At 69.7% G+C, this 44,645-nt stretch carries 39 protein-coding genes and 1 tRNA gene (1 of these 40 only partly in view); 12 read left to right on the top strand and 28 right to left on the bottom strand.

The genetic code is table 11. The annotated features are described in order from the left end of the window. Nucleotides 1–86 precede the first annotated feature (86 nt). Nucleotides 87–563 (top strand): hypothetical protein, encoded by a 477-nt coding sequence (locus KF684_12770; protein ID MBX3353798.1) that lies wholly within the window; start codon nt 87–89, stop codon nt 561–563. 60 nt (nt 564–623) lie between these two features. On the opposite strand, the gene KF684_12765 is transcribed toward KF684_12770, so the two are convergent. Together KF684_12765 and KF684_12760 are read right to left on the bottom strand one after the other, a co-directional pair. Continuing rightward, nucleotides 624–2,510 carry an efflux RND transporter periplasmic adaptor subunit gene (locus KF684_12765; GenBank protein MBX3353797.1) on the bottom strand — a complete coding sequence of 629 codons (1,887 nt, stop codon included), beginning with the start codon at nt 2,508–2,510 and terminating at the stop codon, nt 624–626. A gap of 257 nt (nt 2,511–2,767) precedes the next feature. Next, the gene (locus KF684_12760; protein MBX3353796.1) at nt 2,768–4,705 is read right to left on the bottom strand and encodes a TolC family protein; all 1,938 of its coding nucleotides are present in this window, start codon (nt 4,703–4,705) and stop codon (nt 2,768–2,770) included. Between the two features lie 183 nt (nt 4,706–4,888). On the opposite strand from KF684_12760, the gene KF684_12755 reads away from it, so the two are divergent. Next, a complete protein-coding gene (locus KF684_12755; GenBank protein ID MBX3353795.1) occupies nt 4,889–7,684 on the top strand; it encodes a beta-galactosidase in 2,796 nt (931 codons plus the stop codon). A gap of 73 nt (nt 7,685–7,757) precedes the next feature. On the opposite strand, the gene KF684_12750 is transcribed toward KF684_12755, so the two are convergent. The 3 genes from KF684_12750 to KF684_12740 are packed head-to-tail and all read right to left on the bottom strand — an operon-like array spanning nt 7,758 to nt 10,729. Continuing rightward, the gene (locus KF684_12750; protein ID MBX3353794.1) at nt 7,758–8,567 is read right to left on the bottom strand and encodes an SDR family NAD(P)-dependent oxidoreductase; all 810 of its coding nucleotides are present in this window, start codon (nt 8,565–8,567) and stop codon (nt 7,758–7,760) included. Between the two features lie 4 nt (nt 8,568–8,571). Continuing rightward, the gene (gene gpmI / locus KF684_12745; protein MBX3353793.1) at nt 8,572–10,233 is read right to left on the bottom strand and encodes a 2,3-bisphosphoglycerate-independent phosphoglycerate mutase; all 1,662 of its coding nucleotides are present in this window, start codon (nt 10,231–10,233) and stop codon (nt 8,572–8,574) included. Nucleotides 10,234–10,240: 7 nt separating this feature from the next. Then, complete coding sequence (locus KF684_12740) at nt 10,241–10,729, bottom strand: redoxin domain-containing protein (GenBank protein MBX3353792.1); 489 nt, start codon at nt 10,727–10,729, stop codon at nt 10,241–10,243. A 189-nt stretch (nt 10,730–10,918) separates the two neighbouring features. Between KF684_12740 and KF684_12735 the strand changes: the two genes are divergently transcribed. Next, nucleotides 10,919–11,827 (top strand): YggS family pyridoxal phosphate-dependent enzyme, encoded by a 909-nt coding sequence (locus KF684_12735; GenBank protein MBX3353791.1) that lies wholly within the window; start codon nt 10,919–10,921, stop codon nt 11,825–11,827. Nucleotides 11,828–11,836: 9 nt separating this feature from the next. Here the strand turns inward: KF684_12735 and KF684_12730 are convergent, their stop codons facing one another. The 4 genes from KF684_12730 to KF684_12715 all read right to left on the bottom strand — a co-directional run bounded on the left by KF684_12730 (nt 11,837) and on the right by KF684_12715 (nt 16,712). Continuing rightward, a complete protein-coding gene (locus KF684_12730) occupies nt 11,837–12,256 on the bottom strand; it encodes a hypothetical protein (protein ID MBX3353790.1) in 420 nt (139 codons plus the stop codon). After that, on the bottom strand, nt 12,253–12,696 hold the full coding sequence (locus KF684_12725) for a hypothetical protein (protein ID MBX3353789.1): 444 nt from the start codon (nt 12,694–12,696) through the stop codon (nt 12,253–12,255). Before KF684_12725 ends, KF684_12730 begins: the two co-directional genes overlap by 4 nt. Before the next feature lie 37 nt (nt 12,697–12,733). Then, nucleotides 12,734–13,990 carry an excinuclease ABC subunit UvrC gene (locus tag KF684_12720; protein ID MBX3353788.1) on the bottom strand — a complete coding sequence of 419 codons (1,257 nt, stop codon included), beginning with the start codon at nt 13,988–13,990 and terminating at the stop codon, nt 12,734–12,736. Nucleotides 13,991–14,237: 247 nt separating this feature from the next. Further along, nucleotides 14,238–16,712, bottom strand: a complete 2,475-nt coding sequence (locus KF684_12715; protein ID MBX3353787.1) for a VacB/RNase II family 3'-5' exoribonuclease — start codon at nt 16,710–16,712, stop codon at nt 14,238–14,240. Between the two features lie 131 nt (nt 16,713–16,843). Here KF684_12715 and KF684_12710 point away from each other — a divergent pair, with 131 nt between their 5' ends. Together KF684_12710 and KF684_12705 are read left to right on the top strand one after the other, a co-directional pair. Further along, nucleotides 16,844–17,053, top strand: coding sequence for a hypothetical protein (locus tag KF684_12710; protein MBX3353786.1), 210 nt, complete (start codon nt 16,844–16,846; stop codon nt 17,051–17,053). 56 nt (nt 17,054–17,109) lie between these two features. Then, on the top strand, nt 17,110–17,325 hold the full coding sequence (locus tag KF684_12705) for a hypothetical protein (protein ID MBX3353785.1): 216 nt from the start codon (nt 17,110–17,112) through the stop codon (nt 17,323–17,325). Nucleotides 17,326–17,638: 313 nt separating this feature from the next. Here the strand turns inward: KF684_12705 and rpoD are convergent, their stop codons facing one another. From rpoD to KF684_12690, 3 genes are all read right to left on the bottom strand, one after another. After that, nucleotides 17,639–19,363 (bottom strand): RNA polymerase sigma factor RpoD, encoded by a 1,725-nt coding sequence (rpoD, locus tag KF684_12700; GenBank protein ID MBX3353784.1) that lies wholly within the window; start codon nt 19,361–19,363, stop codon nt 17,639–17,641. 259 nt (nt 19,364–19,622) lie between these two features. After that, a complete protein-coding gene (gene dnaG, locus KF684_12695; GenBank protein ID MBX3353783.1) occupies nt 19,623–21,503 on the bottom strand; it encodes a DNA primase in 1,881 nt (626 codons plus the stop codon). Nucleotides 21,504–21,816: 313 nt separating this feature from the next. Continuing rightward, the gene (locus KF684_12690) at nt 21,817–22,419 is read right to left on the bottom strand and encodes a hypothetical protein (protein MBX3353782.1); all 603 of its coding nucleotides are present in this window, start codon (nt 22,417–22,419) and stop codon (nt 21,817–21,819) included. A gap of 123 nt (nt 22,420–22,542) precedes the next feature. Between KF684_12690 and KF684_12685 the strand changes: the two genes are divergently transcribed. Both KF684_12685 and KF684_12680 read left to right on the top strand, forming a co-directional pair. After that, complete coding sequence (locus KF684_12685; GenBank protein MBX3353781.1) at nt 22,543–22,806, top strand: acylphosphatase; 264 nt, start codon at nt 22,543–22,545, stop codon at nt 22,804–22,806. Nucleotides 22,807–23,793: 987 nt separating this feature from the next. Further along, the gene (locus KF684_12680) at nt 23,794–25,227 is read left to right on the top strand and encodes a sigma-54-dependent Fis family transcriptional regulator (protein ID MBX3353780.1); all 1,434 of its coding nucleotides are present in this window, start codon (nt 23,794–23,796) and stop codon (nt 25,225–25,227) included. A 9-nt stretch (nt 25,228–25,236) separates the two neighbouring features. Here the strand turns inward: KF684_12680 and pgl are convergent, their stop codons facing one another. The 5 genes from pgl to KF684_12655 form a co-directional block, all read right to left on the bottom strand. Further along, nucleotides 25,237–26,034 (bottom strand): 6-phosphogluconolactonase, encoded by a 798-nt coding sequence (gene pgl / locus KF684_12675; protein MBX3353779.1) that lies wholly within the window; start codon nt 26,032–26,034, stop codon nt 25,237–25,239. Further along, complete coding sequence (gene lpxA, locus KF684_12670; GenBank protein ID MBX3353778.1) at nt 26,031–26,942, bottom strand: acyl-ACP--UDP-N-acetylglucosamine O-acyltransferase; 912 nt, start codon at nt 26,940–26,942, stop codon at nt 26,031–26,033. The genes pgl and lpxA overlap by 4 nt, the downstream gene beginning before the upstream one ends. A 17-nt stretch (nt 26,943–26,959) precedes the next feature. Then, nucleotides 26,960–28,321, bottom strand: coding sequence for a SpoIIE family protein phosphatase (locus KF684_12665; protein MBX3353777.1), 1,362 nt, complete (start codon nt 28,319–28,321; stop codon nt 26,960–26,962). A 134-nt stretch (nt 28,322–28,455) separates the two neighbouring features. Further along, nucleotides 28,456–28,995 carry a DUF192 domain-containing protein gene (locus tag KF684_12660; protein ID MBX3353776.1) on the bottom strand — a complete coding sequence of 180 codons (540 nt, stop codon included), beginning with the start codon at nt 28,993–28,995 and terminating at the stop codon, nt 28,456–28,458. Then, a complete protein-coding gene (locus tag KF684_12655) occupies nt 28,980–29,930 on the bottom strand; it encodes a hypothetical protein (GenBank protein MBX3353775.1) in 951 nt (316 codons plus the stop codon). Before KF684_12655 ends, KF684_12660 begins: the two co-directional genes overlap by 16 nt. A gap of 137 nt (nt 29,931–30,067) precedes the next feature. On the opposite strand from KF684_12655, the gene KF684_12650 reads away from it, so the two are divergent. Then, nucleotides 30,068–30,346, top strand: a complete 279-nt coding sequence (locus KF684_12650; GenBank protein MBX3353774.1) for a 4a-hydroxytetrahydrobiopterin dehydratase — start codon at nt 30,068–30,070, stop codon at nt 30,344–30,346. Nucleotides 30,347–30,352: 6 nt separating this feature from the next. Here the strand turns inward: KF684_12650 and KF684_12645 are convergent, their stop codons facing one another. Together KF684_12645 and KF684_12640 are read right to left on the bottom strand one after the other, a co-directional pair. Next, a complete protein-coding gene (locus KF684_12645; protein ID MBX3353773.1) occupies nt 30,353–31,609 on the bottom strand; it encodes a hypothetical protein in 1,257 nt (418 codons plus the stop codon). 22 nt (nt 31,610–31,631) lie between these two features. Next, complete coding sequence (locus KF684_12640; protein ID MBX3353772.1) at nt 31,632–32,354, bottom strand: 16S rRNA (uracil(1498)-N(3))-methyltransferase; 723 nt, start codon at nt 32,352–32,354, stop codon at nt 31,632–31,634. 216 nt (nt 32,355–32,570) lie between these two features. Here KF684_12640 and KF684_12635 point away from each other — a divergent pair, with 216 nt between their 5' ends. Together KF684_12635 and KF684_12630 are read left to right on the top strand one after the other, a co-directional pair. Next, nucleotides 32,571–33,845, top strand: coding sequence for a hypothetical protein (locus tag KF684_12635; protein MBX3353771.1), 1,275 nt, complete (start codon nt 32,571–32,573; stop codon nt 33,843–33,845). A gap of 74 nt (nt 33,846–33,919) precedes the next feature. Next, nucleotides 33,920–36,409 (top strand): ComEC/Rec2 family competence protein, encoded by a 2,490-nt coding sequence (locus KF684_12630; GenBank protein ID MBX3353770.1) that lies wholly within the window; start codon nt 33,920–33,922, stop codon nt 36,407–36,409. On the opposite strand, the gene KF684_12625 is transcribed toward KF684_12630, so the two are convergent. The 9 genes from KF684_12625 to rpmF all read right to left on the bottom strand — a co-directional run bounded on the left by KF684_12625 (nt 36,381) and on the right by rpmF (nt 43,633). Then, nucleotides 36,381–36,929, bottom strand: a complete 549-nt coding sequence (locus tag KF684_12625) for an LEA type 2 family protein (protein ID MBX3353769.1) — start codon at nt 36,927–36,929, stop codon at nt 36,381–36,383. The genes KF684_12630 and KF684_12625 overlap by 29 nt on opposite strands. A gap of 21 nt (nt 36,930–36,950) precedes the next feature. Continuing rightward, nucleotides 36,951–38,243, bottom strand: coding sequence for a beta-ketoacyl-ACP synthase II (fabF, locus tag KF684_12620; protein ID MBX3353768.1), 1,293 nt, complete (start codon nt 38,241–38,243; stop codon nt 36,951–36,953). Between the two features lie 109 nt (nt 38,244–38,352). Beyond that, nucleotides 38,353–38,631, bottom strand: a complete 279-nt coding sequence (gene acpP, locus KF684_12615) for an acyl carrier protein (GenBank protein MBX3353767.1) — start codon at nt 38,629–38,631, stop codon at nt 38,353–38,355. Nucleotides 38,632–38,780: 149 nt separating this feature from the next. Next, nucleotides 38,781–39,554, bottom strand: coding sequence for a 3-oxoacyl-ACP reductase FabG (fabG, locus tag KF684_12610; protein MBX3353766.1), 774 nt, complete (start codon nt 39,552–39,554; stop codon nt 38,781–38,783). A 45-nt stretch (nt 39,555–39,599) separates the two neighbouring features. After that, on the bottom strand, nt 39,600–40,148 hold the full coding sequence (locus KF684_12605; protein ID MBX3353765.1) for a hypothetical protein: 549 nt from the start codon (nt 40,146–40,148) through the stop codon (nt 39,600–39,602). Next, nucleotides 40,129–41,121 carry an ACP S-malonyltransferase gene (locus tag KF684_12600; protein MBX3353764.1) on the bottom strand — a complete coding sequence of 331 codons (993 nt, stop codon included), beginning with the start codon at nt 41,119–41,121 and terminating at the stop codon, nt 40,129–40,131. Before KF684_12600 ends, KF684_12605 begins: the two co-directional genes overlap by 20 nt. 149 nt (nt 41,122–41,270) lie before the next feature. After that, nucleotides 41,271–42,323: a ketoacyl-ACP synthase III gene (locus KF684_12595; protein ID MBX3353763.1), complete on the bottom strand. Its 1,053-nt coding sequence runs from the start codon at nt 42,321–42,323 to the stop codon at nt 41,271–41,273. Next, the gene (plsX, locus tag KF684_12590; protein ID MBX3353762.1) at nt 42,320–43,411 is read right to left on the bottom strand and encodes a phosphate acyltransferase PlsX; all 1,092 of its coding nucleotides are present in this window, start codon (nt 43,409–43,411) and stop codon (nt 42,320–42,322) included. The genes KF684_12595 and plsX overlap by 4 nt, the downstream gene beginning before the upstream one ends. Before the next feature lie 21 nt (nt 43,412–43,432). Next, complete coding sequence (rpmF, locus tag KF684_12585; protein MBX3353761.1) at nt 43,433–43,633, bottom strand: 50S ribosomal protein L32; 201 nt, start codon at nt 43,631–43,633, stop codon at nt 43,433–43,435. Between the two features lie 253 nt (nt 43,634–43,886). Here rpmF and KF684_12580 point away from each other — a divergent pair. Then, nucleotides 43,887–43,959 (top strand) — tRNA-Lys (locus KF684_12580). 89 nt (nt 43,960–44,048) lie between these two features. Then, nucleotides 44,049–44,645, top strand: partial view of an N-6 DNA methylase gene (locus tag KF684_12575; GenBank protein ID MBX3353760.1) — the beginning only. Its footprint extends 969 nt past the window's final position; 597 of the gene's 1,566 nt are visible here — the first part of the coding sequence; the start codon lies at nt 44,049–44,051; its stop codon lies off the right edge, out of view.

Here is a 44,645-nt window from a genome sequence, read left to right as displayed (position 1 = left end):
TGCGCGTGCCGGATGGGCCGAAGGGGGTCGCTTACCGTTTGGATCAGGACTCGCGCTCGCCGGGGTCGCGATTCTGGATCCCGTCGATGGACGAATTGATCAAGGCGACTTATTACGACCCCAACCGCCACGGTGAGGACGAGGGCGGATACTGGCTCTACGGCCATTCGAGCGATCAGACGCCGATCCCGGGCGACCCCGCGCTGGGCGGGGAGACCAACGGGGGCACGCCGAACCAGTGGCCCGAGGGGCAGCACCGGCCGCTGGATGTCGGGAGCTACCCGGATGTGCAGAGCCCATGGGGTCTTCTCGACACGGTCGGCGGTGGGCGTGAGTGGACGGAGACCTGGCGCGAGGGAGAGCTTGAGTTCCGTCATGGTCTTCGCCTGCTCATGCCGTCACAGGCGTTGTACGGCCTGAGCTCGTCGGAGCTGGGCCGCTACGGGTTCGACTCGCCCGCCTCGGGCCTATTCACACTGCGACTCGCCGCGGCGATCCCGGGGCCGGGTGTTCCGGCGCTCCTGTGCGTCGCGGCGTGCGTTGTTTCGCGACGCAGGCGGTGACGACCATCAACGAACCATGCGCGCTTCGAGCCGCGTCCTCCAAGCCGCGGCTCTGATGGTTCACTTCTTGTCGGTGGGGGCTTCGACGCGTGTCTCGGCCGGCCTGGTCTCGGCGGGTTTCTCGCCCGAGTTGCTCTGTCGTTCGTCGGGCTTGCGGGCCGACGCGTCGGTGGCGGCGTCGGTCGCCGTGGCGGCGGGCCTCGCGCCTGCGCCTGCGGGGCGAGCGCCCGGGACTGCGCCGGGGGCCTGGCCTCCGGCCTGCATCATCATGCCGGGCATGCCGCCGCGACCGCCCCCGGGGGCGCCGGTGGGGATGCCGAGGGACTTGGCCTTCTCCTGCAGGGCGGCGATCGCGGTGTCGGGGATCTCGTTGGAGACGAGTTCCGACGGGCGCGGCTCGCGGACGAGAACGCGCGAGCCCTCGTCGATGCCGGCGAGGACCTGGGCGAAGGTGTTGGAGCGCTGCCCGACGAGGACCGGGACCTTGCGGAAACGGTTGCCCTCGGGGACGACGACGTAGCGGGTGGCGCCGTCGTTGAAGACCGCCTGCACCGGGATGCTGAGCGCCTCGTTAACGCGCCCGAGGACGATCTGGGCCTCGGAGCGCATGGCGGGCTTGAGGACCTTGGCCTCTTCCTCGGTGATGTTGAGAGTGATCTTGACGGTGTATTCGCGCAGGTTGGGGTCGCGCCAGCCGCCGGACTCGGCGAGGATGCCGATGCTCGAGACGGTGCCATCGAAGGTTCGTCCCTGGACGGCGTCGACGCGGATGCTGGCGGGCTGGCCACGCCGGACGCGCCCTGCGAGGGACTCGTGGACGCGCACGCTGGCGACCATGCCGCTGGTGTCGGGGAGGATGATGAGCGCCTCGTTGGGGCGGACGGTGCGCCCGACCTGGAGGGAGGACTCGCCGCCGAACATGGCCATGCCGCGCCGCTCGCCGACGCTGGTGGCGTAGACGACCAGGCCGTCCTGCGGGGCGAAGATCTTGGTCTTGCGGAGCTGGTCCTCGAGCTTGGCGAGGCGTTCCTCGCGGATGCGCAGCGAGCGACGACGGTTGGCGACGTCGGCCTCGCGGCTGGCGAGGTTGGCGGCGTTGCGGCGCTTCACGCGCTCGAGGTCCTGCTCGGCCTCGGTGATGTTGCTCTGGAGCTGCTTGATCTGCTTGGGGCGCTCGTATTCCTCGTAGACATTCAGCTCGAGCTTGGCCTTCTGGATCTGGGCGCGTGCGCGGAGCTCGGTGATCTCGTCCTGCTTGAGCTCGTCGCGCGAGAGGAACTCGCTGTCGAAGAGGCGCTGGGAGCGCATGAACTTCTCGAGCGCGCGGTCGTGGTCCTTCTCGCTGGTCTCGATGTTCAGGCGGAGCTCCTGGAGGCGCTTGACGTCGTCGCCCTCGCTCCACTTGTTCCACTCGATCTGCGCGAGCTCGAGCTTGAGGATCGCGGCGCGATAGGCCGAGTCGTTCTCGTTGCGCTGGATCTCGAGGTTGTTCTCGGCGCCGATGAGGTCGTTGCGGGCCTGCTCGACGCGCAGCAGCTCCTCGTCGAGGTCGTTCTTGATCGTCTCGGACGCGAGCTCGACGACCAGGTCGCCCTGACGCACGCGGCTGCCCTCGGCCATCACGAACACGATGTCCGCCGGCTTCTCGAGCTCGCTGCGGATCTCGGTCTGGCGGGCCGCCTCCAGCTCGCCGTTGGCGGCGACCGTGATGTCGAACGACGAGACGGACGCCTGGAAGAGCTCGGCGCTGCTGGTCTGCGACGAGCCGGTGTCGCGCATCACGAAGTACGCGGCCCCGGCGACGACGGCGCCGGAGGCCAGCACGATCGCCAGGGGGACGGCGATCCCGCCGCGACGGGTCGGGCCGAGGCGGCGACCTCGCGAGGGGGCGGGGTGAGCGATGCTGGGGCCGGCCAGGGGGCCGGTCGTGGGGCGGGGCTGAGACATTCGGGACGGCTCCGGGGACGGAGGGAAGCGACAGGGCGGGTGAGGGGCGAGGCGAGCGACGCGACCGGGCGCGTCACGCGCCGGCGATCCGAGTGCGTAAACCGGTCATGGGCGGCTCGGTTTCGGTGAGACGCCCGAAGGACCACCTGTGTTTCGGCGACATTGGTCCGATCGATGCACCGGAGCGACTTCGGGGCGCGCATTCGTCGAAATGATGCGTCGGCGCGTCGGGCAGGGTTCTCGGGCGTGGGGAACGATCAGCCGCCGGGGGTGACGGTGTTCGTGCCCTGCTCGGGCGCCCCCGGCGCCCCCTGAGTCTCCGGAGCGTTCTCCTGTTCAGGCTGCAGCTCGGGGAGGGGATCGGGGGCTCGCGGCGCGGGGCGCGGCTGGTTGGGGTCGAAGCCCTCGACGAGCATGCCCTGAAGGGGCAGGAAGGCGCCCTGGTTCGAGACTCGCAGCTGGTCGGTCTCGAGGAGGTAGCGCAGGACCGCGACGCGGTAGTCGCGGATGGCGCTGTCGCGCGCGTTGCGCGCGTCGAGCAGGTCGTTCTCGGCGTTGAGGATGTCCTGCGACTGGACGGTGTCGATCTTGAGCTTGAGTTCCTCGAGGCGCAGCTCGTTGATGCGGATGGTTTCTTCCTGCTGGAGGATCGAGAACTGCGCGCGATCGATGTCGCGGGCTGCCTGGCGGGCGCTGATGACGATGTTGTCGATGAAGTTCTCGAGCTCGCGGATGGCGCGTTCGAGCGAGATCGTGGCCGAGCGGAGGTTGAGCCGCTCGATCTGCCGGTCGAGGGGGAGCGAGAACCGGGCCGCGACGGAGTAGTCGCCCTCGTCGGTGCGGAAGTTGGCGCCGCCGAGTCGCCGGTCGGACTGGGTCGGGATGTTGGCGCGACCGGTGAGCTCGAAGTCGGGCAGGAGCTGGTTGCGAGAGTTGGCGACGGCGCGGCGCGCGTCTTCGATCTGGTCGCGCCGGTTCTGCAGGTCGAGCCGGTAGCGCAGCGCGAGTTCGGCGGCGCCGGTGGGGGTGACGTCGGGCTCGGGGATGGTGAGGTCGACCGGGGCGAGGGTGATCTCTTCGTCGAGCGGGACGCCGATGCGGACCTTGAAGCGGTCGAGGGCGACGCGGTAGGCCTCTTTGGCGTTGAGCACGGAGTTCTCGCCGCGCAGGACCTGCTGGCGGAAGTTGTTCACGTCGAACGCGGACCGTCGGCCTGCTTCGGCGAGTTCCTGGAGGCGGCGCTGCTCGCGTCGGACGCTCTCGACGCTGGCGATCTGGTTGGCGATGTTCTGGCGCTGCAGGAGGAGGTCGAAGTAGTTGGTGCAGACGTCGACGAAGAACTGGCGCCGGAAGCGCTCGAAGCGCCGGGCGCCGTAGACGAGGTTTCGCTCGGACTGGATGAGGTCCTCGCGCGCGACCATGCCGGCGCCGCGGAGGAGCGGGATGTTGGCGGTGAGGACGATGTCGCTGGAGGAGACATAGTCCTCGGTAGCGGCGTTGCGCAGTTCGTCGGTGGCGCGCGTGACGAGCGCCGCCTCGACGTTGCCGCCGTAGGGCAGTCGCTGGGTGACGCGCAGGGTGTTGATGAGCTCGCCGACGACGCGGTACTCGCCGCCCTGGGGGTCGAGGTTGAAGGCGTCGAAGCGTGCGACGAGGTCGTCGAAGAAGCGGGGTCCCCAGCGGTGTCGTTCGATGAGGAGGCGGATCGCGTCGAGGACATAGTCCTCTTCGGCGTTGATGTATTCGCGCGCGTTGGACTGGGAGGTGCGCAGGACGGTGCTGAGGTCGACGACGCGCGCGTCCTCGGGGATGTCGAGGAAGGTGTCGAGGCGCTCGAGGCGCCGCTCGGCGCTGATGGGCGGCCGATCGCGGAAGGGGAGCTCGTCGGCGTCGGGGTTGACGCTGGGGGGCTGCTCCTCGAACGCCGGGCGTTCGGGGCGGACCTGGCTGGGGTCTCGCATGACCGGCTCGGGGACTCGCGCGTCGGCCCCGAGGGCGTTGGTCCGCCTGGCGAGCAGTTTCTCGATGTCACGATCGACCGAGCTGATGTTGGTGCAGCCCGGGGTGAACGCGAAGCAGGCGCCAGCGACCGCCAGAAGGGACGCGATGCGGGTCGGGCTCGCGCAAATCCCGCGCCAGGCCCCGGAAAGAGGGTTCTGACGGGCGTGAGAGCGATGGGGTGAGGGGGGTCGCATGGGGGGGCGAGTCTACCGAGTTCGCGCGCAGGCGTTGCGAGGAGCCCGAATGAGACCTATTCTCGCCCTCACGAAACGCGCCACTCTCTCGAGCGTGCGCGTCGCGGCGATCGCCTGTTCGCGGGGGTCCGCCGCCCCTCTCCCTCACCGCGTGCACGCGACCCCAGGAGCGCGATCCACCCTATGCCGAGCATCACCTTCGACGGCCAGAGCTTCCTCCTCGACGGACGCAGGCACTGGCTCGTCGCCGCGCAGGTGTGCTACGCCTCGGTCCCTCGGGCGCTGTGGGCCGACCGCCTGCGCGCCGCGAAGCAGGCCGGGTTCAACACGATCCTCGTGCCCGTCCCGTGGTGCTTCCACGAGCCGCGCGCGAATGTGTACGACTTTGAGGGCGATCGAGACATCCGCACCTTCGTTGAGCTCATCGGCGAGATGGGCCTGCTCGCGATCCTGCGCCCCGGCCCGGTCATCGGCGATTCGTGGGATATGGGTGGCATGCCGGCCTGGGCCGGCACCCTCAAGCCGCCGGAGAAGACCGAGCCCAACCCCAAGATCGCCAAGGTCCGAGGCGGCGCGCCCGAGTTCCTCGAGGCGGTCTCGCGCTGGTTCTCCAACCTCGCCGGGCAGATCAAGAACCTCCAGGTCGCCCAGGGCGGCGCGATCGCGATGATCCAGGTCGAGCACCGCTGGTTCTGCGGCGACGACGACGCGTCCGATCGCTATCTCTCCGAACTCGGTCGCTTCCTGCGCGAGAGCGGCTTCACCGTCCCCTTCGTCAACTGCAACAACCTCTTCCAGCCCGTCGAGGGCGAGATCGACGGCTGGTCGGGCTCCGACCAGCTCCTCGCGATGTTCCGCCAGCTGCGCGTGGTGTCGCCCTCGACGCCGCGCCTGCTCATGGAGTTCGCGAACTCGCCGGTGACCGCGTGGGGCGAGCACCCGCCGACGGTTTCTCCGGCCGAGGCGCAGCGCACGCTCGTCGAGGCGACCGCCGCCGGCGCGCAGTTCGTCGTGTCGCGGTTCGCGCCGGGCTCGTTCTTCGAGTTCTACGGCGGGCGACGCGCGGGCGACTCGCAGGGCTTCTCGTGCTCGCAGCCGGGCGATTACAACTCGATGCTCACCTGCGCCGGCCTGCGCACGCCGGCGTATTTCACGATGAAGCGCCTCGCGACCTTCGCGTCACGGTTCGGGCGCGTTCTCTCGGGGCTCGACCCGTCCTACCAGCCCATCGGCATCGCGCCGACGCCGGGCGCCAAGGGCGTGAGCGTCGTGCACACCCACGGGCAGCGCGGCGGGATCGCGTTCGTCTTCGCGTCCAAGGGCCATGACCCGATCGACCTGCTCACCGCCGACGGGCGCGTGCTGCGCGTCAGCACGGGCGATCAGGACTGCGCGTGGTTCCTCTTCGACACGCACCTGCACGGGCGCTCCACGCTGGATTTCTGTTCGCTGCAGCCCTTCGCCCAGGTCGGCAAGGTCTTCGTGTGTTTCGGCCCCGCCGGCGCGAAGGGCGTCCTGTCGATCAACGGCGCCGAGCTGCCGGTCGAGGTCCCCACCGGCAAGACCCCGGTGATCGAGGAGCTCGAGAACACCACGGTCATCGTGTGCTCGGAGGCGATGATCGACGCGACCTACGCGACCGACGAAGCGGTGTTCGTGGGCGTCGCCGGGCTCGACGCCGACAACGAGCCCGTGCCGCACCCGGATTTCCGCACGCACTACCGCGTCGCGTCCGACGGGAAGGTGGACAAGAGCGCCGCCGGCTCGGGCAAGAAGGCGCCCGCGCTCGAAGCGCCGGCGCTCGACGAGTGGTCCTCCGCAGCGCAGACGCAGTACCTCGAGGGCGAGAGCGAGCGCTACGCGACTATCCCGGCGCTCGCGTCGATGCACGACCTGGGCGCGCCGTACGGCTACGGGTGGCTGCGCCTGCGGTTCAATTCGAAGAGCGCGTCGAAGGTCAAGGCCGGGATGTTCGACCTCAGCGATCGCGCGCACGCGTACCTCGACGGGCAGTTCGTCGAGATCGCGGGCGACGGGCCCGGCGCGTCCGGGCGCGTCGTGGGCCTGCCCCTCAAGAAGCGCAAGCACACCCTCACGCTGCTGGTCGACAACATGGGGCGCGTCGACGGCGGCTCGCACATGCACCGGCGCAAGGGCCTGGTGGGCGAGATCGTGCAGGCCGGCGACCTCAAGCCCGGCAAGGCGACCCTCGAGCAGGGCGACCCGCTCGCGCCGCTGACCTGGCGCACGCCGCTCATGGGCCTGCGCACCGGCGTTCGCACCCACCCGGACCGCGTGACATGGTCGTTCCAGCACCGGCGCAAGACGCCGGTGTTCATGGAAGTCCTGCGCTGCCCGGCGCCGGCGCTCGTGCTGGTGAACAACACGATCGTGGACTTCGTCGACGCCGGCGAGCGCGCCGTCGTGCGCATGGAGAACACCAGCGACGAAGCGCCCTTCAAGGCAGGCAAGAACACGGTCCAGCTCGCGATCATCGCCGACCCCGTCGCCGGGGGGCGCGAGCCGGCGGACATCCTCGCCGAGCTCGACAAGGCCACCTCGTTCTACGAGGGCGAAGAGGTCCTCACCGACAAGGCCGACATCGCCTTCGCCAAGTGGGAGCCCCCGGCGGACGACGCCTTCCACAGCGCGACCAAGACCGCAATCCGCAAGGCGGCGCCCGAGGGCGTTCCCATGTGGTGGCGCACCACCTTTGTTGTCCGTTCGCTCGCCGAGCCGCTCTTCCTCGACATGGGCGGCATGACGAAGGGCCAGATCTATCTCAACGGGCGCAACCTCGGCCGATACTTCGTCGCGACCAACGACTCCAAGGATGTCGGCCCGGTCACGAAACACTGGCTGCCCGAGTCGTGGCTCAAGGTCGGCCAGCCGAACATCGTCACCATCTTCGACGAGCACGGCGCCGCGCCGGGCAAGATCAAGCTGGTCTACGACACCTCGGCCGGCATGATGGTGTGAGGGAGAAGGCAGCGGGGAGCAGGGAGTGGGGAGCAGGGGGAGCGTTCAGGCGCACCCTGTTGCCCGGGCTGTTTCATTCGATGCCGTCGCGCATGGCGCGCCGGAGGAAGGCGTCGGTGGTTCTGGGGAACATCGACGCCAGCCCGATCGCGGTTCGCGTGGGCAGGCTCGTCCAGACCTCCGGCTTCGGTTTGCGCAGGCACTTGACGATCGCGCCGGCGACGCGCTCGGGCGTCTGCATCGCGAAGCGCGGGGTGCGCTTGGTGAACTTCGCGGCCTCGCTGCGCGAGTCGGCCGTGTCGAAGAATTCCGTGAGCGTGCCGATCGGGTGGACCGTCGAGACGAACACGCCTTTGCCGCGCAGCTCGACGCCCATCGCGCGCCCGACATGGTGCTGGGCCGCCTTCGTCGCGCTGTACGCGGAATAGACCGGCGTGGGGAACCGCCCCAGGCACGACGAGCAGATCAGCAGGTGGCCGCGGTTCTGGTCGAGCATCGCGGGGGTCGCGGCGTCGAGGAGGCGCAGCGTTCCGAAGAAATTGACCTCGAAGATGTCGCGCCACTGCTGCGCCGTGGTCTTGTGCGCCGTGGCCTCGAAGCCGTAGCCCGCGTTCGCGTAGGCCGCGTAGACGGGGCCGAATCGCTCGGCGCAGAGGGCGATCAGGCGCTCGCACTCGCCTTCTTTCGTGACATCGCAGGGCGCGAAGGCGGCTTTGCCGCCGGCGGACTCGATCTCTCGCGCGAGCGACTCGAGCCGGTCGGTCCGGCGCGCGCCGAGCACGACGGGCATCCCGGCGCGTGCGCACGCGCGCGCCGTCGCGGCGCCGATGCCGCTGCTCGCGCCGGCGATCACGATCGGTTTGCCTGTCAGGTCGATCGCCACGGGGTCACTCCTTGACGATCAGACTCTCACCCGTCATCTCGGGGGGGTTGTCCATGCCGATCATGTCGAGCAGCGTCGGCGCGATGTCGGCGAGGCGCCCGCCCTCGCGCAGGCGACGCCCCTTGAACGCGTCGCCCACGACGATAAGGGGCACCTCGTAGGTGGTGTGCGCCGTGTGGGGGTTGTTGGTCTCGGGGTCCCACATCTGCTCCGCGTTGCCGTGGTCGGCGGTGACGATCGCGGACCCGCCCAGCGCCGCGACTTCGTCGAGGATCGCGCCGACGCAGCGGTCGACGGTCTCGCAGGCCTTGACGGCGGCGTCGAGTTTGCCGGTGTGCCCGACCATGTCGCCGTTGGCGAAGTTCACGACGATGACGGGCTCGCCCTGCGCGCCGTCGCTGTCTTTCCACGCGCGAAGGCGCGCGAGCACCTCGTCGCGAACCTCGTTGGCGCTCATCTCGGGCTTGAGGTCGTAGGTCGAGACGCGCGGCGACTGGACGATGCCGCGACGCTCGCCCTCGAAGGGTTCGTCGCGGTAGTCGTTGAAGAAGAAGGTGACATGGGGGAACTTCTCGGTCTCGGCGCAGCGGAACTGCGAGACGCCGTGCGTGCTGAGCCACTCGCCAAGGATGTTCGTCATCTTGGGCGCCTTGGGGAAGGCGACATGGACATAGGGGCGCAGGTCGTCGGAGTAGCCGGTCATCGTGACGAAGAAGAGGCCGAGCCGCGCGCCGCGATCGAAGCCCTTCTCGCCCGTGTCGGGCGAGGGCTTCATGGCGCCGTAGAACTCGGGCAGCACGAAGGCGCGGCAGATCTGGCGGGGGCGGTCGCCCCGGTAGTTGACGAAAATCACGCTGTCGTTGTTGGTGACGCGCTTGGCGAGGGCGTCCTTGATGTCGGCGCCGATCATCGCGGGCGTGATGAACTCGTCGCCACGCTGCGAGTCGTTCGAGGGCTTGTCGTAGTAGGAGCGCACGGCGTCCATCGCGGTCGGGAAGATCGAGGTGTCTGCCGCGCGAGCGCCCTGCCCGGTCAGGCAGGTGTACGCGGCCCTCGTTCGTTCCCAGCGGTTGTCGCGGTCCATCGCGTAATAGCGACCGATGACCGAGCCGATCTGCCCGACGCCCAGTTCCACACACTTCCGCTCGACGCGCTCGACGAACTCCAGCCCGCTGAACGGGCCGGTGTCGCGTCCGTCGGTGAACAGGTGGATGTAGACGCGTTTGTGGTCGAGGCGCTTGCAGAGCTCGATGCTGGCGAACAGGTGGTCCAATTGCCCGTGCACGCCGGCGTCGGACGCGATGCAGAACAGGTGGACGGCGCCGCCGGTCTCTTTGGCCTTCTGGACAGCGGCGCGCAGGACGAAGTTGTCGTAGAACTGGCCCTCGCGGATCGAGAGCGTGATGCGCACCGATTCCTGGTAGACGATGCGCCCTGCGCCGATGTTCTGGTGCCCGACCTCGCTGTTGCCCATGGTCCCGTCGGGGAGGCCGACGTCCTCGCCGCTGGTGCGGATGAGGGTGGAGGGGAACTCGCGCATCAGGCGGTCGTCGACGGGGGTGTCGGCGAGTTTGATCGCGTTGAACGCGTCGTGCTCGGGGTGGGGGTTGCGCCCCCAGCCATCGCGGATGATGAGGACGCAGGGCGTGTTGCGCAGGGTGGGCATGTCGGCCTCAGCTGATCGCCGCGAGCAGCGTGTCGTTGTCGATCGCGTCCTTGAGTTCGCGGGTGTTGACCCACTTGACCCTGCGGTCGGGGCCGATGACCACGGTGCCGCGGGACGCGACGTTGAGCGGGGCGAAATAGAACCCGTACGCGCGGCACACCTGGCGGTGCAGGTCGGCGAGCAGGGGGATCCTGATGCCGATGGCCTCGGCCCAGGCCTTGTGCGCCCAGGGCGAATCGCAGGAGATGCCCACCACGGCGGCGCCCTTGTCCTTGAACTTCGCGATGTCGCGTGTGAAGCAGCCCATCTCGGTCGAGCACACGGCGCTGAAGTCGAAGGGGTAGAACGAAAGGACGACGTCTTTGCCCTGCGCAAGCAGCTCGCTGAGGGTCACGTCCTTGCGGTCCTGGTCCTGCAGGGTGAAATCGGGGGCGAGCTCGCCGACTCGGATCGGGGTGTCGCGGGGCGTGAGGGTCTCGTGCGTGGCGGTGGTCATGGGGCGGTGCGCTCCGTGGGTGAGCCCGGGGTGGATGATCGGTGAAGAACGCGAGCGGGCGCTTTCGGCCCGAACCCGTTGCCTGTACGATAGGGTCGTCGCGGCGAGCGCCGGCGCAGGACGCGCCCCGCCCGGCCCCGATGGGTCGCCCTCGACGGCGCCCGGAACGAGACTCGCGGAGGATTCGCGATGCCGACCGAGACCGACAACCGACAGGGCCCAGGCGTGGGCGACCCCGTGCTGCGCGAGCGGTACGAGACCGTCCGGGCGCGCATCGCGAGGGCCGCCTCCCGGATCGGACGCAACGGGTCCGATGTGATGCTGGTCGCGGTGACGAAGCACGCCGACCCGTCGCAGATCCGCGATCTGATCGCGATGGGGCACCGCGACTTCGGCGAGAACCGGGTGCAGAACCTCGTGCAGCGGGCCGCGATGGCGGAGGAGTTCCTCGCCCGGGCCCGCACCCTCAAGGGCGTCGCCGGGGAGGGCGCGAGCAGCGCCGCGGCCAGCGAGGGCGTGCGCTGGCACATGATCGGGACGCTCCAGCGCAACAAGGTCAAGAAGGCCATCGAGCTGTCGCGCCTGATCCACACCGTCGACAACCTGCGCCTCGCGGAAGAGATCCACGCCTTCGCCGTCAAACGCAAGGAACCTGTGGAGGTGCTGCTCCAGGTCAACTGCTCGTTCGAGGCGCAGAAGGGCGGGATCGCGATCGCCGCCGCCATGCCCCTCGCCGAGCAGATCGAGAGCATGGTCAACGTGCGCCTCCGCGGCCTGATGACCATGGCCGCCTACAGCGACAACCCCGAGGACGCGCGCCCGGCGTTCCAGCGCCTTCGCGAGCTCTTCGAAGAGATGCGGAAGCGCGGCTACTCCGACGGGCGATTCAACATCCTCTCGACGGGCATGTCGGGCGATTTCGAGGTCGCGATCGAGGAGGGCTCCAATCTGGTGCGCGTCGGGAGCGCCATCTTCGGCGAGGCCCCTGCCAACGCCGACGAGCCCGACGACGAGCGCGAGGAGCCCGGCGACGCGGAGGGTGAGGAAGGCCTCCCTTTCCCTGAGGTCGTCTCGGACCGCGAACGCGCCGCGCGGTGACGCGCCGACTTAGTCCGGGTTCGGCGCCGGCGCACGAGCCGGCAGCACGCGGATCACGACGCGCGCCGGGTCGCCTCGCACATCGGTGAAGGTGTTGATCCACGACGAGGGCCCGTACGCGGCCGGGTGGTCGGCGGCGAAGACGTGCCGGACCTCGCCCACGCCCGGGGGCGTGACGGTGACGACGAGCCGGTTGTACGTCGCCGCGATGAGCGTGACCGCGCCGTCCTGGTCGGTGACGCCCTCGGCGGTGGTCGGCGGGGCCGGGTTGATGGTGCGCGCGTAATCGATGAAGACGGTCGCGCCCTCGACGGGGCGCTCGGTCAGGCGTTCACGCACCTCGACCGTGAGCGGCGCGTAGGTGTAGCCGCAGCCCGTCAGCAGCAGGGCCGCGAGCCACCCGATCGACAGCGTGACGGCTCGGTTCATCGGGCGTTCTCCAGCGCGTAGGGCCACCAGCGGGTGTTGGCGGTGGGTGGGAAGGTCGTGATCTCTCGGGTGCGCGTGTCGAAGCGGAAGCGCATCGGGGGCGCCGCCCACGCTGGGTTGTCGGACTCGAACGCGAGCATCGGGGGCGGGGAGAGTTCGAGGAGGTAGGGCGCCTTCGTGCGCAGTCGAAGCGACGCGACGCCGTCACGGTTCGTTGAGGCCGCTTCCTCGACGGCATCGAGCGAGAGCGCCTCGTCGATCGTGGCGGAGTTGAGGGGCAGGGGCACCAGCCCGGAATTGAGCGAGATGGCGCGCACGCGGACGCCCTGCGCCGGCTCGCGCGAGTCGGCGTTCACCACGCGGACATCGAATTCGCGCACTGACGAGCACCCCGTCGCGAGGACGCACGCCGCAAGCGAGATGGAGCAGAGCCGTCGCATATCCGAAAGCATACAACCCCGCACACTGCCCCGCTCCCTACTCCTCCAGCGTCTTCTTCCGGCGCAGGATGTGGTGGTAGTGCTGCGCGAAGCGGTGCGCCTCGTCGCGGATCGCCTGGCAGAGTTTCAGCCCGGCGTTGGTGCGCGACAGCCGGATCGGCTCGCTGCGCTCCTGCGTATAGATCAGTTCCTCGCGCTTCGCGAGCGAGATCACCATCGGGGGTTTCACATCGAGCGTCGCGAACGCCTCCATCGCGGCGTGCAACTGGCCCAGCCCGCCGTCGATGAGGATCACATCGGGGTACAACTCGTGCCCCTCGCCCGCCTCGCGGTAGCGCCGGGAGACGACCTCGCGGATCGACGCGTAATCGTCGTTGTCGGCGCTCGTGATCTTGTAGCGCCGGTACTCGTTCTTGAGCGGGCGCCCGTCGACGAAGCAGACCTTGCTGCCGACGGTCTCGCCCCCCTGCAGGTGCGCGATGTCGATCGCTTCGAGACACCGGATCGGCGCGTCCATCCCCAGCGCCTTCTGCAGCGAGACCAGCGCCTTCTTCGGGTTCTCGATCAGGACCTCGGACTCCGGCTGCCAGCCGTCGCGCTTCGAGGCGCGCTCGTCGAGTTTCTCGATCGCTTTGATCTGGTCGCGCAGCGTCGCGGCGCGCTCGAACGCCAGCACGCGCGACGCCGCCTCCATCTCCTCGCGCATCTCGCGCAGCATCACCGAGCGCTTCGTCCCCAGGAACTTCACCAGCCGGTCGATGTCCTCGCGGTAGGCGGGTTTGGAGACCTTGTCGGCGCACGGCGCGGTGCACTGGTGGATGTTGTAGAGGATGCAGGGCCGGAAGAAGCGGTTCTTCGGGTCGTTCTCGGCGATATCGAGCGTGCAGGTGCGGAACCTGAACACGCGCTGCAGCAGCGTGACCGCCTCGCGCAGCGCGTAGGCGCTCGTGAAGGGGCCGAAGATCTTGGCGCCCCTGATCTCCGGGTCGGTCGGGTTGCGCGTCACGAACACGCGCGGGAAGTCCTCGCGCACCGTGACGGCGAGGTAGGGGAAGGTCTTGTCGTCGGTCAGCCGGACATTGAACTTCGGGTGGATGTCCTTGATCAGCCGGTTCTCGGTGAGCAGCGCCTCCCACTCGGTCTCGCAGTCGAGGGTCTCGAAGTCCTCGACCAGGTCGAGCATCGACGACTTCAGGTGGCCGAGTTCCGCGCTGGGCACGAAGTACGACGACACCCGGTCGCGCAGGCGGGCGGCCTTGCCGACATAGAGCACCACGCCCTTCTCGTCCTTCATCAGGTAGACCCCGGGCGTCGCGCCCAGCGAGCGGGCCTTCTTCAAAAGACGAACAAGCCGCTCGTCGCGAGGGGGTTCACCCCCGCTCGAAACGAGCGGATCCGGGATGGGTTCGGGCTCGCCGGTGTGCGGCTGACTCACGGGGGATCATACGAGTAATGCGACGACCGGGACCAAGCGTCGTGGCGCCCGCTGCGCGTGCACCACGCCACCCCACCCCTCTTCCCCATTGCCCATTGCCGACTGCCTATTGCCTCTTCCCCTTGTCCTTCCTGTCGCTCCGGAAATCCCCCTTCTTCTTGTCGCGGCTCTTGGAGCGCTTCGAGCGCTTCTGCGCGCCGGTCATGCCCTTGAAGCCCGCGCCCTCCGCCTTCGCCACGCCCCCGCCCTCGGCGCCGAGTTTCAGGTGGATCTTCTTGTCCTTGCCCGCCTCGCGCGCGTCGGCGTCGGCGACGATCAGTTCCATCTGGCGGCGCGGCAGGTCGACCGCCGCGATCGCGATGACGATCTTGTCGCCCATGCTGTACGAGCGCCCGGTGGACTGCTCGACGAGCGAGCCGCTCTTGTCGTCGATGCGCCAGCGCCCGCTGACGATGCGCCCGTCGGGGAGTTTCACGGGAAGGTCCTGCGACTTCACGAGCCCCTCGACGAGGAACTTGTCGAGCTGCACGAACACGCCGGCGGGCGAGACGCCCGTGACGACACCCTCGAAGGGCTCGCCCAGGTGCTCGCTGAGCAGTTGCAGCACGAGGAAGTTGCGGAGTTCGCGCTCGGCGCCCGCGGAGTTCACCTCGGTGTTGGAGCAGTGGCGCCCGACCGTCACGAGGTCGTGCTCGCTGGGCAGAACTTCCCGGAGTTTGGCGCCCATGCGCTTCTGCTCGTTCTCGTCGTGGGGCGGCTTGCTGCCGTTCTCGGTGCGCGCGAGGTAGGCGGCCAGCGCGCGGTGCACCGTGAGGTCGGGGTAGCGCCGGATGGGCGAGGTGAAGTGCGCGTACGCCTCGCTGGCGAGCGCGAAGTGCCCGATGAGCGCTGGGGAATACTCGGCCTTGGTGAGCGTGCGGAGGATCGCGAAGTGGATCGCGCGGGCGGCGGGCGTGCCGCGGGTGTTCTCGAGGATCGACTGGAGTTCTTCGCGTGAGGGGCTCTTGGGGATGCGCACGCCCGCGACGCTGAAGGACTGGCGCAGGTCGTCCATCGCGCCGGGCGCCGGCTCGGGGTGGATTCGGCGCAGCAGTGGCACGCCGAGCCGTTCGAAGAGGCGGGCGGAGGCCTCGTTGGCCTCGACCATGCACATCTCGATGAGCGTGTGCGTGTACGCGTCGTCCTCGGGCTCGGCGTCGATGACCCTGGCGGCGCGCCCGGGCACATCTTCGAAGATCAGTTCGACCTGGGGCAGGTCGAGCCGGATCATGCCCTGCTTCATGCGCCGGCGCATGATGACCTTCGAGAGCTCGTTGAGCATGTGCAGCGCGTCGAGCAGTTCCTCGGTGTAGTTCGGCTCGGTCTTGGCGTGCTTCTTCGCCTCTTCCTTGTTCCCGTCGATCAGCGCCTGGGCCTCGAGATAGGTCAGTCGCTTGAATGAGTTGATGCAGGTGCTCGAGAAGCCCGAACGCAGGACCTTGCCGTCCTTGTTGTACTCCATGAACGCCGACTTGGCGTAGCGCGGCACGCGCTCCTGCAGCGAGCAGATGCCGTTGGAGAGCAGCTCGGGCAGCATGGGCAGCACGACGCGCGGGAGGTAGGTCGAGTTGCCGCGTTCCTTGGCCTCAAGGTCGAGGGGCGAACCCTCGGGGATGAAGTGCGCGACATCGGCGATGTGCACGCCCAGGCGCCAGCCGCCGTCCTTGGTGCGCGAGATCGAGAGCGCATCGTCGAAGTCGCGCGCGTCGGGCGGGTCGATCGTGAGGATGAACTCTTTGGTGATGTCCTCGCGCCCGCCGAACTTGTCGAAGCCCTTGCCCTGCTTGATCGCGTAGTCGACCTCTTCGTCGTAGCGGGCGGCGGCCTCGCGCGCCTGGCGCAGGCAGTCCTCGGGGAACTCCTCCGACAGGTTGTACGCGGCGATGACGGCGGCGGTCTCGACATCGGGCGCGCCCGACTTGCCGAGCACCTCGGTGATCACGCCCTCGCCCAGCATCTGGCCCTCGGGCGCGTGGAGGAGCTCGAAGACGACCTTGTCGCCCTCGACGGCGTTCTTGGCGCCGACATCCTTCACGGAGATCAGGTCTGTCAGCAGTTTGCCGTCGGGCTGGACATAGAACGAGCCGCCGCGCTTGACGAGTTCGCCGGTGAAGGCGGACTGCTTGCGCTCGAGGACCTCGACGATGACGCCCACGAAGGGCGACTGCCCGGGCTGGTTGCGCCCCTTCTGGCGGACGACCTTGGCGCGGACGAGGTCGCCGGTGATGGCGTCGCCGGTGTCGCCGGGGGGCACGAAGAGGTCGCCGTGCTCGTTGGCGTCGCGCGGGATGATGAAGCCGAAGCCCTTGGGGTTCTTCTTGAAGAAGCCGACGAGCTCGGCGCCGATGGGGGGCAGGCGGACGAGGTTGTCCTCGCCGACGATCAGCTGGCCTTCCTCGACGAGGATGGATATGGCGGCGCGGAAGTCGGGGATCTCGTCCTTGGGGACGGAGAGGTCCTCGGCGAGCTGGTAGATGTCGCCCGGCTCGTAGTTGCGGTGGCGGACATGCTGCAGGATGGGGCGTTGGAAGCGGAGGGGCATGGGGAGAGTGTAGGGCGCCGCGGATTTGTGTCCTTTCGGCGGCGATGACTGGGATTTCACGGCTGGCGGTCGCGGGTTGACGCGGCGCGGGCGAGCTTTATTCTGGGGCGTCGTGTGTGGAGGGTTCGCTGATGTCCGAGCGGGATCGTGTCATCATCGCCGTGGGGCTGCTCGTGTTGGCGGCGGTCGCGGCGTTGGCGGGGATGCTGCTGCTCGTCCGCGGGGCCGGGAAGACGCAGATCGGCAAGCGGCGCGAGGGGCAGATGATGACGCTGTGGGGCGCGCTGGCGCTCGGGTGCGGGTTCCTGCTGCTGCGCGCGGCGGCCGGGGTGTTGGGGTGAGCGACGACGGCGCGGCGGCGGCGCACTACCCTCTGTGAACCCCTGAGAGATCGCCCATGCAGCCCCACCATCGCACCATGATCGGCGTCGCGCTCTTTGCCCTCCTCGCGGCGATGATCGGCGCCGGCGCGCTGCTGCTGCGCAAGGCGATGGCCAAAAAGCGGCTGGGAGAGCGGCAGGAGGCGCAGTCGCTGGTGCTGGGCGCGATGGCGCTGCTCTTCGGCGCGTACATCGTGCTGCGCGTGGCGATCGGGGTGGTCAGCGAGGGGTGAGGGGCGGGCCTCAAGACCCTCCCCATGCCCACTCCCGCGAGCGGGAGGGGGGGGGAAGAAAAGAGAGAGAGAAAGGCAGAAGGGAAGCCCGGAGGAGGGGTAGCCATCACCTGGCCTCCCCCACGCAGCGCGTAGGGGAGGGAGGGGATTCGGAGCGGAGGCAGAACACCGTGGCACGGGCTGCGCCCGTACCACGCCACCCACTCTTACTTCTTCCTCCGTGCTTTCTGCGACCTCTGCGGTGAATCTCTTGTTGATGCGGATCGATGGAAGATCGCATCACACTCGCTGCGCTCGTGTGATGGCGCCGAGATTATTCCGTCAGCTGCGATTCGCGGGAGTTCTCGAGGAAGCCGGCGAGTTTGCGCGAGCGGACGGGGTGCTGGAGTTTGCGGATGGCCTTGGCCTCGACCTGTCGCACGCGTTCACGGGTGACCTTGAAGATGCGTCCGACTTCTTCGAGGGTGTAGGTGTAGCCGTCGCCGATGCCGTAGCGGAGTTTGATGATCTCGCGCTCGCGGTAGGTGAGGGTCTTGAGCACCTGCTCGATGCGGTTCTTGAGCATCTCGTTGCCGGCGGTGGAGGCCGGCGCTTCCTGGCGCTCGTCCTCGATGAAGTCGCCGAAGTAGGAGTCTTCGTTCTCGCCGACGGGTCGGTCGAGGGAAACGGGGTGGCGCGAGATCTTGAGGACGCGGCGCACCTCGTCGGTGGTCATCTTCGCGCGCTCGGCCACCTCTTCCATCGTGGGCTCGATGCCCATCTCCTGGAGGAGCGCTTTCTGGATGGTGCGCAGTTTGGTCATCGTCTCGATCATGTGGACCGGGATGCGGATGGTGCGCGCGTGGTCGGCGATGGCGCGGGTGATGGCCTGCCGGATCCACCAGGTGGCGTAGGTGGAGAACTTGTAGCCGCGCTTGTACTCGTACTTGTCGACGGCGCGCATCAGCCCGGTGTTGCCCTCCTGGATGATGTCGAGGAAGGACAGGCCGCGGTTGCGGTACTTCTTGGCGATGGAGACGACCAGGCGGAGGTTGCCTCCGGAGAGGTCGCGCTTGGCCTGCTCGTATTCCCAGTAGATGGTGTCGACGACCTGGATGCGGCGCATGAGCTCTTCGGGGTCGGCGCAGACGAGGGTGCGCAGGCCGGCGAGTTCTTCCTTCATGACGGCGACGTCGTCGGCGTCGTAGCGCGAGGCGCCGCGGGCGGCCTTGGCGATCTCGCGCTGGAGCTCGGCCATCTTCTGGGCGACGCTCTTGAGCTTGCGGAAGATGGGCGTGAGGCGGCTGGTGCGCAGGGTGCACTCTTCGCAGAGCGTGGCGATGCGCCGGCGGCGCGTGGCGAGGCGGGCCTCGATGGACTCGATGGCCTTGGCGTCTTTGGCGGCGCGGGCCTCGACGAGGGCTTCCCAGTCGGCGCGCGCGAGTTCGAGGAGTTTGCGGATGGTGGGCGCGTTGGCGGGGATGCGCTTGCCGAGCTTGCCCTTGCTGTCGGCCTCGGCGGTGGAGATGCGCATGGTGCGGTCGAAGGGCAGCTCGCCGCGCTCGACCTGGAGGAGCGTGTCGAGGGCCTGCGCGGCGCAGTAGTCGAGTTCGAGGACGCGCCGGCGATAGACCATGCGCGTGAGTTCGATCTTCTTGGCGAGTCGGACCTCCTCGTCGCGGGTGAGGAGGGGGATGGAGCCCATCTGGGTCAGGTACATGCGCACCGGGTCGTCGATGCGCTTGGTGGCGCTGTCGGCCTCGAGGGCGCGGGCGAGCTCGCGGGCCTCGTCCTCGTCGAGGAGGCCCTCGTCGATGGCGCTCATGAAGAGGCGTTCGGCGCGGGCCTTCTGGGCGGCGACGGACTTCGCGGAGCCGTTGAGCGACGCGGTCTGCTGCGCGTTGTCTGGCGCGGCGGGGGTCTGGCCGCTGGCGAGGGCGAGGGCGTTCTCGGAGGCGACGCGCGCGGCTTCGCGCAGGCGCCAGCACCGGACATCGCGCAGGTCCTTGAAGGGGATCGCGAGTCGGTCGGCCTCGTGGAGGACCTCGTCGATGCGCATCATGTCGCAGAGATCGTCGGGGATGTCGTCGTTGAGCTCGTCGTAGCCCATCCAGCCGCGCTCGAGGGAGCGCTGGAAGAGGGTGCGGAGTCGGTCGCCGAAGGTCTCGGGGAGTTTCGTGTGTGCGGGCACGGGGGACTTCTCCGGGAGGGTCGTATCGTGGGCAGCGCGGAGCGGAGAGGCGAAACGAGACGCTGGTTATTGGAGCGCAGAGGCGTGAGGTTGCGGGACAAAGCCGAGCGAGAATCGATGGATCAGATCAGGGGGGTGTGCTGGCGGGTCTGGGGACGGCGGTGGGCATGCGCCCGTGGCGCGCGTGCGCCTCGAGCAGCGCCTGGAATCGGGCGTTGGAATCGGTCGCGGTGGCGCGAGCGGCGGCGACGTCGAGGCGTGCGAGGCAGTCGCGCAGGGTCTTGAGCCGCCGCGCGCGGTCCCCTTCGCAGGGGAGTTCGGCGCGCATCATCAGCTCGCCAGCGCCGGTGCGCGCGTTGGCGGATGGCATCGCTGCGAGGAGCGAGGTCGCGGCGCAGTCGTCGCCGGCGTGCAGCATGGCGAGGAGGGTCTGGGCGACCTCGGCGCACGCCGGGTGCGTGAAGCGGTGCGCCTCGAGGGCGCCGACCTCGTCGTCGCGCAGGTCGTGGAACAGCGTGGGGTCTGCCAGCAGCGCGCCGAGCGCCTGCTCGCCGGGGCCGTTGGGGATGACGCCCAGGCCTGCGCGGGCCGAGCCGGTGGGGGCGGCGTCGGGGTCGGTCGCGTCGTTCTCGCCCACGCGCGCGGGCCTGCTCGCGCTCCTGGACGCGTGGCGGCGGAGGGTCTGCTCGATGTCGGATTCCGTGACGCCGGCGATCGTCGCGAGCCGGCGCACGACGCGCCGCTTGCGGATGGGCTCGAGGTTGAGCAGGCCCAGCTCGACGAGGCGCTGCGCGTCGTTCTCGACGAGCTTCGCGACGCTCGACATGCCCTCGCCGGCGGCGCGCTGGCGCAGTCGCGCGAAGCGGAAATCCAGCGCGTCCATCGCGCCGGCGAGCGCCTCGCGGAAGCGTTCGGCGCCGCCCTCCTGCTTGAGGAGTTCGTCGGGGTCTTTGCCCCCGGGGAGGACGCACATCTTCACATCGATGGGCGCGTTGAAGAAGATCTCGATGGCTCGATCGGCGGCGCGCTGGCCGGCTTCGTCGGCGTCGAAGAGCAGGACGACGGTGTCGCAAAGGCGTTCGAGCTGGCGCGCGTGGTCGCGCGTGAGCGAGGTGCCGAGCGTGGCGACGACGTTGCGCACGCCGGCCTGGTGGCAGGCGATGACATCGGTGTAGCCCTCGGTGATGATCGCGGTCTTGGTGTCCTGGATGGCCTTGCGCGCCAAGTGGAGGGCGTAGAGGTTCTTGCCCTTGTCGAAGAGCGCGGACTCGGGGCTGTTCAGGTACTTGGGCTCGTCCTCGTCGCGCATCTTGCGCCCGCCGAAGCCGATCACGCGCCCGATCTGGTCGTGGATCGGGAAGATCAGGCGGTGGCGCAGCGCGTCGTACATTCCCGTTTCACGCTCGCGGCGCTTGAGCAGGCCCAGCGCGAGGAAGGGCGCCGGGTCCATGTTCTTGGAGGCGATGGTGCGTTCGAGCCCGTCCCAGCGGTCGGGGGCGGCGCCGATGCCGAACTCCTCGACCATCTGCGGCGCGATGGCGCGCTTCTGGACTGTCTCGCGGGCGACGGCGCCGTGCTCGGCGTGGCGGAGGATGGTGCGGAAGAAGTCGTGGGCGAAGGCGGCGGCGTCGAAGAGCTGCGCGCGAGTTGAACGGGACTCGCTGTCGCCTTGCGCAGCGTTGGCGGCGTCTGGTCGCGGGTTCCAGGGCGTGAGTTCGACGCCCGCGCGATCGGCGAGGAATTTGAGGGCCTCGCGGAAATCCATCTTGAAGTAGTTGATGACGAAGTCGAGCGCGTTGCCCCCGGCGCCGCAGGAGAAGCAGTGGTAGATCTGCTTGGAGGGGACGACGTACATGGAGGGCTTGTGGTCGTCGTGGAAGGGGCAGACGCAGACGAACTCGCGTCCCTTGGGGCGCAATTGGACATGCTCGCCCACGAGTCGGACGATGTCCGAAGCGTCGAGGACTCTCTGACGATCGTCGTTCTGGAACGGACGGGCCTGCGGCACGCGATGTGAAGGAAGAACGGTGGCGACGAGCGAAGGACGGACCAAGGCAACCGGGCGCGAATCCTTCGCGTCCGTGTCAACCCGTCCGACGAGTCGCTGCTCGTCGAGCCGCCGCGACTGCGCGCATTATTCCGTGCGCGAGCCCGACAGCCCCATTTGCCCGTGGAGGATGGCTCGGCTTGCGCAGGCGTTACCTGTCGAAGTCACGAGCGCGTGGTGGGCGCAGGAACTGGCAAGGGAAGACTAGCCCACGCCGGGGGGCGGTCAAACGAACTCGGGCCCTTGTCGACAAAACTCGCAGAGTCGGCCCGTTTTACGCGTTTTTCGGACCATCCGGGGCTGTTCGGCGGCGTCGGCAGACGCCTGCGAGGGCCGCCCCGGCGAGGAGGGCCCCGGCCCCGGGGGAAGGCATGGCTTCGGCGCGCAGGGTGCCGGAGTGGACGGCGTGGAACGCCAGCACTCCGATGGAGACGTGGAGGATCGTGGTCGGGGTCCCACCCCCGCCGCCGAGCGGGGCGGGCCCCCAGTCGCGGCTGAGGTCGAAGCCGACGGCGTCGGAGGAGATGAACGCGAAGGCGATCGCGTTGGAGGGGGAGGAGCGCAGGCCGATATACCCAAACTCCGGGTGCGCGAAGGCGACGACCTCGGTGTAGAAGAAGAAACTGTCGACGCCTTCGACGCGGACATCGATGCCCACGGGCAGCGTGAACGCCGGGCCGGCGACCGAGGGCGTCTCGACGAGATCCTCGGTGCGTCCCTTCAGCGTGGCGACGGTGTGCGCGTGGTGATGCATCACGCCGTTGATCTCGAGATCGGCGATCATGTCGTAGGTGACCAGAATCGGCGAGGCGGATGCCGCGACGCCGAACGGGAGCATGCCGGCGGCGACGACGACGAGCGAGCGGTGGAGGGTCATTCCCGGTGTCTCCTCGCGCCCGACTCCCCAAGTCGGGCGGCTGTGCGTGGGCAGCGTACCGGCGGGCCGAGGGCGGACGCAAGCCGGGTCGCGGAGCCCGGGTTGTCCTGTACAATCGCTGGCATGCGATACCAGGTCACTTTCCACGGCATGGTGCAGGGCGTCGGCTTTCGCGCAACGGCGAAGGACCTCGCGAGAGACTTCCCGGTGACCGGGTTCGTGCGAAACGAGCCCGACGGGTCGGTCTTCCTCGTCGTCGAGGGCGACGAGGAGCAGCTCGAGAAGTACCTCGACGCGTTGCGAGCGGCGCTCCACGAGAAGATCCGCTCCGAGGAACTCGAAGCGTTCGAGGCGGAGCGTGGGTACCCGGGGTTCGAGATCAGGTGATCGAGCGGGGCGGGGGTTCTCGATGATCGCGCGCGACGACGCCCGCGTGCCTGTGCAGCCGCGGGCGCCTGTGTGTGTCGTCGCTCTCTCCTCGGAGCCGATTCTCGCACGACGGGGGAATGCCTTGGCCCGTCGATCTGGCGCCGGGGTCCTGAGCTCGCTCGCCGGTGTGTGTCGGCGTGCGGCGAGTCCGGCGCGTGGGGTGGATTCTCGGAGGAAGCGTCGTCGGCGCACAGAGTGCGACGACGACGCCGCGTGATCGGGATTCGGTATGGCTACCGGGTCGAGGCGTTTCCGCGTCGGTATCCGGGTCAGTGTCGAGAACGGCGGAGCCGCGAAGGCAAGGGTCGGCTCCGGTGTTCCCCGTCTCGGGACGCGAACGCCGCGTCCGGGTATCTACGAATGGCTCGGGGCGGGCTTTCCCCAGCCCGAGCCAATCCCCTTCACCCGGCCCGGCCCTTTCGAGCCTGGGCTGTCGACGCGCCATGCGCGTCGGAGTGCGCCCGGCGGGTGATCCGGGCGTTGATCAGGGCGTTCCCGCCCGATCGATCCTCAAGGAAGGGCCTTCCGGCCCGTGTGCGAAGCGTCGAACGGCGCCTTGGCGATCAGCTCCCCATCTGGGAACGAGTCGCTCTCCCCTTGACCGGGCGCGGCTCTCTCATCCGCGCCCGTCCCCACGAGCCGGCCATCCCCATCACGGACGCCGGTCTCTCGTGGTCTCTCTCTCGCTCCTCCCAGCATCCCTGGGGGGCCTTGGCGCCGGAGACGCCGTTCGACAGAGAACACATTTCAAAGGGCGTGCCAGACGGTCCGAGCCCATCCCAGACGCTCCAGACGGCATCTCCGGGCACTTCACAGAGAAAATCGTGACATTCAACAATCAGAATTACGAATCGAAGTAGTTGAATCCGAAAGTATGATATGTCATACTCGGGTATGGCGTATGACTCCCTTCGCTCGGCTGGCCCTCTCCTCGACCATCTCGGCGTGGGAGTCGTGCTCGTGGACGGAGGTTGGCGGGTGGTGTTCGCCAACCGGGCGGCCGCGGAGCGGGTGGTGTCGCGTGCTGACCAGCTGGTCGCCGCGCCGTCGGCGGACCTCTTCGCGGCGGGCGAGTCGGTCGTCCGTCGCCTTCAGGAGGCCCTGGCGAGCGACGCGCTGCGCGCGCACCTGACGGATGTCGCGATGTCGAGGTCGTCGGCGATGGGGGCCGGTCCGGACGCCGTCGCGGATGTGTGGGCCGAGCGTCTGGGCGAGGGGGCGCCCGGGGGCGCGCACGCCGTGGTAACGCTGGTGGACGCGTCGTCGCGGACGGCGCTGCGCGACGAGCTGAACCGGCTGCGCGAGCAGCTCGCGAGGGCGGAGCGTGCGCGAGAGCGTCTTGGCGCGATCCAGCGCGAGACGGCGGGCGACTTCTCGACGCCCCCCGACATCATCGGGGGTTCGGCGCCCATGCTGCGCGTGTTCGACCAGATCGAGCGCGTCGCGACCGCCGACGCGACGGTGCTCGTCCACGGCGAGACGGGCTCGGGCAAGGACCTGATCGCGCGCGCGATCCACGCGAAGTCCCGGCGCGCGCACCAGGCGTTCATCGCCGTCAACTGTGCGGCGCTCCCCGAGACGCTCATCGAGTCCGAGCTGTTCGGGCACGAGCGCGGCGCGTTCACCGGCGCCGACCGCCAGCGCCTGGGCAAGTTCGAGCTCGCCGACACCGGGACGCTGTTCCTCGACGAGATCGCGGAGCTGTCTCCGGCGGCGCAGGCGAAGCTGCTGCGCGTGCTGCAGAACGGGCTCTTCGAGCGCGTGGGCGGGGCGGAGACGATCCGCGTCGATGTGCGCCTCATCGCCGCCACGCACCGCGACCTGGCGAAGCAGGTCGAGCGCGGGCGGTTCCGCGAGGACCTGTTCTACCGGCTCAATGTGTTCCGCATCGACGCGCCGCCGCTGCGCGACCGGCGCGACGACCTGCGCGCGCTCATCGAGTTTCTGCACGAGAAGCACGCGCGCAGGATGGGCCGGCCCGCGCTGCCCCTGAGCGAGCGGAGCATGCGCCGCGTGCTGGCGTACCGCTGGCCCGGCAACGTGCGCGAGCTGGAGAACTCGGTCGAGCGCGCGACGCTGCTCGCCGACGGGCCCGAGCTCGAGATCGAGCTGCCCGACGCGCCCACGCCCGGGCAGGGGGGCGAGGGCGGGCGATCCGGGCGCAACGAGGAGACGCCGCGCGATGTGCTGCTGGACCTGACGGCGGAGCAGTTGCAGCGCCTGCAGATCATGCACGCGCTGGAGACAAACGACTACCGCGTGTTCGGCGACGACGGCGCGGCGAAGAAACTGGGCATGAACCCGCAGACGCTCCTGTCGCGCATGGACAAGCTGGGGATTCCCAGGCCGCGACAGATGAGGGCTCGGATGAGGGGGTGAGGTCGCTGGTTACCCGCACGCCTCTGCGTCGAGGTACCAGCGCAGCTCGCCGCCGAGGGGGCGAACACCCAGGATGGGCAGCTCGTCGACGGTTGTCGGGTCTGCCGGGCGGGGCTCGCGTTCGAAGGCCTGCGCGACGCGCGCGAGGGTGTCGCGCTTCTTCTTGCCGATCACGAGCACCGCGACGAATCGCGACGCGTTGAGCAGGGGCAGCGTCATCGTGATGCGCGCCGGGGGCGTGACGCCGGGCCCGTCGTTCATGCGCACGAGCCGGCGCGTCTCGCGCACCGGGGGGGTGTGTGGGAACAGACTCGCGGTGTGCGCGTCGTCGCCCATGCCCAGGAGCACGAAGTCGAGCCTGTCGAGGCCGCGCCCTCGCGACGAGAGCTCGTGCACGATCTTCGACTCGTAGGCGATGTCGGCGTCGTCGCGATGGGGGTCCATCGGGTGCGCGTGGGAGCGGGCCATGCCGGAGTGCTCGACGAAGATGTCGCGCAGCATGGCGTAGTTGCTGCGCTCGTCCTCGAAGGGCACGCGGCGCTCGTCGACGACCCACAGGTGCGTCTTGTCCCACGGCAGCGAGCGGTGCTGGGGGTCGTACATCAGTTGCTGGTAGAAGGGCAGGGGCGTCGACCCGCCCGAGAGCGCGATGTGGAACGAGCCGAACGCGCGCGCGCAGTTGAGCGCGTGCATGTGGAAGTCCGCGGCCAGCGCGTCGAAGACATCGTGGGGCGTGTCGCGCACGACGACCTCTCCCGGCAGGGCCGGGGGCGTGACGGCGTGCTCGAGGGAGATGTGGTCGCTCATTCGGCGTCGTCCCCGCTGTCCTGGGCGTGGCGGCGCACGCGCTTGGGCGCGACGCCCCGCTTGAAACGCCCCTGCTCGTTGGCCGCGTTCACGATGAAGGCGCGGAAGCGTTCGGCGGCGGGCGCGAGGTCGAGTTTTTCGAGGGCGCTCAGGCGCTCGGCGAAGGAGCGCACCTCTCGCCCGGCGTAGAACGCGCGGAACGCGTCGCGGATGTCGGAGCGCTCGCGCGGCGTCAGCGCGGGATTGCGCCGGATGCCCACGCGGTTCAGGCCCGCGATCTGGTTGAAGGACGAGCAGATCGTGAAGGGCGGGATGTGCTTGGTCGCGATCGAGCCGCCCTGCAGGATCACGCCCTCTCCCACGCGACAGAACTGGTGCACCCCGGCGAAGCCCGAGAGCGTGGTGTTGTCGCCCACCTCGGTCCAGCCGGCGAGCACGGCGCTGTTCACGAGCACCACGCTGTTGCCGACGATCGCGTTGTGCCCGGCGTGGGCGTTGGCCATGAACATGCACCCGCTGCCGATGCGGGTGGGTCGCTCGTCGCCGGTGCTGCGCGAGACGGTGACGTGCTCGCGGAAGATGTTGCGGTCGCCGATGACGACGCGCCCGGGGTTGTCGGGCTTGTACGCGCGGTCCTGCGGGTCTCCCCCGATGACGGCGAAGGGGTGGACCGCGTTGTCGGCGCCCATGGTTGTGTGGCTGACCACGATCGCGCCGGGGTGCAGCACGGTGCGGTCGCCGATGACGCAGCGCGGGCCGACGCGTGCGCCGGCGCCGATCGTCACGCCCTCGCCCAGCTCGGCGGTCGCGTGCACGAACGCGCCGGGGTGGACCCTCCGCCCCGACGCGTCGGGGGGCGGGAGGTCGTCGTGGAGAAGCGAGGGCTCGCGGGCGTGGGTGGTGCTCACGCCGCGATTCTAGTGGTTCACGCGGCGCGTGAGCGACGCCCGCCCTCGAGGCCCTGCCCGCTGCTTGCGCCCTTGGCGAGCACGATCGCGGTCAGGTCGTCGATCTGGTGGAGCGAGCCGGCGTGGTTGTCGAGCCGGTGCGCGAGCTCGGCGAGGCCGGCGTCCAGGCGCCCCCGGTCCGGATGCACCAGGCCGGCGCGCGCGTGGAAGCGGGGGTCGCGCTCGTAGTCGTCGACGCTCGCCCGCGCGATGGCGTGGTACATGTCCTGGAAGTGCTGCAGGTAGTTGCCGGTGGGGATGCGCCGCGAGTGGTTGTCGGCGTGCGATTCGGGGAAGGCGGTCTCGAACCCGTCGGTGTGGATGACCAGCACCTCGTCGTCGCTCAGGTCGAAGGAGATCTCTTCGTAGGAATCGTCGGGGAAGACGCCCAGCAGACTGCCCTGCGTGGTCACGGGCTCGATGCCTGCGGCGCGAACGCGCAGGGGGGGCGGGTGCCCGGCGCCGGCGACCGTCACGCGCATGGCCTGAAGGTCGATGACGCCGTAGACCGCCGTCGCGAAGCGTGGCGTGGAGCCGTGCCGGCGGATCATCTCGCGGTTGAGTCGCCCGAGCGCCTCGCCGGGCGAGACGACCTCGCCGTGCTCGCCGCGGATCTCGGCCATGTGGAGCGTGCGCGCGAGGGCCATGGTCATGAGCGCCGCCGGCACGCCGTGGCCGACGGCGTCGGCGACGAAAAAGCCGATGTGCCGGTCGTCGAGGCGCTGGATGTCGTAGATATCGCCGCTGACATACCCGCAGGGCCGGAAGAAGGCGGCGAGCTCGAGCCCCGCGACGCGAGGCAGCTCGCGAGGGAGGAAGTCGCGCTGGACCTGGCTGGCGAGCTGCAGCTCCTCGTTGACCTTCTCGATCTGGCCTCGCAGACCCTGCTGGAAGCGCCGCAGCGAGGTGTTCTCGTGGAGCAGGTTGTCGATGGTGGGCTGGCGCTCCACGAGCGCGTACATGGCGGCGGCGACGATGACGGGCGTCGTCGCGCTGTCCATCTGGAGGATCTCGTCGCCCGCGATGCGCGAGGGGTGCTCCGCCAGGCGAGGGATGAGCGCGATCGCCGGGATCATCTTGGCCTGCAGCGCGTCGGCCAGCGCGTGCAGCGTGACCGGCGGCGGCTCGTCGTCGTGATAGATGACCAGCGCGGCGCTGCCGGCGATCTGTTCGGGGTGGCGCAGCGCGTCGTCGAACTCCATGAGCTGCACGACCGGGGGCTGGGCGCGCGAAGGCCAGTAGGACGCGATGCGTCGCCACACGCGCGCCTGCGCCTCTTCGACGCGACCGGGCGCGATCAGGGTAATCGGACGGTCCGAGTTGGACAGATGCCTCGTCACGTGGGCCTGCCGATCCGTTGCGCTCGCGACGAGGTCCGGGAAGAACCGGCGACTCCGTCGTGGCTCTCTCTCCTCCGAACGCCCGCCGCACTCCGTGGGCGCACAACGCGTCCGGCCAACGCGCAGGGATCGGCCTACTGCGCCCGGCGCTTGAGCCCTTCCACGTCGAAGACCACCAGTTCGCCTTCCCTGAGCCCCAGAGCCGTCAGGCGTCCCCCGGCCGTCTCGACCGCGAACTGCGCCGGGAAGCGGCTCGAATAACGCTTCAGGCGGTTCTCGTACTCGAAATCCGTCTCGTTCTCGCGCTTGGGTTCTTCTGGGACCATCGCGTGCACAGCGACCACGCGACCGGACGGGTCCAGAAAGGCGATGTCGATGGGCACGGGGCAGTCGCGCATCACGAACTCGCGCCGCTGCGAGGTCGGGAACACGAACAGCATCCCGCCTTTGGGGTCGATCTCGGCGCGCCCCGAGAGGCCCTTGATGCGCGACGCGTCGTCGAGGGCCAGCTCCATCACGAAACGCTCGCCCTTCACGGCGACGGGCGCCGTCGGCAGGCCGCTGGGCGCGCGCGAGTTCCCGGCGTTCTCGCCCGACGAGCACGCGCCGAGCGCGCCCAGCGCGAGAACCCCGGTCGTCAGCAGCGTGGTGTGAAGCGTCATCCGAGTAGCCATGCGTCGTCCTCCGAGGTGAACACTACCGCCGATCGGGGCATCCGCTCCAGCGAGAATCGCTCCCGGAATTCGTCGGGCGTCATCGGCTCGCGCCTGTCGGTGACGCCGCTCCAGCGGGCCAGAAGCCCGATCACGCGCTCCGCCGGGACCTTGCGCTCGCGGTAGTGCTCCACGCGCGTGTCGCCGTGGCGCTTCGCGAGGCGGCGCCCGTCTTCGCCCACGACCAGGGGCAGGTGGGTGTAGACAGGGTCCTGCGCGATCCCCAGCGCGCGCCGCAACAGGATCTGGCGCGCCGCCGAGTCGAGCAGGTCGTCGCCGCGCACGACCTCGTTCACGCCCTGTCGGTGATCGTCGACGACGACGGCGAGTTGGTACGCCGGCTGCCCGCGCTTCGTCCAGATCACGAAGTCGCCCACGGTTTCGCTGGGATCGAGGCGCTGGGGGCCGCAGAACGCGTCGGCGAACGCGACATGTCCCGGTGGGGTGACGAAGCGCCAGTTGGTTTCGGGGTCGTCGAACTCGCGCGGGACGAGCGGTGGTCGCAGCGACGCCGGGAAGCGCGACTCGCCCCCCGGTTGGCCCGACCCCATCGACACGCTCGCGCCGTGCGGCGCCGAGGCGGCGTCCTCGATCTCGGCGCGCGTCAGCGCGCAGGGGTACGCCTTCCCTTCGCGCGCGAGGGCGCGCATCGCCTCGACGAAGGGCGACAGGTCGTCGGACTGCACCAGCGGCCCGTCGTCCCAGTCGATGCCCAGCCAGCGCAGCGTCTCGATCGCGCGCGTCGCGGCGTCGTGCTTCACGCGCGGGCCGTCGAGGTCCTCGATCCGCAGCACGATCCGCCAGCCCGCGGCGCGGGCCATCGCCCAGTTCACGAGGAAAGTTCTCGCGTTGCCCAGGTGCAGCGCCCCGGTCGGAGAGGGCGCCAGACGCGTCACCCGGGGGAGGGCGTCCCTGTTCGGGGGGTGTGCGTCGGCTTGACTCTCCGGGGCCATGCCCGAAGATACCCGTCCTGAGCGCCGGGCGCAGAGCCATGCGCGGATGACCTCGTATCCCCGAGAGAGAGAGAATCCTCATGCAGAAGCTCGAAACCCCGCAGATCGAGGAGCGCCTGAAGCTCATCCCCGAGTGGTCCGAGACCAACGGCGCCATCCAGCGGACCTACCTGTTCAAAGACTTCGCCGGCGCGATCCGCTTCGTGAACCGCGTCGCCGATCTCGCCGAGGGCGCCGACCACCACCCCGACATCCTCATCCGCTACAACAAGGTCACCCTGACCCTCTCCACCCACGACGCCGGCGGCATCACGGGCAAAGACTTCGACCTGGCGACGAAGGCGGATAAGGCGGTGTGAGGGCGCTCACCTCACCGCGTGCTGCAGCGCGTTCAGCGCGTAGGCCGTGATCAGCACCGGGTTGTTCTCCATCCAGCGATCGTTCAGGGGGCGGAACGAGCCGTCGGGGTTCTGGAGTTCGGCGAGGCGTTGGACCAGGTCGTTGCCCCAGACGCGTGAGTCGCCCTCGACGAGGGCGTCGCTGGGCAGGGCGGTGGCGTTGCCGACGCCTTCGCCCCCGGCGGGCCGCAGGGGCGTGATGTGCGGGTCGCCCCAGGCGTCCATTGCGCGCGAGAACATCACGAGGTAGTAGTACATCCCCTCGGTCCCGATCTGGGGGTTCTCTTCGAGCGTGTAGTTGCGGCGCATCCAGTCGTACGCCTCGCGCACGCGCACATCGTCGCGGCTCAGGTTCGCGTAGAGCATGCTCTTGAAGCCGGCGTAGGTCATCGAGCCGTACGCGCGCAGGCGGCTGACGCGCGTGCCGTCGTCCATCGTCTCTTCGACGAAACTCTCGGGCACGCCGACCTGGGTCTGTCCCGAGCCGACCTGCTCGGCGTTGATGCTCGTCGAATAGATGAACCCGCCCTGCGAGGAGCCCTGCGCGTAGGGCATGTCGTTGACGCCTTCGACCATCTGGCAGCGCGCGAGGAAGACCAGCGCGCGCTGGAAGGCGGGGTCGTCGCTGGAGAGGCCCGAGTCGTGCAGCGCCTGGAGGGCGAGGGCGGTGTTGGAGAGGTCGGGGCGCCCGTGGCGCCCGTAGCCCATGCCGCCGTAGAACGGGTGCTCGCGCGTGACCTTCTCGGGCGCCTCGGGCGTGGACTCGGGGACATCGGACTGCTCGCTCCACTGGAGGGAGCGGAGGAAGTCCTGCGCCGGCTTGATTGCGGCGGCCGCGTTCTCGCGCTGCACGAGCGCGAGGGCCGAGAGGCACAGAGCGGTGTTGTAACTGGGCAGGACGCGGTCGTAGATCCCGCCGTCGGGCTGCTGGTAGCGGAGCATGAACTCGACGCCCCGGCGGACGGATTCGTCGCGCGCATCGATGCGCGGGTCGAGCAGCATGCCGCGCACGACGAGCCCGGTGATCGCGGGGTAGTTGGGCCCGCTGGGGTTGACCGCCCACCCGCCGGTCTGCGCGTCCTGCTGGGTGCGCAGATAGGCAAGAGCGCGGTCGATCATCTCGCGCGCCTGCTCGCGATGGGCGGCGTCGGTCGCGAGGGACGCCGGGCACACGATCGCGGCGGTGGCGACGAAGGCGGCAAGGACACAGCGGGGGGTCAGCATCGGTCGGGTCTCCTCTGGTGAGTCAGTCCTGACGCGTGGCGCGGGCGCGGCGTTCCTGATCGAGGACGATGGCGCACGCGACCGGGGCGGCGACCTCGATCCGCATCACATGAGGGCCGAAGCACGCGACGCGCGCGCCGGCGCCTTTCGCGGCGTCGAGTTCGGCGTCCGTCCAGCCGCCCTCGGGGCCGATGAGCAGGCGGATGTGGTCGCTGCCGCCGGGCTGGTAGGGCTCGCCCGACTGATCGGCGATCACGAGCGACGCCCGCCCGGCGTTGAGGGCTTCCTTGAAGGAGCCCTGGTCGTCGACGCGCATCGTCCACGCGCGCAGGGACTGCTTGGCCGACTCGGCGGCGATGCGCGTCATGCGATCGAGTTTGTTCTTGCGCGGCTCGACGACGGACAGAGCCGTCTCCATCGGGACCCACGACGCGGCGCCCGCCTGGCTGAGCGAATCGATCATGTCGTCGGCGCGGCTGCCCTTGGGGGTGGCGGCCCAGACATCGACGATCGGTCGGTCGCGTTCGACCTCGTGGCGCTCGAGCACGCGCAGCGTGAGCACGCGCCTGGTGTCGGCGACCTCGCACTCGAGGACGAGCCCCCGCCCGGTGAAGACCGTGGCGGCGTCGCCCGGGGCGGCGCGTCGGACGCGCCGGGCGTGCTCGGCCTCGTCGCCCTCGACGACGAGGAGGTCGTCGGGGTCGTCGGGGAGGTCGGCGAGGAAGAGGCGGTGTCGTCTGGCCATGCGTGCCTTGCGTGAGAAGTTGAACCGGCTGGCGTGGCGGGTCCGAGAGAAGCGGCCTCTGGGGGTCTGGGAAGGCGGGGGAAACGGCGTCGGGATTGGCAGTTCCGGGGAATGTACCGGGGAAACAAGGCGTCGTCGCCTTGAGTGCCGTCGGGGGAGGGTCGATGATACCGATCACCCGGTTTGTCGCGCCCGTACGCGGGGCCGGGCCCTCGCATGGCCACACGACCCACGAACACCGACGACGCCGCGCCCCGCGATGAGCTGGGTGAACTCGATACGCTCGTGTCGAGTCTTGTCGCCGAGATGAACGAGGCGGCCGACGAGATCACGCGCGTGATGCGCTCCGACGACGACGCCGAGGCGGCGGCGGCAGACGCTGTCGCCAAGGGCCAGGCGCTTACGGACGAGGGCGCGATCGAACACGACAGCGACGAGCCGATCGACGCCGAGGCGTCGGCGGACCAGGACGAACCCGACGCGCCGGACATGAGCGCCGAGAGCATCGACGCGGCGCTCGCGGATGTCGCGTCGCAGCTGCAGGCCGATCTCGACGCCTCGGGACCCGCGCAGGAGGAACTGCCCGAGGTCGATCGCGCCGACGACGCCGCAGCGCCGCTCGAAGAGACCCCGGAGCCAGCGGCGTCCGACGAGACCGATCCCGGCGCAGAGTCCATCGCGGCCCAGATCGACGAAGAGTTGGCGAGGGCGTTCCGCGAAGAGGTCGGTGAATCCGGCGTCGTCGAAGCCCCGGCCCCCGAACAAGAAGCCCCCGAACAAGAAGCCCCCGAGCCGGAAGCCGCCGAGCCCGAAACCACCGAGCCCGAAGCGTCCGAGACCGAGGCCCCTGAAGCCGAAGTCGCGGAAGGCGCGGCATCCGACAACGCCGAGCCCGAGGACGCCGCCGACGCGGCGCCCGTGAACGAGCCCGAGGTCGATGCGACCGAGGACGCCGTGAACGCGGTCGCCGAGACGATCGACCGCCTGCTGGACGCTCCGGACGACGAGAGCTCGCCGCGCGCCGTCGCCGTCACCGACGAAGAGGCCGAGGAACACGCGGCCCAGCCGGCGGACGCCTTCGCGCAGCCGAGCGAGGACAACGACGAGACGGAGCCCGACGCCTCGAGCCCTGACGCCGACGCCGACGAGGACGAAGACGCGTCGGAGGAGCCAGAAGCCGTCGCGCCGCCGGCCCCTGCCGCTCCCGCGGTTCCCCCCGAGCCGAAAGCCGCCCCGGTCGCGCCGGCGCCCAAGAAGGCGCCCGCGCCCAAGGCGCCGCCCCCGAAGCCCGAGGAAGCGCCTGCGCCGCGGAAGTTCCCGATCCCGATGCGGCTCCCGGGCGGTGTGGGCGCGCTGGCGACGGCGGCGCTGGTCGTCGTGAACAAGCCCCTGCTGAAACTGCCCCGGCAGCTCCGCGACACGCTGGGGTTGGCCGGGCTGGTCACGCTGTTCAACGCGGCGTGCCTGTGGGTCTTCCTGATGCTGCGCTGACAGTGGCTTGACGCGCCGGCGTCGGCGCGCGACGCTGCTCGCGTGTGAAGCCGGCAAAGGCGTCCGCTCCCGGGGTGTTTCTCTTCCGCCGACCAGGCATCGCGTCGTTCGCTGCGCTCGCGTCGGGCGTGTGGCTCTCGCAGCGAGTCGAGCCGTCCAGTGCGCCGGCGTTGTGGGCGGTCGCGGCGATGTGCGCGGCGTGCGCGATCACTACGGCGCTGCCGGCGCGACGCTGGGGTTGGGCGGCGCTGGTCGTGGGCGGCGTGGCGCTGGGGTATCTCGCCGGCGCGGCGCGGACGCACTCGTACCCCTCCGACAGCGTGGCGCTGGCGATGGGGGAGGGGCGCACGCTGGTGCGCGTGGAGGGGATTCTGCTGGAGGACGCGCGGGTGGAGCCGCAGCAGCGCGGCGAGTTCGCGAGATTCGTGCGCGACGCGCCGGCGACACGCGTGCCCCTGCGCGTGACGGCGCTGGAGCGCGAAGGCGTGTTTGTGCGCGCGTCCGGCACGCTGTGGATGCGAATCGACGGCGTGACGCACGCGCTGCGCGCCGGGAGCGTGGTGCGCGTGACCGGGCACGCGCTGCCGGTCGAGCCGCCGCAGAACCCCGGGGAGCGCGACTTCAGGCCGCTCGCGCGACAGCGAAACCTGGCGGGTCGCCTGCTGGTCCCGACCCCGGGCCTCATCGGGCCGGCGAGCGAGACCGAGGGCGAGCATCGGGCGTGGCGAGCGTTCCTGCGCGCGCGGGCGGACCTTCGACGTGCCGCGTCGTCGTGGACGGACCGGCTCGACGTCGACGCCCGCTCGAGGGCGATGCTCGGGGCGGCCCTGCTCGGCGAACGCGAGGGCGCGTACCGCGATGTGCAGGACCGCTTCGCGAGGGTCGGGCTCGCGCACCTGCTGGCGATCAGCGGCCTGCACCTCGGGCTGTTCGCGTGGTTCACGCTCGGGCTCGTGCGTGCGCTGCGCGTCGCACGGCGCGTCGAACCCCTGCTCGTCGCGGCCGGCGTGATCGTCTACCTGCTCATCGTTCCGGCCAATGCGCCGATCGTGCGCGCCGCGATCATGACGCTCGCGTTCCTCGCGGCCGAGAGCACGGGGAGGCGATACGACCGGCTCAACCTCCTCGCGTGGACGGCGTGCGCCCTGGTGCTCGCGCGCCCGCTCGACCTGCTGTCCCCGGGCTTTCAGCTGAGTTTCCTCGCGGTCGCGGCGCTGATCGTGCTCGCCGGGCCGCTGCGCGACGCGATGCTTCGGCGCGTGGGGCTTTTCACCGAAGACCCCGACGAGCGAGGCGTGAGGCACCTTGTCGCGTCGGCGTGCGCCGCGGCGCTCGCGGCGGGCGTGACGGCGTGGGCGGTGACGACGCCGGTCGTCATGTTCCACGTCGGGGTGCTCTCGCCGCTGGGGGCGCCGCTCTCGGCGCTCGCGGTCCCGGTGTTCGCGGCGATCCTCGGGGTGGGCTACCTCGCGATGTTCCTCGGCGCGATCGCGCCCAGCGTCGCCGTCGCGCTCGCGCCGGCGCTTGGCGCGATGGCCGACCTGTTCCTGCGCGCGACGCGATGGTGCGAGTCGGTCCCGCTCTCGTCGATGACGACGCCGCCGGTCCCGGCGTGGTGGGCGGCGCTGGCGACGGTCTGCGCATGGCGCGTCGTGAGGGGCGGGACGCGCGACGCCGGCGCGACTGTCGCGGCGATTCTCCTCTGCGCGTTTGTCGGCGTCTCGGCGATGCGATCGCCCGCGCCCGAGCCGGGCGTCGCGCTGCGCATCGACACGCTCTCGGTGGGAGACGGGTCGTGCCACCTCGTGCGCGACGCGACCGGCGGGACGATGCTGTGGGATTGCGGCTCGACCTGGGTGGGCGTCGGGGAGCGCGACATCCCCGAGGCGCTGCGCGCCCTGGGCGTGTGGCGGCTCGACACGCTGGTCATCAGCCACCCCAATCTCGATCACTACTCGGGCGCGCTCGACACGGCGCGCCGCGTGCGCCCGCGCGAAGCGATCGTGGGTGAGTCGCTCGTCCACGAGGCGCGGCGAGACCCGTTCGGGCCCGTCGCGCATCTGCTCGCGCGCCTCCGCGAGATCGGCGTCCCGGTCCGCACCGTCGCGTCGGGCGACGAGATCCGGATCGGCGCGCTCCGGGCCGAGACCCTCTGGCCGCCCAGCGGGTTCGCGGCCCAGCGCCCCAACGACGATTCGATCGTACTGCGAGTGCGCGTGCCGATCAACGACGGAGCGTCGGGCGGGGAGCGCGTCGCGATGCTGTTCGGCGACCTCGAGCCGGCCGGGATGCGAGGGCTGCTGGAGCGTGAGCCCGGGCTGCGCGCCGATGTCATCGAGGCGCCGCACCACGGGAGTTTCCGGCCGGGGGCCGTCGAGTTTGTCCGGGGGCTTGTGCCCGGTGTGGTCGTGCAATCGACCGGCCCGTCGCGTCTTCACGACGAGCGATGGGACGACGCGAAGCGAGGGCGGGAGTGGTGGATCACGGCGCGCGACGGCGCGATCACGACGCGTCTTTTCGACGACGGCGCGATCTTCAGCGGGTCGTCACGCCCTCGTCGGTGACGACGAGCTCGCCGGGGATGGAGAAGTGGAGCGTCGGCCTGCGCATGCCCGTGTCGAAGAACACCTCGGCGAGCGCGCCCGGCGCGATGTACTGGAGCGAGCCGCGGAGTTCGTAGCCGATGACCCGCTCGTCGCCCTCGGCGCGCGCCGGGCCGGGGAGGTCCTCCCACCTCGCGGAAACGGGCAGGAAGAATGTCTGGGAGCCGCGCCGCCTGAGCGTCGCTTCGGCCATGCGCTCGCCGCGAAAGACGCGCTGCCCGTCGATGACGAGCGAGTAGAGGACTCGCTGGAGCGGGATCTCTTCGGTGTTTGTGTTCGTGCCTTCGAGGACGAAGACCATCGAGACGCCCTCGCTGGTCTGTTCGACGATGCGTGCGTCGGTGACGCGGATCGTGGGCGGTGCGCTGGAAGAACAGCCGAACAGCGACGCGAGCGCCATCGTCGCGATCGCGACGAGGCCCCGGTGGGTGGCCGGGGTGAGGCGGGGGAGGGCGCTGGCTGGGCGTTGGGGCTGGGTCACTGGGTCACGATACCTCGCGGATCAGGCGTACGCCTTGAGCACGAGGGTGACGTTGTGCCCGCCGAAGCCGAAGGTGTTGTTGAGCGCGACGCGGAGCTTGCGTTCGCGCGGCTTGTTGGCGCAGAAGTCGATGTCGAACCCGTCGCTGGGGTTCTCGAGGTTGATGGTGGGGGGGGCGACGCCGTGGCGGAGGGCGTTGATGCAGGCGAGCATCTCGACGGCGCCCGACGCGCCCAGGGTGTGCCCGTGCATCGACTTGGTGCTGGACATCAGGAGCTTCCCGCCCTTGCTGGCGAGGGCGTGGTCTCCGAAGACGGTCGTGACGGCGGCGACCTCGGCGGCGTCGCCCAGGGGCGTGCTGGTGCCGTGGGAGTTGATGTAGTCGACCTCGGAGGGGTTGAGACCCGCGTCCTGCATCGCCCAGGTCATGGAGCGCGACGCGCCGCGCCCCTTCTCGTCGGGGGCTGTGATGTGGTAAGCGTCGGTGGACATGCCGAAGCCGGCGAGCTCGGCGTAGATCGTGGCGCCGCGCTTCCTGGCGTGCTCTTCCTCTTCGAGGACGAAGACGCCCGCGCCCTCGGAGAGGACGAACCCGTCGCGTTCGCGATCGAACGGCCGCGAGGCGCGGGTGGGGTCGTCGTTGCGCTGCGAGAGGGCGCGCATGGTCATGAACGCCGCGAGGCAGATGGGGGTGACGGCGCCCTCGGCGCCTCCGGCGAGCATGACATCGGCCTCGCCGCGACGGATGACGCCGATCGCGTCGGCGATCGCGTTGCCCGACGAGGCGCAGGCGGTCGCGTGGGCGCTGGTTGGGCCCTGGAGGTTGAAGCGGATCGAGACATCGCCCGCGACGGCGTTGATCATGAGGCGCGTGACGGTGAAGGGGCTGAGCCGGTCGGGGCCCTTGTCGAGGAGCGTCTCGACGCCTGCCTCGATGGTCGAGATGCCTCCGACGCCAGAGCCGATGACGGCGCCGCAGCGCGTCGGGTCTTCCTTCGAGAAGTCGATCCCGCTGTGGGAAACCGCTTCGATCGCGGCGGTGACGCCGAGCTGGGCGAAGCGGTCGAGGCGGCGCGCCTCGCGCTTGTCGATGCGCATCGCGGGATCAAAGTCGTGGATCTGCCCGCCGATCTTGACGGACCACTGGTCGCTCCAGCGATCGAACTCTTCGCCCTTGATGAGCGAGATGCCCGAGCGACCCGAGAGCATCGCGTCCCAGGTGGTGGGGGCGTCGAGGCCGAGATTGGTGACGGCGCCCATGCCCGTCACGACGACGCGGCGCGGGTGCGCACTGGATCGGGAGTGCTGGGACATGGTCTCGATCGCCCCTGCGATGGGCGGTGGTGCAGGTCGTGGGTGAGTCGCTGAGAGGAAATCGTGACGGGACGCGCGCGACCCGTCGCGACTTCCTCTCGACGCGTGCTCAGGCCTTCTGCGCCAGCGCGGTCTTGATGAAAGAGATCGCCTGGCCGACGGTGCCGATCTTCTCGGCCTCCTCGTCGGGGATCGAGGTGTCGAACGCGTCCTCGAACTCCATGACCAGCTCGACGGTGTCGAGCGAGTCGGCGTTCAGGTCGTTCACAAAGCTCGTATCGCGAGTGATCTCGCTCTTCTCGACGCCCATCTGCTCGGCGACGATGTCGATCACCTTGGCTTCAATATCCGCTTCAGTCACGGCAAGTCCTCCAGCGTGGGCATGCATCCCGAACCGGCGCCGACCCGTCGGCCCTTTCCGGTTGGGCAGTCCCCAGTATAGTTTTCATTCAACCACTCGCCAACACCCCTCGCGAACAACCCGTCGACGACCCAGACCGGTGAGTCCGGGCTCACGAACCGGGGGGCGCCGGGGGCTCAGCACATCGTCAGCCCGCCGTCGACGCAGAGCACCTGACCCGTCAGATACCCCGCGTCGTCGCTGGTCATGTACGCGACGGCGGCGGCGATGTCCTCGGGGACCCCGAGCCGGCGGACCGCCATCGCCTCCATCACCTTGCCCTTCACGGCGTCGGGCAGCACATCGGTCATCGCGGTCTGGATGAACCCGGGGGCGACGACGTTCGCCGTCACGCCCTTGGCGCCCAGCTCGCGCGCGAGCGACTTGGTCAGCCCGATCAGCCCCGCCTTGGCGGCGGCGTAGTTCGCCTGCCCGGCGTTGCCGACCACGCCCGAGGTGCTGCCGATGCTGACGATGCGCCCGAACTTCCCGCGCATCATCGCCCTGGCCGCCGCCCTCGACGCGACGAACGCGCTCAGCAGGTTGACGCGCAGCACATCCATGAAGTCCTCGTCGCTCATACGCAGGGCGAGCCCGTCGCGCGTGATGCCGGCGTTGTTCACGAGGATGTCGAGCCGTCCCTCGCGCTCGATCACGCCCTCGACGCCCTCCTGCAGGGCCTTCGGGTCGCCGACGTCGACCGCCAGCACGCCCGCGCTGCCGGCGCCGCAGTGCTCCTCGATCTTCGACGCGACATCCTTGAGCGGGCCCTCGCTGCGCGCCGCGAGGATGACGCGTCGCCCGTCCATGGCGAGCCGGAACGCGATGGCTTCGCCGATGCCGCGGCTCGCGCCGGTGACAAGCGCGACTCGACGCTCGGTTCCGGTGGTGGGCTGTGCTGCTGCGCTCACGAGAGATCTCCGCTTGGTTGCTTGGCGTTGAACTGGACGGTGGTTTCAGAGCCCGGCGCTGTCGAGATCCGACGCGCGAGCGGCGCGTCTGTCCTCGGCCTCGGCGCCGCCAAAGACCCAGGTCTCGCCGCTGCGCACGCCCTTCCAGGCGAGCAGGTACGCGCCGCGCGGGTCCTGCACGGCCAGCGTGAGCGTCGCGCCCGAGTCCTCGACGGTCAGGCCGACGATCCGCACGACCTCGATGGCTCGCGTTTCGCGCTCCCACGCGCCGGTCTGGCGCTGCTGGGCGAGCACGGCGCGACTCGGCGCGTCGAGCATCGCCTCGAACGCCGACGCGTCGCCCCTCGCCAGCGCCGAGGCCAGATCGGCCGCGGCCCGCGCGATCGACTCGTCGAGCGGGGCGTGCGCCTCGGGGAACTGCACGCGCGGGTCGGTCACGAACGACTGCGCGTCCACCTTCTGCGGCGCCCTGGGGGGCGGCGGGGGAGGGGGCGGCGGCGGCTCTTCCTTCTTGCACGCGACAAGCGTCACACCGCTCAGGAGCAGCGACGCCGTCAGCAGACGCGGGATGGATTTATTCGCCCGGTTCATCATGGGTCGTCACCTTCACGGCGCGGTCGATGCGCCTCATCAGTCCTGAGAGCACTTTACCGGGGGCGAGCTCGTGGTGTTCGCCTCGCAGGTTCGCGATCATCCACGCGCACGACTGGGACCACTTCACGGGCGCCATCAGCTGCTCGACGAGTCGCGCGCGGATCGCCCCGGGGACATCGCGCCCCTGGTCGGGGCCCGTCCCGTGGGGGACGCCGGTCACGTTCGAGACGACCACTTTCGACGGGGTCCGGACCTCGACCTCCTCGAGGGCGGCGGCCAGACGGTCGGCGGCCGGGCGCATCAGGGGCGAGTGGAACGCGCCGGCGACCGTGAGCGCCGTCGCGCGCAGCCCCATCGCCGACCCGACCTCGACCGCCTTCGCGCACGCGCCGACGCTGCCCGAGAGGACGATCTGCCCGGGCGCGTTGTAGTTCGCAGGGACGAGCACCTCGCCGGCGCCCATCGCCGACAGCGTGTCGTCACAGACCCGCTGGGCCTGTTCGTCGTCGGCGCCGATCAGCGCGACCATCGACCCCTTGCTCGCTTCGGCGGCGTCCTGCATCGCGCGCCCTCGAAGGGCGACGAGCGTGAGCGCATCGGTGAAGCTCAGCGCGCCGGCGAGGTGGAGCGCCGTGTACTCGCCGAGTGAGAGCCCGGCGGTCGCGACCACGCGCGAGGGATCGACGCCGCGAGCAACCATCGCGTGCCAGCACGCGACCGACGACACGAAGATCGCCGGCTGGGCGATGTCGGTGCGGTTGACGGTCTCCTCGGGGCCGGCGAAACAGATCTCGCTCAGCAGGCGCCCCTGCATCGATTTCTCGAAGCGGGGCTGCGCGAGGTGCTGGTCGGCGGCGGCGAAGGTCCGCGCGGCTTCCGGGGAAGCGTCGAACCAGGCCTTGCCCATCCCGACGCGCTGCGCGCCCTGGCCGGGACAGAGCAGGATCATGCTGGAAGCTGGGTCGGTGGTCATGTGGGGGCGACTATAGGGGGAAGGCGGTGGGAGATGGGAAGAGGGAACAGGGAGTGGGGAGCAGGGGAGAGAAGAAGAGAGTCCAGTCAGAGGAAAGTCGCTGCCGTCTTCCTGCTCCCTGCTGCCGGCTCCCTATTCCCTTCTTCCCGTCACACCCTCCACAGACTCGCGGCCCAGGTCAGGCCCCCTCCGAAGGCGACGAACATGACGAGCTGGCCTTCGGTGATCCGTCCGGACTGGCGGAGCTGATCGAAGCAGAGCCCGACGGAGCCGGCGCTGCTGTTGCCGAACTTGTCGATGTTCACATAGAGCTTCTCTTCGGGCAGGCCGAAGCGTTCGCGCGCCGATTCGAGGATGCGCGCGTTGCTCTGGTGGCAGACGAAGTGGTCGACATCGTCGGCGGTGAGCCCCGCCTTGTCGAGGCACTGCTGGATGACCTCGCTGAAGGTGCGGACCGCGAACTTGAAGACCTCGCGCCCGTTCATCTGCAGGCGGTTGATCTTGTCGGGCGAGGCGTCGTGGCCCTCGGGGAAGTTGCGCTCCGAGCGGGGCAGGTAGAGCTCTCGCCACCCGCTGCCGTCGGCGTGCATGCACTGGGCGATCATCCCGCGCGTGGTGTCGTCGGTGGCGCGCAGCACCACGGCGCCCGCGGCGTCGCCAAAGAGGATCGACACGCGCCGGTCGCTGTAGTCCATCACGCTGGTCATCACGTCGCACCCGACCACGCCCACGGTGCGGTGCGAGCCGGCGCGGATCATGTCGTGCGCGATGGTGATGGAGTACACGAACCCCGAGCAGGCGGCGGTCACGTCGAAGGCCGCGGCGTGCCCGGCGCCGATCGCGGCAGAGACCTCGCACGCGGCGCTGGGGCAGAGCATGTCGGGGGTGACTGTCGCGATGACGATGCAGTCGAGTTCTTTGGGGTCCATGCGCGCGTCGCGGAGCGCGCGGGAGAGCGCCTGCGTGCAGAAATGCTTGTTGTCCTCGCCCTTGGCCGGGTCGGCGATGCGGCGCTCGCGGATGCCGGTGCGCTGGAAGATCCACTCGTCGGTGGTGTCCATCATGCGCTCGAAGTCGGCGTTGCTCAGGACCTTGTCGGGCACGAACGACCCGCTGCCGCAGATCCGGACTCCGACATTCGCGACCGGCTGGAGGCCGACGCGTGCGCTGGATCGGGTGTGCCCGTCGTTGGTGTTGCTCATGCCGGCTCTCGCGTGGTCGAAGCGACCGAAGGGTTCTGGTCCTCGTCCTTCGCGAGCGCGCTCCAGGCTGCGTTGCACTCGTCGAGACGACGGACGATCTCGTCGTTGAGGTGCGTCAGCACCTGCTCGCGCGTGTTGCGGATCGCCGCGGCGATGGTCTTGGGCTGGCTGGAGCCGTGGCAGATCACGCAGACGCCGTTGACGCCCAGGAGGGGGGCGCCGCCGAACTCATGATAATCCATCCGCTTGGCGAGGATCTTGGCCACCGGCTCGATCGCGACCGCCAGATTGGGGTCGTGCTCGAAGATGGTCTGGAAGATCGAGCGCACCACGCTCATCGCGACGCCCTCGGTGAGTTTCAGCGTGGTGTTGCCCACGAACCCGTCGGCGACGATGACATCCGCGGCGCCCTCGAGCAGGTCGCGACCCTCGACATAGCCGATGTAGTTCAGCCCGGGCGCAACCCGAAGCAGGCCGCGGACTTCCTTGATCATGTCCGTGCCCTTGGCCTCTTCCGAGCCGATGTTCAGCTGCGCGACGCGCGGGTTCTCGATCCCGTGGACGAGTTTCGCCAGGGCGGCGGCCATCACGCCGTACTGCGCCAGGTGCAGCGGGCGCGGCTCGGGGTTGGCCCCGCCGTCGGTCAGCACGACCGGGCCGTGGAACGAGGGCAGCGTGACGGCGATGCCGGGGCGGTGCACGCCCTGGAGCCGGCGCATGTGCATGGTGGCGGCGGAGACGCACGCGCCGGTGTTGCCGGCGGAGATGATCGCGTCGGCCGGCGTGAGCCCGAGCTTGGCCGCCTTGGCGGGCGAGCCCAGCATCGACATGAGCACGATGGAGGACTGGGGCTTGGACTTGACCGCCGTCACCGGCGATTCGTCCATCCCGATGACCTCGGGCGCGTGGACGATCTCGAGACGATCATCGCGGACGCGATGCTCACGCATCGTGTCTTCGATGATGTCGCGCGGGCCGACGAGGATGATCCGGTCGTCGGGGGTCAGGTGTTCGAGCGACGCGAAGGCGCCCTTGAGGATCGCGTCGGGCGCATGGTCGCCGCCCATCACATCGATGGCGATCCGCATCTGACCCTCCAGATCGTGTTGTTACTCGGAGTCGACGCCGATGCCCAGCTTGCGCACGGTGATCTTCAGGCCCGGGCGGACATAGCCCGACTCCTTGCAGACACGGTGGTGCAGCTTGGGCATGCCCGAGAGGGGGCACAGCGTGCTGCTCGCAGGGTCGATCGCGTGGTGCGAGCGACGACGGTCACGACGGCCGGGGGAGACGCGATGGGTAGGTTGCATGGCGGGAAACCTCGCCCCAGACCGGGGCAGTCGAGCGCCGAAGGAAGGCCGGCGTGTCCGTCTGAAATCACTCAATCCCGGCCACCAGACCGGGACGCGGACAATAGGACCCCCCCGATCGCCCCGTCAACGCCCCGGGGGCGGCGCGAGTCCGAGGATCGCCCCCGAAAGCGCCCGCGCGGGCCCCTCGACGCGGCCCCGAGGCCGGGTATACTGGACCCTTCGCAGGCGCTGCCGAACAGGCCGCCGCGATGCCTCCCTAGCTCAATCGGTAGAGCAGCTGACTCTTAATCAGCGGGTTAAAGGTTCGAGTCCTTTGGGGGGCATTTCCATGCGCCGCGCCAGCCGAAAATCCCTTAAAGAGGGGTTCTTGGCGACGGGGCACGCTCCCGGGCCGATCTTTCATCCTGCATCCATGCCCTCCCCGGCCCTCCATCCCGTCGACGATCGGCGACGCCGGCGCGCGCTCGGCGCGTTCTACACGCCGCGTGCGCTGGTCGATCTCGTCCTCGACGCGACGCTCCAGCCCGTCATCGCTGACGCACTCGCGCGTGCGCACCGCGAGGGGCGCTCCCCGGGAGACGCGATCCTCGCGCTGCGCGTGCTCGACCCGTCCTGCGGCGACGGGGCGTTTCTCGTCCCTGCTGCCGAGCGCCTGATCGCCGCCGCGCACCGGGCCGGGGTGAGGGGGTGCGGGCGCGAGATCGTCGAGCGGTGCGTCGTCGGGACCGATATCGAGGCGAACGCCGCGGCGACGTGCGCCGCGGCGCTGCGCAGCGTGGCCGGCGGTTGCGCCGCGGTGCGTATCGGCGTCGCCGACGCGCTGGCGCGCGGGCCGGACTTGTTCGATGAATCCTTCGATGTCGTGGTGGGGAACCCGCCCTACCTGAACCAGCTCGAGACCGCGACCGTCGCGACGCGCGAGGTCGCGGCGAGGGTGCGCGAATGGTCGGGCGGGCGCGTGAAGGGCTACGCCGACGCCGCCGCGGCGTTCTGGATGCTCTCGGTCATG

It is taken from the genome of Phycisphaeraceae bacterium, assembly GCA_019636675.1.
Lineage (GTDB): Bacteria > Planctomycetota > Phycisphaerae > Phycisphaerales > UBA1924 > JAHBXC01.
The sequence above is the reverse complement of the archived record's forward strand: the minus strand, read 5'-3'. Positions and strand labels throughout refer to the sequence as shown.

Excerpts from the sequence above, each read along its gene's own strand:
- KF684_12685 (MBX3353781.1), top strand. The coding sequence starts at position 22,543 with ATGCGATACCAGGTCACTTTCCACGGCATGGTGCAGGGCGTCGGCTTT.
- KF684_12740 (MBX3353792.1), bottom strand. The coding sequence starts at position 10,729 with ATGACCACCGCCACGCACGAGACCCTCACGCCCCGCGACACCCCGATC.
- KF684_12735 (MBX3353791.1), top strand. The coding sequence starts at position 10,919 with ATGCCGACCGAGACCGACAACCGACAGGGCCCAGGCGTGGGCGACCCC.
- KF684_12640 (MBX3353772.1), bottom strand. The coding sequence starts at position 32,354 with ATGGCCAGACGACACCGCCTCTTCCTCGCCGACCTCCCCGACGACCCC.
- KF684_12710 (MBX3353786.1), top strand. The coding sequence starts at position 16,844 with ATGTCCGAGCGGGATCGTGTCATCATCGCCGTGGGGCTGCTCGTGTTG.
- KF684_12765 (MBX3353797.1), bottom strand. The coding sequence starts at position 2,510 with ATGTCTCAGCCCCGCCCCACGACCGGCCCCCTGGCCGGCCCCAGCATC.
- KF684_12650 (MBX3353774.1), top strand. The coding sequence starts at position 30,068 with ATGCAGAAGCTCGAAACCCCGCAGATCGAGGAGCGCCTGAAGCTCATC.
- plsX (MBX3353762.1), bottom strand. The coding sequence starts at position 43,411 with ATGCGGATCGCCATCGATGTGATGGGCGGCGACCATGCGCCCGACGCG.
- KF684_12635 (MBX3353771.1), top strand. The coding sequence starts at position 32,571 with ATGGCCACACGACCCACGAACACCGACGACGCCGCGCCCCGCGATGAG.
- KF684_12660 (MBX3353776.1), bottom strand. The coding sequence starts at position 28,995 with ATGGCTACTCGGATGACGCTTCACACCACGCTGCTGACGACCGGGGTT.
- KF684_12600 (MBX3353764.1), bottom strand. The coding sequence starts at position 41,121 with ATGACCACCGACCCAGCTTCCAGCATGATCCTGCTCTGTCCCGGCCAG.
- KF684_12755 (MBX3353795.1), top strand. The coding sequence starts at position 4,889 with ATGCCGAGCATCACCTTCGACGGCCAGAGCTTCCTCCTCGACGGACGC.
- KF684_12645 (MBX3353773.1), bottom strand. The coding sequence starts at position 31,609 with ATGCTGACCCCCCGCTGTGTCCTTGCCGCCTTCGTCGCCACCGCCGCG.
- KF684_12715 (MBX3353787.1), bottom strand. The coding sequence starts at position 16,712 with ATGCCCCTCCGCTTCCAACGCCCCATCCTGCAGCATGTCCGCCACCGC.
- KF684_12770 (MBX3353798.1), top strand. The coding sequence starts at position 87 with ATGGACGAATTGATCAAGGCGACTTATTACGACCCCAACCGCCACGGT.
- gpmI (MBX3353793.1), bottom strand. The coding sequence starts at position 10,233 with ATGCCCACCCTGCGCAACACGCCCTGCGTCCTCATCATCCGCGATGGC.
- rpmF (MBX3353761.1), bottom strand. The coding sequence starts at position 43,633 with ATGCAACCTACCCATCGCGTCTCCCCCGGCCGTCGTGACCGTCGTCGC.
- pgl (MBX3353779.1), bottom strand. The coding sequence starts at position 26,034 with ATGAGCGACCACATCTCCCTCGAGCACGCCGTCACGCCCCCGGCCCTG.
- acpP (MBX3353767.1), bottom strand. The coding sequence starts at position 38,631 with ATGCATGCCCACGCTGGAGGACTTGCCGTGACTGAAGCGGATATTGAA.
- KF684_12595 (MBX3353763.1), bottom strand. The coding sequence starts at position 42,323 with ATGAGCAACACCAACGACGGGCACACCCGATCCAGCGCACGCGTCGGC.
- rpoD (MBX3353784.1), bottom strand. The coding sequence starts at position 19,363 with ATGCGCATCGACGAGGTCCTCCACGAGGCCGACCGACTCGCGATCCCC.
- KF684_12720 (MBX3353788.1), bottom strand. The coding sequence starts at position 13,990 with ATGAAGGACGAGAAGGGCGTGGTGCTCTATGTCGGCAAGGCCGCCCGC.
- KF684_12760 (MBX3353796.1), bottom strand. The coding sequence starts at position 4,705 with ATGCGACCCCCCTCACCCCATCGCTCTCACGCCCGTCAGAACCCTCTT.
- KF684_12725 (MBX3353789.1), bottom strand. The coding sequence starts at position 12,696 with ATGCGACGGCTCTGCTCCATCTCGCTTGCGGCGTGCGTCCTCGCGACG.
- KF684_12730 (MBX3353790.1), bottom strand. The coding sequence starts at position 12,256 with ATGAACCGAGCCGTCACGCTGTCGATCGGGTGGCTCGCGGCCCTGCTG.
- KF684_12690 (MBX3353782.1), bottom strand. The coding sequence starts at position 22,419 with ATGACCCTCCACCGCTCGCTCGTCGTCGTCGCCGCCGGCATGCTCCCG.
- KF684_12705 (MBX3353785.1), top strand. The coding sequence starts at position 17,110 with ATGCAGCCCCACCATCGCACCATGATCGGCGTCGCGCTCTTTGCCCTC.
- KF684_12605 (MBX3353765.1), bottom strand. The coding sequence starts at position 40,148 with ATGATGAACCGGGCGAATAAATCCATCCCGCGTCTGCTGACGGCGTCG.
- fabF (MBX3353768.1), bottom strand. The coding sequence starts at position 38,243 with ATGTCCCAGCACTCCCGATCCAGTGCGCACCCGCGCCGCGTCGTCGTG.